The following is a 57,671-nucleotide window of genomic DNA, read 5'->3' on the forward strand; positions in this document are numbered from 1 at the left end:
ACCGTCGGCCGCCAGCGCGCTCGTGACGGCAGTGGCCTGCAGCAATGCAACGACCAGGATGGAGCGAAGGAATTTCATGGTGCGGACCCCGAACGATGGAAGGGAGTGGACCCGCCGGCCCGAACGGCCGCGCGAGAGGTCCGCGAATTCTACCGACGCGCCGATATCCGGCAAAAACGCAAATCCGCTAACGATATGAGCGCGTCGAATAACGAACGCGCCGGCCGGCCACGCCCATTCCGCAGACGAAATCCGTCGCGATACAGCGCGGCGATCGTACGACGATTCGTTACCGGCAGTTACAGAAGCGACGATGCGGTATCACCCATTCGGCAAGCGCTACGTACCATGAAGACATGGTGAACCGATTGCTCGCGGGCCTTGCCGCCCGCGAACGGAGTGAACGGAAAATGAAACGCATCCTGTTGTCCAGTGCTCTCGGCATCGCGGCCGCCTGCCTGTCGGCAAGTGCGTTCGCGCGTGCCGACATCGGCGTGTATTTCGGGGTGCCGGGCCCCGTGATCGAAGCGCCGCCGGTCTACTACGCGCCGCCGCCGCCCGTGATTTACGAGCCGGCACCTGTCTATTACGGCCCGTACTACGGCGACTACCGTTACCGCTACTACCGGCACGACAACGGCTGGCATCGCGGCTGGCGTCGTCACCATCACGAAGACGAGGATTGACCGTCGCGTGGCGGCCGACGCGTCCGCATCATGCACCGCTTACCACGGTAGCGAATAGGTCTTCGTGTTCGTGAAGCTCTTCATCGCCTCCTGCACGCCTTCCTTGTAGCCGAGGCCCGAATCCTTCACGCCGCCGAACGGCGTCAGTTCGAGCCGGTAGCCCGGCACCTCGCGCACGTTCACGCTGCCGACCTCGAGCTCCGTGATGAAGCGCGTGATGCTGTCGAAGCGGTTCGTGCAGACCGACGACGACAACGCATAGTCGGTGCTGTTCGACATCCGGATCGCGTCGTCGATGTCGCGAAAGCGCATGATCGGCGACACCGGTCCGAACGTTTCGTACTTCACGAGCGGCATGTCGGGCGTCACGCGATCGACGACCGTCGGCGAATACAACGCGCCGTCGCGCACGTTGCCGACCAGGAGCCTCGCACCGCGGGCGATCGCGTCGTTCACCTGCTGCTCGCAGAACTTCGCGGCCGCTTCGTCGATCACGGTGCCCATGTCGACCGACGGATCCGCCGGATTCCCGTAAGCCCACGCGCGGGTTTTCTCGACGACCAGCTCGGTGAAGCGATCGGCCACCGCCTCGTGCACGAGCATGCGCTTGATCGCGGTGCAGCGCTGCCCCGAGTTCTTGTACGAGCCCGACACGGCGAGCGTGCTCGCTTCGTCGAGATCGGCGTCTTCCATCACGATGATCGGATCGTTGCCGCCGAGTTCGAGCACCGCGCGCCTGTAGCCCATCCGCGACGCGATCGACTTTCCGATCGACACGCCGCCGGTGAACGTGATCAGATCGATCGCGGGGTTCGTGATCAGTTCGTCCGCGATTTCCTTCGGGTCGCCGGTGATCACCTGCAGCATTTGCGGCGGCAGGCCGGCTTCATACAGGATGTCCGCGAACAGGTAGCACGACAGCGGCACCTTCTCCGACGGCTTCACGACGATCCGGTTGTTGGTCGCGACCGACGGCACGACCTTGTGCGCGACCTGGTTCATCGGATGGTTGAACGGCGTGATCGCCGAGATCACGCCGAGCAGCGGTTCGCGCTGCGTATACACGCGACGCTTCTTGCCGTGCGGCGTCAGATCGCACGAGAAGATCTGCCCGTCGTCCTTCAGCACCTCGCCCGCGCCGAACGTGAGCACGTCGGCCACGCGCCCCGCTTCGTACGTCGAATCCTTGATGCACAACCCTGCCTCGGCCGTGATCAGCGCCGCGATCTCGGCGGTGCGCGCACGCACGATGTCGGCCGCGCGGCGCAGGATCGCCGCACGCTCGTGGCGCGTGAGCGACGGCCGGTATGCACGCGCGACCGCGAATGCGCGTCGCACGTCGTCGAGCGTCGCCTTCGGCACGGTGCCGACCAGCGTTCCGTCGTACGGATTGCGGACCTCGATCACTGCGTCGCGATGAATCCGCTCCCCATCGATTCGCAGTGCTTCACGATGAGGCGAGCGGGCCGCCGTCGAGGCTGCAATGGCGTTCATGATGTCTCCCTGGCGGATGCGTCCGCGTCACTGCAGATGATTGAGCGCGATGTCGATGATGTCGAAGTTGCGCAGTCGCGCGCGGCCCGTGACGTCGGTCGCGACCGGCTTGCTGAAGATCAGCGGCACGATCTGCTCGGAGATCCCGCCGTGCGAGCGCAGAGGCACGTCGAGGCCCGACAGGTCGTGCTTGATGCGGCGCGTGCCGAGCACGACGTCCTGCTTCGAGATCACGATCAGGTCGCCCATCCGGTCGGGCGGCAGCTCGAAGCGTGCGCAGCCTTCGGCGCCCGTCAGCACGACCTCGATGCCGTCCACCGCGGCGAGCCGCGCGCGCAGCGCGTCGGCGTCGGCGGAAGCCGGAACGTAGACGGTCGCGAACGAGCCGAGCGCACCGTGATGCACGACGTACGGATCGGTGATCGGCAGGATCACGCGTGCGGCGTCGTGGCCGAGCCACTCGTCGAACAGCTCCTGCAGGTAGATCACGTTCGGCTCGCCGGTCTCGTCGTCGTGCTTCGCGTTCATCCCGTGGTCGGCCGTGATCGCGACGATCGCGCCGAGCGCGTCGAGCCGCTTCAGGTACGCGTCCATCATCTGGTAGAACGCGTTCGCGCCGTCGGTGCCGGGTGCGCACTTGTGCTGCACATAGTCGGTCGTCGACAGGTACATCAGGTCGATCGGGCGCGTCTCGAGCAGGCGCACGCCGGCCGCGAACACGAACTCGGACAGGTCCGCGCTGTACACGCTCGGCACCGGCTTGCCGACCAGCTCGAGCACGTTGTCGATGCCGTTTTCCTCGAGGCTCGCCTCGTCGGCCTTCTCCGACGAGAAGCAGATGCCCTTGAGCCCCTTGCCGAGCAGGCGCCGCAGCTTGTCCTTCGCGGTGACGACCGCGACGCGCGCGCCCTGTTCGGCGAAGGTCGCGAGCACGGTGGGCGCAACGAGGTACTTCGGATCGTTCATCAGCACCTCGGCGCCGGTGTCGCGATCGTAGAAGTAGTTGCCGCTTATCCCGTGGATCGCCGGCGGTACGCCGGTCACGATCGACAGGTTGTTCGGGTTCGTGAAGCTCGGCACCACGCACTCGCCCTTGAGCGCCGTGCCCGGCTTCAGCAGCGTGCGCAGGAACGGCGCGACGCCGGCCTCGGCCGCCATCTCGAGATATTCGTAGGCGCAGCCGTCGACGCAGACCACCACCACGGGGCGGCTCATCCAGTTGTAGCGGCGGCCGTTCACTTCCACGGAGACAGGCGTTTCGGTCATGACGTTCAGTCCTTTCGGTTCGAAGGGGTCGAGCTGTCGGCGCCCGCGCCGCGCCGAGGAGGTCCTTTCCATGCTTGACATTAAAATTGATGATTTGTAGATTGTCAACAACATGCAGAGAACAGAAGGCAAAACACCGGACGATCCGAACTACGATTTCAAGCGCCTTTATCAGGAGGTCAAAAAGCGCGGCTACATTCCGTATCCGGGCAAGTTGACGGAAGTCGACACGTTCCGCGTCGGCTGCATCGTCCACTTCGGCGAAGCCGGCATGCGCGGCGCGGTGGCCGCGATCGCCGACACGCTGAAAGCGATGGGCGTGCGGTGTGTGTCCGCCGAAGCGGCGGCCTGACGCGATGCACCCGCCGCACGGCGTCACGCGTCGCCGCGCGGCGGCTTCGTTTTCGCTTTCGTTTTCCCGCCGTGCGCGGCACGGCAATCTTCGACCTTTACCGGCACGACATCCGATGCGACCCTTCTGGATCGAACAAGCACTGTTCAACGATGGCGATCTCGCCCCCGCGCTGCAGGGCGCGACGCAGGCCGACGTCTGTATCGTCGGCGGCGGCTTCACCGGGCTCTGGACCGCGATCCAGGCGAAGCAGCAGAACCCGGCGCTCGACATCGCGATACTCGAGGCCGACCTGTGCGGCGCCGGCGCGAGCGGGCGCAACGGCGGCTGCCTGCTGACATGGTCCGCGAAATTCCTGACGCTGCGGAGGCTGTTCGGCGAAGCGGAGGCGATCCGGCTCGTGAAGGCGTCGGAGGCGGCCGTCCAGCACATCGCCGACTTCTGCCGCGCGCATCGCATCGATGCCGAGCTGCGGCTCGACGGCACGCTGTACACCGCGACGTCGCGCGCGCAGGTCGGCACGCTCGCGCCGGTGCTCGACGCGCTCGCCGCGTGCGGCATCCACAGCTACGAGCCGCTGCCGGCCGCCGACGTCGCGCGCCGCTCGGGCTCCGCACGCAATCTCGACGGCGTGTACTCGCCGATCGCCGCGACCGTGCATCCCGGCAAGCTCGTGCGCGGGCTGCGCCGCGTCGCGCTCGACATGGGGATCCGGATCTACGAACGCACGCCGCTCGTCGACTTCACGCCGGGGCAGCCGGCCGTCGTGCGCACGCCGTCCGGCAGCGTGCGCGCGAGCAAGCTGGTGTTCGCGATCAACGCGTGGATGGCGAGCCGCTTCCCGCAGTTCGAACGCACGATCGCGGTCGTGTCGAGCGACATGGTCATCACCGAGAAATGCCCGGAACTGCTCGAGCGGACCGGGCTCGTGGACGGCGTGTCGGTGCTCGATTCGCGGATCTTCGTGTATTACTACCGCACGACCGCCGACGGCCGGCTGATGCTCGGCAAGGGCGGCAACACGTTCTCGTGGCGCAGCCGCATCGCGCCGGTGTTCGACCGGCGCTCGCCGTACGAGGCGCAGCTCACGCGGAGCCTGCGCGAATTCTTCCCGTCGCTCGCCGGCGTGCCGATCACCGCAAGCTGGAACGGCCCGTCGGACCGCTCGGTGACGGGCTTCCCGTTCTTCGGCCGCCTCGACGACGCGCCGAACGTGTTCTACGGCTTCGGCTATTCGGGCAACGGCGTCGGGCCGACCTACATGGGCGGGCAGATCCTGTCGTCGCTGGTGCTCGGCCTCGACAACGCATGGACGCGCAGTCCGATCGTGCGCGGCCCGCTCGGCCATTTCCCGCCGGAGCCGATCCGCTATGTCGGCGCGCACGTCGTGCGCAATGCGATCCGCCGCAAGGAGCGCGCGGAAGACGAGAGCCGACGGCCGGCGAGGATCGACACGTGGCTCGCGAAATTCGCGAGCGCGGCGGGCAAGGCCGACAAGGCGTGACGAAGCGATGACGCGACGCGCAACGAAGCGCAATGAAAAAGGGACGCTGCGAAGCGTCCCTTTGCTTTTGGTACGACCGCCCGTGCGGCCGCGTCACACGCGCGCGGCTTTCTCGCGCGCCGCCTTGCCCGCCGCGGGCAGCCCCTGCTCGTGCGTGCGGCGCATCCGCGCGAGGCCGTGCGCGAGGTGCTCGCGCACGAGCGCGACCGCCTTCTCTTCGTCGCCGCTCGCGAGCGCCTGCACGATCTTGCCGTGCTCGGCCGCCGACACCGCGATCGCGTCCTCCTCGGCCTCGATCGCGGCCTGGCGCAGCAGCCCGAGCTGGCGCACGAGACGGCGATAGGTGTCGGTGAGGTGCGTATTGCCGACCCCGACCACCATCGCGTCGTGGAACTGCACGTTCAGCTCGGTATAGCGCGTGACGTCGTGCGCCTTCGCCGCATCCTTCATCGACTGGATGATGCCCTTCAGCACCTTCAGCGTATCGGGCGAAATGCGTTTCGCGAGCGCGCGCGCGACCGACTCGTCGAGCATCGCGCGCACTTCGTAGATTTCCTCTGCCTCGCGCAGCGGCACGACGCGCACCGTCACGCCGCGGTTCTTCTCGTTGCGCAGCAGCCCGGCCTGCTCGAGCGCACGGAATGCCTCGCGCACGGGCCCGCGCGACACGTTCAGCTTGGTCGCGATATCGACTTCGTTGAGTTTCTCGCCCGGCGCATATTCGCCGGACACGATCGCGCGCTCGAGCATGTCCTGGACAATCATCGCGAGCGACTGGCTTTGCAGGAGTTCGATGGCGTTGAGCGCGTTCGGGGCAGTCATGATCGGGCAGGCAGCGAAGCCGCGGATGAGAACAAGGGCGCCATGTCGGCGAATGATCGTTGTATACCCTCGGCCCGATATATTGTCAACAGTTTTCAGTTTCCAAAAACCGGTTCCTCGTGCCGGAATGCGGCCGGCGCGCGCACGCCGGACCGCACGACGCAGGCCTGCCGTCAGGCCGTCTGCTTGACCGGCCCCGGATCGCTCTGGCTCGGCCGGCCCGTCTCGACGTGGCCCGCGAAGCGGCGCACGACCTTGTCGTCGCCGCCGCGCAGCGTCGTCGCGGTGATCGTCAGATCGTACCAACCGTGGCTCGACGACAACTCGAAGTGATCTTCGATCCGCTCGCCCGGCTCCAGCGTGTAGGTGCGCGCATGCGCGTGGCTGTACGCGTTGTCGACGACCACGCGGCATGCCGCACGACCGCTGTTGCGCAGTTGCAGGTACACGTGGCGATTGCGCACGTCGTAGCCGATCTTCGCTTCCGGATTCGCGTGGCGGCCGTCCGCGGCCAGCCGCGTGTTGCCCTGGAATTCGCACAGATAGCCGTTCGGGCCATAGGCGGCGAGATGGTAGTCGCCGCGCGCGGCCGACGTGCTCCAGGTATCGGCGAAGCGGTCGTGCGAGGACACCGCGTAGCGGCGCGGCGGCGTCGCCGGATTGCGGCGGTCGTACACGTAGAACGCGGCGCCCGCGTCACCCGAGTTCGCGAAATCGAGCGACACGCTGTCGTCGCGCCCGTTCACGCGGGCATGCACGAACAGTTCGTACGGCAGCGCGCGCGCCGGACGCGTGCCGGGCTCCTGCGCCGGCATCGACTGCTGCGCGGGCACCTGGTACGCCTGGCCGGCGGTGGCGATGTGCTGCGGCACCGTGAAGCTCACCGTGCGCGTATCGGGCCGCGCGGAGAAATCGAATGCCGACGTGAGGTCGCCGCAGACCGACCGGCGCCACGCGCTGATGTTCGGCTCCTGCACGCCGAAGCGCGCTTCGAGGAAACGCAGCACCGACGTGTGGTCGAACGTCTCCGAGCAGACCCAGCCGCCCTTCGTCCACGGCGAGATGATGATCAGCGGCACGCGCGGCCCGAGGCCGATCGGCTGGATGCCGCCCGGGTCCGCGCCCGGCACGAGCGGGCTCATCTCGCCCGGGTACTTGTTCAGGTCGAGCAGTTCGTCGCCGAGATTCGACAGCAGGTTCGACGACACGATGCCCTGGCCGCCCACGCCGCTCGTGACCGGTGGCACCGGCGGCACGACGTGGTCGAACAGCCCGTCGTTCTCGTCGTAGTTGAGGATGAACACCGTCTTCGCCCACACTTCGGGGTTCGACGTCAGCGCCTCGAGCACCATGTTGATGTAGAACGCGCCGTCGGTCGGCGACGCCTGCGGGTGCTCGCTGTACTTGTAAGGCGCGACGATCCACGACACCTGCGGCAGCCGGTTCGCCTGCACGTCGGCCTTCAGCTCGGCGAGCGTGTGGTCCGACGCGCCCTTGTCGACCAGCGGGCCGCTCGCGCCTTCCTTCACCTGGAACTTCTTGAAGAACATCAGCGAATTGTCGGTGTAGTTGTCGGTCGGGTCGCCCGGAATGCCCGTGCCGCCCTGGTACACCTTCCAGCTGATCTTCGCGTTCTCGAGACGTTCCGCGTAGGTCGTCCACGTGTAGCCGTTCGTGTTGTTGCGCTCGCCGATGCCGGGGCCGTTCGGCTGCGCGCCGTACACGTTGCGCGAGTCGATCGTGCCGGTCCACAGATAGATGCGGTTCGGCGCCGTGTCGGCGTGCGCGGAGCAGAAGTACGAGTCGCAGATCGTGAACGCGTCGGCCAATGCGTAGTGGTACGTGAGATCCTGGCGCTTCAGGTAGCCCATCGTCAGCACGTCCTGCTTCTGGTTCACCCACTGGTCCCACTGGCCGTTGTTCCAGGACAGGTGGCCGCTGCTCCAGCCGTGGTTGGTGCCCGGCTGGAATTCGGTCGTCTGCTTCGGGTCGAGGTAGAACGGCAGCACGTACGGCGCGGACGGGTCGAGCCCGCGCGAATGGTAGTTCTTCGTGAACACCGACGCCGGCGGCTGCTGCCACACCGGCGCACCGTTCGGCAGCAGGTGCGGGCGCGGGTCGTTGAAGCCGCGCACGCCGCGCAGCCCGCCGAAGTAATGGTCGAACGAGCGGTTTTCCTGCATGAAGATCACGACGTGTTCGACGTCGCGGATCGTGCCGGTGCGATAGGCGGCCGGTATGGCCAGTGCGTTGCGGATCGCGGGCGGGAAGCCGGCGTAGGCGGCCATCGCGCCGGCCGACTGGGCAGCGAGGCGCAGGAAATCGCGTCGATTGGTGGCGGACATGAAGAGGATCCTGTGGGTCGGTAAGGGTGGCGCCGGTCGAGCGGGGCCGGCGGTCGGTGCGTTGCCGCTATTACTCCGCACCGGCGTGTCCCGGCCGTGACCGGTTCCAGCAGGTTTCTTGCGGTCACCCCCAGCTTTTTTTCGAAGCGGCGCCCGGCGCGCCTTTCATCCGGCCGACACACGCCTGCGCTACGCTGACGCGCGATGAAGAGGGGGGAGAAGCCGAGTCGTGTTCGATCAGCTGAAGGCGTTCCACGCGACCGTCCGGCAGGGCAGCATCACGCGCGCCGCGCGCCACCTGGGCGTCAGCCAGCCGACGATCGCCGCGCAGATCCGGCAGGTCGAGCAGTTGTACGGCGTCGAGCTGTTCTATCGCAGCGGCCGCAAGCTCGAAGTCACCGAGACCGGGATCGAGCTGCTGCCGCTCGTCGAGAAGATGATCGCGCTCGAGGCGCAGGCCGACATCATGCTGCGCAACGTCGGCGGCCTGTTCGAAGGACATCTGCGGATCGGCGCGACCGGGCCGTACTACATCATGGACGCGGTCGGCCGCTTCTCGCATGCGCATCCGTCCATCGCGCTCACGTGCCGGATCGGCAATTCCGAGGAGATCCTGCAGGCGCTGCAGGAATTCCGCATCGACCTCGCGGTGTCGTCGCAGCGCAATGACGCGGACGGCCTCGAACGCAAGGTGATCTCCACCGATCCGCTCGTGCTCGTCGTGCATCGCGACCATCCGCTCGCGCGCTTCGACGCGATCGACGCCGCGCAGCTCGCCGACGTGCGGCTGCTGATGCGCGAGGAAGGATCGGTCACGCGCCGCTGCACGGAGACGATCCTCGCGGCGGCCGGCGTTGCGGCCACGTCGGTCGCCGAGATCGGCAGCCGCGAAGCGATCCGCGAGGCGATCCTGCATGGCGTGGGCGGCAGCCTGTTTCCGCGCGGCGAGGCCGAGCGTCATCCGGACTTGCGCGTCGTCGCGCTGCGCGGCGTCGACACGACGATCGACGAATACGTGTATTACCTGAAGGCGCGCCGCCAGAGCCCCGCGATCGATGCGTTCCTCGCGTGCATCCTGCCGGCGCAGGCCGCGACGCACGAGCCAATGCACGCCACACGGCTGGTGAACGCGCGCTGAGCCGCCCCGCGTTCACCGGTTTCGCGCATTTCCCGTCGCACTTCCCTGCACATTCCCCGTACTTTTCCGGCGCTTTTCCCGCGCCTTCCCTCGTTGGTTTCCTCGTGCCTGCCTTCTTGCTTCCCGCCGTGCGCTACTTCGGCAGCGCCGGAATCATCCACGTGAACACGTGCTGCTGCAGGAACACGAGCACGCCGAGCAGCAGCGTGAGGATCACGCTGTGCCAGAACGTGCGCGCGAACACGACGCCTTCCTGCCCCTTCAGGTCGGTCGTCGACACGCCCGTGGCGATGTTCTGCGGCGAGATCATCTTGCCCATCACGCCGCCCGACGAGTTGGTCGCGGCCATCAGCACCGGATCGAAGCCGAGCTGTCTCGCGGCGACTACCTGCAGGTTGCCGAACAGCGCATTGCCGGACGTGTCGCTGCCGGACAGGAACACCGCGATCCAGCCGAGCGACGCCGACACGAGCGGGAACAGCGCGCCGGTCGACGCGACGCCGGTGCCGAGCGTGTAGCTGATGCCCGAATAGTTCAGCAGATACGCGAGCCCGACGATCATCATCACCGTGACGATGGCGATCCATGTCTGCCGCCACGTCTTGACCACGCATTCGAAGAACGCGCCGACGCCGGTGCGTGTCAGCACGGCCGTGATGATCGCCGACAGGAGGATCGCGGTGCCGGTGCCGAGCGGCTGGAAGTCCCAGATCGCCGCATACGGCTTGTGATACAGCGACACGAACACCGTATTGTGCAGGCCCGGCCACTTGATCTTCACGTCGCCGATCGCCGCGACGTTCGCGTGCACCCAGACGATCACGACCACCGACACGACGATCCACGGCAGCCAGCCGCCGAAGCCCGCGCGCGCGGCGCCGGCCGCGGCTGGCACGCTGCGCGCGAGCGCGTATTGCGGATCGGGTTGCGGCTTCCACACCTGCAGGAAGCCGATCGTGACGATCAGCGACGTGAGTGACGACAGCACGTCGGTGAGCTGGTAGCCGAGGAAATTCGACGTGACGAACTGCGCGATCGCGAAGCTGCCGCCGGACACGAGCAGCGCGGGCCACAGCTTCGCGATCGAGCGCAGGCCGCCGTACGCGCCGACCACGTAGAACGGCAGCAGCAGCGCGAAGAACGGCAGTTGCCGGCCGACCATCGCGCCGAGCGTCGCGGGCGGCAGCGACGTGACCGCGCCGAGCACGGTGATCGGCACGCCGAGCGCGCCGAACGCGACCGGCGCCGTGTTGAACAGAAGCGTGTAGGTGAGCGCTTCGAGCGCGGGGAAGCCGAGCGCGATCAAGAGCGCGCTGGTGATCGCGACCGGCGTGCCGAACCCGGAGATCCCTTCGAGCAGACAGCCGAACGAAAACGCGACGACGAGCAGCACGAGTCGGCGGTCGTCGGGCAGGTTGTCGAGCATCCACTGCCGGAACTGGTCGAAGCGGCCCGACTTCACCGCGATGTTGTACAGCAGCAGCGCGTTGAAGACGATCCACATCACCGGCACGACCGCGAGCGCCATGCCGGCGCCGACCGCGTCGAACGCGAGGCTGGCCGGCATGCCCCACGCGCCGATCGCGACCGCGAGGCCGGCGACGAGGCCGGCGAGGGACGCCTGCCACGCGGGCCGGCGCAGCACGCCGAGCGCGATCAGCGCGACCGCGATCGGGATCACGGCGACGAGAAACGAGAGGAACAGCGAGTTGGCGACGGGCGTCAACGGCTGCGCGAACAGGATGCCGGGCGGCAGGGCTGCGGTGGGATTCATCGTGTCTCCGTGTCGACCCGAGTTGGCGCTTTAGCGCTTACTCGGGTCCCATGCTTCGCGGTCGACCTGAGTTGGCGCTTTAGCGCTTGCTCAGATCCCCTGCCTCTCGGTCGACCGGGGCTCGCGCATGCAACCATGCCGCAAACGCCGACCGATCGGTCGCTTAAAAGAGGTTAGGAGGCGCATCGCGCTTCTACAAGGAGGGCAACCCCGATGCGCGAGGTGCCGATACACCGCATCCGCCGCACGCCGAACGGCCGCTGGCGCCCCGCTGACGCGCGCGCCAGCAAGCCGCCGGCGCAATGTTGCTCAACCGGCAAAGGTGACTGACGGGACGCAGGGTGTTTCGTTTGGCATCCGAAGCCTAGACTCGCTGCATCGATTCCGTCCGTGCCGACGAAGGCGCGGCTCCGGAACCCACACGGAGCAAACACGATGAAGACCATGAAACGTGCGGCGTACGCGTTGGTGCTGATCGGCTCGGCCGTTGCCGCCCAGGCTCAGGCGCAAGCTGCATCGACGCTGACGCGCGCGCAAGTTCGCCAGGAACTCGCGGAACTGCAGGCCGCCGGCTATCGGCCGAGTCTCGCCAGCGGTCCCGACTTTCCGCAAAACATGCAGGCGATCATGCAGCGCGCCGCCCAAGCGCGCGACGCGGCCGGCCGCGGCAGCGACGGCCATGCGAATGTGGAATCAGGAAAGCCGGCGCTGCCGCGCGTGATCGATCGCGACACGTACGCGCATCACTGAAGCGGCTGGACCCGGGCCGGGCGCATGACCGCGCGACCATCCGGCCCGCAACCGGCCTGCCCGCCGCGCGACGCGCAGCGGGCGACGGCCATCACACGCTGAAGCGGTTCAGCGTATAGGCGCGATAGGCCGCGACGAACGCGTCGAATGATCCGGCCTCCTTCGCTTCCAGCTCGGCCTGCTCGGCCAGCGACTTCGCCGCGAGCGCCTGCTCGGCGCGCATCGTCTCCGCCGACGGCGGGTTCGCGCGGAAATGCGCGGCATGCGCTTCGCTGTGCGCGATGGCGAACGCGAGGAACGACTGCCCGTTCTCGCGCATCGTGCGCAGCACGCGCGCCGACGGCGTGCGCTCCGGATCGGCGAGCTTCTCGCGCTGCGCGGCGATCGCACGCGCATGCTCGTCGCCGCCGCGGATCTCGTCGAGACGGCGCCCGACGGTCTCGATATCGGCCATCAAGTCGTCCGCCCACGCCTGCAGCGTGACCGGCTGGCCGTCGCGCACCAGCGTGAGCCCCGGCTTGCGCCCTTCCATCGTCACGCTGCCGAAGTTCGCATTCGCTTCCTTGTACGCGTCGCAGTCGAGCGCGGGGCTTTCGTCGAGCGCGCAGGCGAGCAGGAACGCGTCGATGAAGCGCGCGGTCTCCAGCGCGATGCCGGTCGGCTCGAACGGATCGATGTCGAGGCAGCGCACTTCGATGTATTGCACGCCGCGCGACGCGAGCGCATGCAGCGGACGCTCGCCCGAATACGTGACGCGCTTCGGCCGGATCGTCGAGTAGAACTCGTTCTCGATCTGCAGCACGTTCGTGTTGATCTGGATCCACTCGCCGTCGCGATGCGTGCCGATCGCCTCGTACGGCGGATACGGCTCGCTCACGGCCTTCGACAGCGCATCGAGATAGCCGGGCAGCGTGTTGTAGTCGACGTGCAGCGCGGCCTGCGCGGTCGTGTTCGAGTAACCGAGGTCGCTCATCCGCAGGCTCGTCGCGTACGGCCGGTACAGCGTATCGGCATCGAACGCGTCGAGCTTGTGCGGTTTGCCGCGCAGGAATTTCGCGTCGAGTGCCGGCGATGCGCCGAACAGGTACATCAGGAGCCAGCTGCGGCGACGGAAGTTGCGGATCTGCGCGAGATAGCGCTCCGACTGGTAATCGACGAGCGTGGCCGTCGAGCCCTCTTCCGCATGCAGGCGCCGCCACACTTCCTCGTGCAGCGAATAGTTGTAGTGGATGCCGGCGATGCACTGCATCGTGCGGCCGTAGCGATACGCGAGGCCACGGCGGTACACCGTCTTCAGGCGGCCGATGTTCGACGTGCCGTAGTCGGCGATCGGAATTTCGTCATCGGCCGGCAACAGGCCCGGCATCGAGTCGTTCCACAGCATCTCGTCGCCGAGCGACGCATACACGTAGCGGTGCAGATCGTCGAGACGTTCGAGCGTGACCGACGCGTCGCCTTCCGCCGGCGTGATCAGTTCGATCAGCGCTTCGGAATAGTCGGTCGTCAATGACGGGTGCGTGAGCGCCGAACCGAGCGCGCGCGGATGCGGCGTGAACGCGATCATCCCGTCGCGCGTCACGCGCAGGCTTTCCTTTTCGATGCCGCGCAGGCCGTCGGGCAGATGCTGCCGCGTCGGGCCCGAGCTCAGCGCTTCGAGACGATTCAGCAGCAGTTCGGACTGGCGGTGAGTCATGGTGTTCGACATGGAGACGCAAGTGCGTGACGGCCGCGCGCGGAATGCCGCACGCAGCCGGCTGGATTATTGGTCGCTTCGTTGGTAGCGGGCACTTTAACATCTCGCCGTCACACGCGCTTGAGGTGGCGCCGGGCGGTGCGCGCCGGCCGCTGCGGGCCGTCTGGCGGGCCGATCGCCGCGAACGCCGCGCGCACGGCCGACCATCGTCGGCGCCGACGGACGCGACGATCACGCGACATTCGTCGGAAGGAACGTAAGCGACGAGCACGGCAGCGCCATCAGGTGCAACCCGTTCCGCCGAACCCGCGATGCATCGTCGTCGCGCCCGGGCCGATCGTACGCGCCGGAGCGACGGACACCGGAGCGGTTGATCGCCCATCGCCGTCAATCGTCGCAACCGTGAGGATCACCGACCGATCACTGCCGGCGTGACGCCCCTTGCGGGTTGCGTCGCGGCCCTGCCCGGTCGCACCCGCCGGCCCGCGGCGGCAACCGTCATCCGCCGCGCGCGCCGCCGGCCCGGTCCGCCACGTCGTTCCACAAATGAAGCGCCGCATACGCGCGCCACGGCCGCCAGCCTTCGGTCCGGCTTTTCTGGCTCGCGAGCCGGTCGAGCGACGGATCGCGCGCGGCGATCGACTGCATCAGCACCAGATCGGACGCCGGCCACGCGTCCGGGTCGCGCCACGCGCGCATCGCGATGTATTCGACGGTCCACGGGCCGATGCCGGGCAGGTCGAGCCACGCGCGGCGCAGCGTCGCGAGATCGGCCTGCGCCGGATCGAGCGGCACATGGCCGGCCGCCACCGCGCGCGCCATGCCCGTCAGCGCAGCGGCCCGCTTGCCGGGCATCCCGATCTTCTCCAGATCGCATGCGGCGAGCGCGTCCGGCGTCGGGAAACGCCACGCGGGGGCGCCGTCCGGCGCCGCCATGCCGTCGTCGTGCACGACGCGCTCGCCGGCCCGCTGGACGAGCCGGTCGACGATCGTCGTCGCCGCCTTCACGCTCACCTGCTGGCCGACGATCGCGCGCACCGCAAGCTCGAACCCCGACCAGGCGCCCGGCACGCGCAGCCCCGGCGCGGCCTCGACGAGCGGCGCGAACCACGGGTCGCGCGCGAGTCCGCCGCCGATCGCGGCCGGGTCGGCGCCGAGGTCGAACATCGATGCGACGCGGTGCGCGAATGCATCGTCGACATGCCGCGCGGCCGCCCCCTCGAGCGTCGCGATCAGGCAATGCCGGCGCGGATGCTTCGTGACGGTGAGCCTGCCCGCGTCGCCGTTCAGGTCGACGATCCGGCGATACATGCCGTCGACGACCTGTTCGACACCCGGAATCGCCCGTCCGCTGAAGAAGCGCAGCACGCGCGCCCAGTCGTACGGCGCCTTGAAGCGCAACGCCATCTGCGCGGACGGCGGCACGTGGCCGCCGTCCGCGATCGACGTCATCGTGGTTTTATCGATGCTCAAACTGCGTTGCCCTCCGCAACGGCTTCGGTTTCATCGTCGCGCACATGACGCGCCTCGGACGCGAGCAGCGTCGCCTTGCGGCGCACGCCCCAGCGATATCCGGCGAGCGCGCCGCCCTTCTGCACGACACGGTGGCACGGGATCGCGAGCGCGACCGGGTTCGACGCGCAGGCCGATGCGACGGCCCGCACCGCGCGCGGCGCGCCCAGCGCCTCGGCGATCTCCGAATAGCTGCGCGTCTCGCCGTACGGGATATGCGTCAGCGCTTCCCACACGCGCTGCTGGAACGCGGTCGGCGCGATGTCGAGCGGCAGGTCGAACGCGTGCCGCGTGCCGTCCAGATACGCGCGGATCTGCGCGACGAACGGCGCGAGCCGCGACGGCGATTCGACCAGCTGGGCACGCGCGAACGCGTCCTTCAGTTCGTCGACGAGCGACGCCGGTTCGTCGCCGAACGCGATCCGGCAGATGCCCTGTTCGGTCGCGGCAACGAGCACCGTGCCGAGCGGCGTCGACGCGGTCGCATAATCGATGCGCAGGCCGGCGCCCTGGCGACGGAACGCGGACGGCGCCATCCCCAGCTCGCGCGGCACCGATGCGTAAAGCCGCGACGGCGAATTGAACCCCGCGTCGACGGCCGCCTGCGTGACCGGCTGCCCGCTTTGCAGCGCCTCGCGCAATGCGGCACCGCGCTGCGCGGCCTGATACTGCCGCGGCGACACGCCGACCACGCGCTTGAACAATCGCTGCAGGTGGAACGGGCTCACGTGCACGGCGTCGCTCAGCTGCTGCAGCGTGAGCCGCTCCGGATGCGCGTCGAGCACCGCGCACGCGCGATTGACGATCTCGAGCTCGCGCGGCAGCCCTTCCGGCTGGCAGCGCTTGCACGGGCGGAAGCCGGCCGCGCGGGCGGCGGCCGGATCGGCAAAGAAGGACACGTGCTCGCGCCGCGGCAGCCGCGACGCGCAGCTTGGGCGGCAGAACACGCCGGTCGTGCGCACGGCATAGAAGAACGCGCCGTCCGCATGCGGATCGCGGGCGGTCACGGCGCCCCAGCGGGCATCGTCGGTCGAATAGGCGGTTTTCATCTGAACCTCGCACTCTCCAATGTAGATGGTGCCTACTCTAGACATCGGCATGGGCCGTCGCGCCCTGAATCTTGCTCTGTGATTCGCGCCGGCGAAATCGGGGACACAATCGAAGGCGCGTCGAAACCGTTCAATCGGACGAAAAGCCGCGCAAGCGCTGCGTCGACGCCGCTTTCGTCATCATCGCGTCACCATTTGCTGCAGTGCGAATGCGACAAATCGCCGTCCTGACCATTTTTTACACTCGGAATATTGCAACGCACCATCGCCGTGTGTATAGTTGGAATTGTCTCCTCCATGTCTCCTCCTGATATGGATTAAGCCCGTTCCGCTCTGCGTGAACGGGCTTTTTTTCGTCCGTCGATCGTGCCGCGTCCCGCATACGTCGCCGGCGCGGTCTACACTCGGTGCACGCCATCCGCGAAGGAGTGCCCGCTCATGAAACCGACCATCCGCGCGATCGATCACGTCGTGCTACGCGTGACCGACATGGCTGCGATGACGCACTTTTACTGCGATGCCGTCGGCTGCCACGTGGAGAAGGAACAACCCGATCTGGGGCTTGTACAATTGCGCGCCGGCGACGCGCTGATCGACCTGCTGTCGGTTGGCGGCCCGATCGACCGTCCCGACAGCGGCCCGCCCGGCACCGGCCGCAATCTCGACCATCTCTGCCTGCGCGTCGAGCCATTCGACCCCGAAGCACTGATCGCGCATTTCGCCGCGCATGGCGCGCGACCCGGCGCCCCCGCCGAACGTTACGGCGCCGGCGGCTACGGGCCGTCGATCTATCTGTTCGATCCCGAAGGGAACATGCTGGAATTCAAGGGGCCGCCCGCCGCGCTCGGCTGAGCGCCGGCCGTCACGCGTCGGCGCGCGCCTTCAGGACCGTCCATTCGACCGCGACGGGATCGTGATCGGCGCTCGAGATCCAGGCGGCGCCGTCCTGGACGGTGCACTGCAGGCGCATCGTCCGCTCGGCGAGACGCCCGAGCGCGGCCGCGACACCGTCGGCCAGCGACAGCACCTGGACGTTGCGCAGTCGCTCCACCTTGCTGCGCACGCCCTGCCACCAGATGTCCGAGGTCTTGCCGCCGTACGCAATCACCGTGACCTGGCCGGCGCGGCCGGCCGCCTTCGAGATGCGCCGTTCGTCGGGCTGGCCGGCCTCGATCCACACGTCGATCGCGCCCGTCAGGTCCTTCTGCCACAGATCGGGTTCGTCGACGTCCGACAGCCCCTTGCAGAATTCGAGACGCTCGTGCGCGAACAGCGCGAACGCGACGATGCGCACCATCATCCGGTCGTCGGTTTCCGACGGGTGACGGGCGACCGTCAACGCGTGATCGGCGTAGTAGTGCCGATCCATGTCGGCGATTTGCAGCTCGGCTTTGTAGATCGTGGATTTCAGCGCCATGCGGATACGGCCCGGGCGGGCATTCGGTTCGGTCGGGCCGTGATGATACCGAATGCGCGGCGCCCGACGCGTGACGGACGCTCCACAGCACGACGGCCCGGCATCGGCCGGGCCGCGTTCGTGCCGCGCCACCGGCGGTTCCGGCCGGCGTGCGCGTGCGAGAGATGCGCGTGCGGTTACTGCTTGACGAAGCGCGAATCGGTCCAGAGGCCTTGCTGGTCGCTGTTGTCGGCGCTGACGAACTGGACGTCGCCCTGGTCGACCGACACCACGCGGAAGCGCTGACCTTCCGGCACCGACAGGCAACGGTAGTCGTCGAAATACTGCTGCTTCGCCTGCGACTTGCCGTCACGCTCGTGACTCAGTACGGAGTCCAGATTGTCTTTCGACAGACAGCCCCACGCATTCTTCGTCAGCTGGATTTCCTGCTTCGGCTGGACGGCCGCATCGCCGCCCGCCTGGGCGATCGACACCACGGAAAATGCGCCGACAAGGGCAAAGAGGACACCGGTACGTTTCATCATGTTCTGTCTCCAGGCTTGCGGGCACCAGGCTCGGTTAGCTATGTGTTTAAAGGTGATCGTGAACCCGCGTTTTTCACTTTAGAAGACCGGCAAGCGATATCAAGCACATTTGTTGTGCGATCGCAATAGCGGCGAATTGTCGCACCCTGCGCGCACCCGATTTTTTGCTTGCCGCACGCACGCGGTGTTATCTGCCATCGGGTGAATTTGCCCGCGCCGCCGGGCGCAAAGTCCTGTCCAGCACGACTGTCAGCGAAATCGCAATACGCGAGTTGAACGGTTTGGATAATTCATTTCGATATCGGGATCGTTTTGATGCATTGCACATAAAGTCATCCGAGACGATATGAATTTACCGCAGTGCGGCATCGGAATTACCTGATACAAGAAAAATGCCAGGTATAAGTGCACTCGTATTTACCCGTATTTTCCCGAATGGGCCGAGCGCCCCGCAGCGCGTGGCCGCAGGGCGCCTTCGCCACTGTTTTTACCCGGCTTTATTCAGGCCGATTGCGGCCGCTCGAAATAATCGCGCTGGAAGATGCACATGCGATAAGCGTTGTGATACGCGCCGTTTCCGAAAAATTCTTCCTTCAATTCCGCCTCGTGCTGGAATCCGCATTTCTCGTACACGTGGATTGCCGCCGCATTCGACGTATCGACGATCAGGTACAGCTTGCGCATGTTCAGCACCTTGAACGCGTATTCGATCGCGAGGCGCGTCGCCTGGCCCGCGTAGCCGCGCCCCTGGCATTGGGGCGCGATGATGATCTGGAACTCGCCGCGACGATGGATGTAGTCGAGCTCGATCAGCTCGACGAGGCCGACCAGTTCGTCTTGCGGATCGACCGCGACGAAGCGGCGCTCGCGCTGGTCGTGCACATGGCGGTCATACAGTTGCGACAGCTCGGAGAAGGTTTCGTACGGCTCCTCGAACCAGTAGCGCATGATCTTCGCGTCGTTGTTCAGCTCGTGAACGAAGCGCAGGTCCTGGCGCTCCAGCGGCCGCAGTGCAAGCGAGTGCTTGTCGTTCTGGAGTTGCATGTTCGTGTCCTTTTTGATGCCCGCGTGCGCGTGAAGCGTCCGTGCGGCGGTGCCGCGAACAGGCGCGTTCCGCGCTGCAAGAAGTTGTCCGCGGGCGAAGTTCAGAGCCTAGAATGGGAACAAGGGTTCCTGCCACCGCAAGGAGGCTATCGTGATCGAGCAAGTCATACTCGGCATCTTTCTCGTATTGCCACTCGTGATCGTGGCTGCGCTGTTCTCCGACGAACTGTGGCAGGAACATCGGCGCCAGCATCCGCGCGACGAAAACGCACCGCACATCGACTGGAAGCATCCGTGGCGCCGCGTGCGGCGCGGGCACTGAGTCGATCGCCATCCCCGCTGGCACTCCGTCCGGGCCGGTTGCCCCGAACCGCACGGGGCCCCTTCCGCGAAGAACCGATTCCCGCTCAACCAGCGAGACGCCGACGTGAACGACAAATCCGCCCTCCCTCCGCACGATATCCCCGGCGAAGCGATCGATCTGCAGATCGCCGACGTGCTGGCCGCCGTCCGCTACCCGGCGAACAAGGATGCGATCGTCGACGCCGCGCGCAACGCCGGCGCGAGCAACGAAGTGCTGTCGATGCTCGACGGCCTGCCCGAACAGGACTATGCGGACGTCGAAGCCGTCACGCGCTGGGTCGCCGGCAACTTCGGCCCCGGCCTCGGGATTTGAGCGCGCGCGAATAACGCGATAGGATCGGGCGCACCGGTCGCATCGCGGCCGGATGCATGCTGCCCGGCGCCAAGACCGGGCATGACCGCACGAGCGCCCGGGGGGAATCCATGGAAGGCATTCTGATCCAGCACACGTCGCGTCGGCAGCTCTGGTTCGGCGCGCTGACGGCGCTCGTCATCGTGCTCGCGCTCGGGATCGCCGTGCCGCACGCGAATGTCGCGCTGCCGGTCGTCGAGCCGTTCATGCCGATGTGCGCGCTGACTGTGTTCACCACCGCGAGCATCGCCGCCTTCTTCCTCGGCGCGCAATTCACCGTCACCCGCCAGCCCGTGCTCGGTGCGCTCGGCGGCGCCTACGCATTCACCGCACTCGCCGTCGCGCTGCAGCTGCTCACCTTTCCCGGCGTGTTCGCGCCGCAGGGCTTGCTCGGCGCGCGTCCGCAAAGTGCCGCGTGGATGTGGGTCTTCTGGCATGCCGGCTTTCCCTGCTTCGTGATGGCCGCGCTGCTCGCGCGCGAGCGACTCACGCGTGCGCCGGTCGGCGCCGCGCAGACGCGCCTGTGGACGTTCGCGCTGGTTGGCGGCCCGGCCGTCGCCGCCGCGCTGCTGTGCATGCTCGCGTTGAACGTGGCCCTGCCGCCCGCGTTCCATCCGCCGGCCGACGCGGCCGAGCTGCCCGTCAACGGGATCGCGCTGGTCGTATGGATCCTCAATGCGCTCGCGCTCGTCGCCGTGCTGGCCGCCGGCCGGCTGCGCACGACGCTCGACCTCTGGCTCGCGATCGCGGTGCTCGCCGGCCTCACCGACACGACGCTGAACCTGCTGACCACGAACCGCTTCACCGTCGGCTGGTATCTCGCGCGCGTGTTCAGCATGTTCACGCCCGGCGTGCTGGTGTGCGTGCTCGCGTGGGAAGTGACCAAGCTGTATCAGCAGCTGTTCGAAGCACATGCGACGCTGGTTCGTTCGTCCGCGCGCGACGGGCTGACCGGCGCGTTCAACCGCAGCCACTTCAACGATCATTTCCATACGCTGTTCCTGCAGGCGCGGCGGCAAAGCGAGCCGTTGTCGCTGCTGATGGTCGACGTCGATCACTTCAAGGCCTACAACGACGCGTTCGGTCACGTGAAGGGCGATGCATGCCTGATCGCCGTCGCGAATGCGCTGGCCGGTGCGGTGCGGCGCCCCGCCGATATCGTCGCGCGCTACGGCGGCGAGGAGTTTGCGATCGTGCTGCCGAACACCGGCGCGCGCGGTGCGCGGGTCGTTGCCGAGGAAGCGCGCGAAGCGGTGCTGCGGCTCGATCTCCCGATGCCTTCGTCGCCGGCGGGGCGCGTGAGCGTCAGCGTCGGTTGCGCGACGGTGTCGGCCGAGGATCTGTCGACGCCCGATGCATTGATCGAAGCTGCCGATGCCGCGCTGTACCACGCGAAGGATGCGGGGCGAAACTGCGTCGTCGTGGCGTGAAAACGTCTGCGGATTGGCGATTTGTTACGGTCATTGTGACCGGAATAATCCGCCGTTACGGATTGCGGCACCGGGAAACGATCGCTTACAGCCGCTGTTGACGGCGCTCGCTATGCTGGATTCATGTCGAATCCGAGCAGGTGAACGCGATGAAGAAAACCCTTTTGCTGATTGCCGGCGTGGCCGTGTTGTTGAGCGGCTGCATCGTGGTGCCTGATGGTGGCGGGTATTACGGTGATGGCGGGTATTACCATCATCATCGCCATTGGGATTGATGCATTCCGCTTCGGCTGCCGCGATGACGCCGTCCGGATCGGATCAGCCGATTGATCCGGACTGCCGGGGGACGACCCCGGACAACCTTGGGCGGCCGTTTATTTCCCGATACAGAACCTGCTGAAAATCACCCCCAGCAGATCATCCGAAGTGAACTCGCCGGTAATCGCATTGAGCTGCTCCTGCGCCAGCCGCAGCTCCTCCGCAAACAGATCGAGCGATTGCGCCCGCTGCTCCGCGTGATCGGCGGCCTGCGCCAGATGCTCCTGCGCCGACCGCAGCGCAATCAAATGCCGTTCGCGCGCCAGATAAACGCCTTCGGCCCCGGCCTGCCACCCCGCGATTCGCAGCAACTCCGCGCGCAGCATGTCGATCCCGTCACCGCGCTTCGCCGACAGGTGCACCTCGGTCAGGTCGCCTTCGGCCGCCGGATGCTCGACGCACGCCGGCACGCCGGTCAGATCCGTCTTGTTCAGCACCCGCACCACCGGCACGCCATCCGGGAACCGCGCCGCGATCGACTCGTCGTCCGCCGTCATCCCCGTGCGCGAATCGAGCAGATGCAGCACGACGTCCGCGCGCTCGATCTCGCTCCATGTGCGCGCGATCCCGATCCGCTCGACTTCGTCCTCCGTCTCGCGCAACCCGGCCGTATCGATGATGTGCAGCGGAATCCCTTCGACCTGGATCGTCTGCGCGACCTTGTCGCGCGTCGTGCCCGCGATCGGCGTGACGATCGCCAGCTCCGCGCCGGCCAGCGCGTTCAGCAGCGACGACTTGCCGACGTTCGGCTGCCCCGCGAGCACGACCGACAACCCCTCGCGCAGCAGCGCGCCCTGCCGCGCGTCGCCGAGCACGTGCGCCAGTTGCTCGCGGATCTTCGCGAGCTTGCCGCGTGCATCGGCCGCTTCCAGGAAGTCGATTTCCTCCTCCGGGAAATCGAGCGTCGCCTCGACCAGCATCCGCAGCGTGATCACATCCTCGACGAGCGCGTGGATCTGTCGCGAGAACGCGCCGTCGAGCGAGCGCCCGGCCGAGCGCGCCGCCGCTTCGGTGCTCGCCTCGATCAGGTCGGCGACGGCCTCGGCCTGCGCAAGGTCCAGCTTGTCGTTCAGAAACGCGCGCCGCGTGAACTCGCCCGGTTCCGCGAGCCGCAGCCCGAAGCCGCGCCCCGCATCCAGGCAGCGCTGCAGCAGCAGCTGCATCACGATCGGCCCGCCATGCCCCTGCAGTTCCAGCACGTGCTCACCCGTGTACGAATGCGGCGCGGGGAAATACAGCGCGATCCCGCGATCGAGCGGCGCGCCGTGTTCGTCAAGGAACGGCACATAGCTCGCATGGCGCGGCGCGAGCCGCTGCCCGCACAACGCGTCGATCAGCGGCAACGCGGCCGCCTCGCCGCCGCGCCCGAACGACACGCGGACGACGCCGATGCCACCCCGGCCGGCAGCGGTGGCAATGGCGACGATCGGATCGGAATCGGTAGCAAGCATGGGAATCGGATGAATCGGGTGAACGGTCAATGATGCAATGATGCGCCCGCGCAACGGTGCGGGCATCGGGACGCCGGCATTGTAGCGTGCCGGCCGGCGCGCCACCGGACGCCGCGTCGGTTTCGGAATCGCCCGAATTTATCCCGACGGAGCTAAGGCGAGTCTCAATTCCACGCTCGCACATACTGTCCATTTCGGACGAACAGGCCTGCCGGATTGGCCCAACGCTGCGCCCCCAATTCCTCGACACGGCCCGCGGCAGGTTGGGATTCATCCAAACGAGCTACGTTTAGCCTATATGGTTGTCTGAAAGGCGTCGGTGGAATTGCACAATCACCCCCATGCCGACACCCGAAGAAAAATCAGCGTTTTCGGAACGCCTGAAATTCGCCTTGAGGCGCAGCCCGGAGAAGATCACCGGCGCGACCGAACTCGCGAACCGGTTCAATCTGCGTCACCATGGCGCGCAGCCGGTTTCACCGCAGACCGCGCACAAATGGCTGACCGGCCGGACGATTCCGACGCCGGACAAACTCGAAACGCTCGCCGACTGGTTGCGCGTCGAACTGCATTGGCTGCATTACGGCCCGTCGCCGAGCGTGACCGAACATCCGACGCCGCAACCGCTGCCGCGCGACGAGCGCTATCCGCCGACGCCCGAGACGATCGAACTCGCGTCGAAGATCGAGGCGCTGCCGCCACATCAACGTTACCTCGTTCAGGAACTGATCGAGCAGTTCTACGGCAGCGACGCGAAAATCGACGCGAAGAAGGCCTGAACGGCGGCGGTCGACCTCCCCACACGCCACCGCGTCTCCATCCTCCGGAAACGAAAAAGCCGCATGGAATAAACCATGCGGCTTTTTTACGTGCATCGCGGGCGGCTGGCCGCCCGCGTATGCGGCGGGCGTCAGGCCTTCTTGCCGCCGCCGAGCTTGCGCGTGATGTAGTACTGCTGCGCGATCGACAGCACGTTGTTCACGACGTAGTACAGCACCAGACCGGCCGGGAAGAAGAAGAACATCACCGAGAACGCGATCGGCATGAACTTCATCATCTTCGCCTGGACCGGGTCCGGCGGCGTCGGGTTCAGGCTCGTCTGCACGAACATCGAGACGGCCATCAGCACCGGCAGGATGAAGAACGGATCGCGCTGCGACAGGTCGTGAATCCACAGAATCCACGGCGCACCGCGCATTTCGACCGAGGCGAGCAGCACCCAGTACAGCGAGATGAACACCGGAATCTGGATCACGACCGGCAGGCAGCCGCCGAACGGATTGACCTTCTCGGTCTTGTACAGCTCCATCAGCGCGGCGTTCATCTTCTGCGGATCGCTCTTGAAGCGTTCGCGCAGCGCCTGCATGCGCGGCGTGATTTCCTTCATGCGCGCCATCGACTTGTAGCTCGCGGCCGACAGCGGGAAGAACACGGCCTTGATCAGGACCGTCAGCAGCACGATCGCCCAGCCCCAGTTGCCGACGAAGCCGTGGATCTTCTCGAGCAGCCAGAACAGCGGCTTCGCGATGATCGTCACCCAGCCGTAGTCCTTCACGAGTTCCAGGCCCGGCGCGATGCCTTCGAGCATGCGCTCTTCTTCCGGACCGGCGAACAGGCGTGCCTGCACGTCGGCCGACTGGCCCGGCGCGATCGCCGCGACCGGCTGCTTCACGCCGACGCGGTACAGCGTCGGGTCGATCTTTTCAGCGTAGATGTCGCGCTTCACGCCCTGCTGCGGAATCCAGGCCGACGCGAAGTAGTGCTGCACCATCGCGACCCAGCCGTTGTCGGCGGAGTTCACGAAGTCGGCCTTGTTCTTGTCGAGGTCGCTGAAGTTGATCTTCTGGAAATGCTTCGCGTCCGTGTAGACCGCCGGCCCGAGGAACGTATGCGAGAACATCGGCGTTTCGACGGCCGTGTTGTCGCGCACCAGTTCCATGTAGACCGTCGGCGTGACCGGTGCCGTGCCGACGTTGTCGATCTTGGTGTCGACGCCGATCACGTAGCTGCCGCGCGTGAACGTGTAGGTCTTCACGACCTTCACGCCGCCCTTCACCGGCGATTCGAACGACAGCTTCAGCGTGTTCTGGTCGCCCGTCAGCGACGTCGAGCCGGGGTTCAGCTGCGTGTAGACGTCGTTGTGGTTCGGGAAGTCGCCGCCGAGCAGGCCCGAGCGCGCGAGATACGTGTGGCCGGCCGTGTGGTCGAACAGCGTGATGTACAGGTCCGGCTGCTTGCCGTCGCCCTGCTTCTTCAGCGTCAGCTTCGCGAGCGTGCCGCCGCGCGTGTCGATTTCGCCGTCATACACGTCGGTCGAGAACTTCACGAGCTGCGCCTGCGCGGCCGGTGCCGTCGTCGACGGTGCGGCGCCTGCGGCTGCGGCAGGCACTTCACCTGCGGTCGTCGTCGCGCCCGTGCCCGATGCACCGCCGGCAGCCGCGGGGGCCGTCTGCGTGGCGCTCGGGAAGAACATCGACGGGCGTCCATGGTCGCGCTGCCAGTTGTCGTACAGCATGACAGCTGACATGAAGAAGATCACCCATAGGACGGTGCGTTTGATATCCATGCGTTGTCTCAGAGTCGATGGGACCGCGCGTCGGCTTCGCCGCGAGCGCGAGTGTCGGAGTTGGGCGGCGGGACGAGGTCGATGCCGCCCGCGGAAAACGGATGGCATCGGCACACGCGCCTGACGGCGAGATACGTGCCGCGCGCGGCGCCATGATACTGGATTGCCTCGCGCGCGTAATCCGAACAGGAAGGATAAAAACGGCAACGGTTGCCGAGCATCGGGCTCACGGCAACCTTGTAGAAGCGCAGCAAGGCGATCAATACCGTTTTCATACCTTGGGCGGCGCCGTACGACGCCGCGTCAAAACCGGCCGGGCGGGCGCGAACGCCGCCGCACCACGGACGGATGCGTCACTCGGACGCGGGCTTCGACGCCCGGCGCGCGATCTCCCGGACTGCCCTGTCGAGCAGCTCGCGGATTTCGGCCGCGCACATCGCCGCGAGCGGGGCGGAAGCCGCACTCGGCAGCGCTTTCTTGTCGAAGCGCGTGTGCTGCCGCAGCAGCAGGTCGTAACCGGCGAATTCGGCCCGGCGCAGGCGAAACGCGTCGCGCGCCAGCCGCTTCACGAGGTTGCGCGTGACTGCACGCGGCGCATACTTCTTGCCGATGACGAGCCCCAGACGGGCGGGCTGGCCGGTCGGCTTGCCGTAGATCACGAAGTGCGCGGAACGCCGCCAGGGGCGCAAACGAAAAACGGATGAAAATTCATCCGTTTTCAGAAGTCGCGCAGCTTTCGGGAAGGCGGCTTTCGTCTGCGACGGATTCGCACCCGGCTCGACGGCACCTTCCGCAGGACTGCGGACGGCGGACACAGCGCGCAACCTGCCTTAGATGGCGAGGCGCTTGCGGCCCTTCGCGCGGCGAGCGTTGATGACCTTGCGGCCACCTGCCGTCTTCATGCGGACACGGAAGCCATGGGTGCGCTTGCGGCGCGTCACGGACGGTTGGTAAGTACGTTTCATGATGTTCTCACTTGTTCGAGAATGTCGAAATTCAGGGGACCGCGTGCCCTTAACCGGAGGCATTCGGGCGAACGCAATCGCCGGGAATACAGGATTGGTTTTCGCGGAACCCGCTATTTAAACCGTTTTTCTCTTGACGGTCAATACTTTAGGAGTCGTCCGCCTGTGCCGGCCCGCGCCGATCCGGCCCCGCGACCCACAATCCCGGCCTGTGGATAACTCGCGCTGTGGCCGCGTTTGGCGGTAGAATCTCGCCTTATCTCCAAGAATCCCGCACGCCGCTTCGGCCCGCGCCTGCCCCGCCAACACTGTGTGAGCAGGCGTCCGAGGCACGCTCGCACGACCGCTTCGGGCCTTGTTGCTCAACCGCGACAAGGGCGCCGGCGAGCCGCGCTGTGCATGCAAAAAACGACAGTTACTTGATGAACGATTTCTGGCAACACTGTTCCGCACTGCTGGAGCGCGAGCTGACGCCCCAGCAGTACGTGACGTGGATCAAACCCTTGGCCCCGGTGGCCTTCGATGCGTCGGCGAACACGCTGTCCATCGCCGCGCCGAACCGCTTCAAGCTGGACTGGGTCAAGAGCCAGTTTTCGGGTCGGATCTCCGATCTGGCCCGCGAATTCTGGAATACGCCGATCGAAATCCAGTTCGTCCTCGATCCGAAGGCCGGCATGCGCAGCGCCCCCGCAGGCGCCGCGGCCGCCCCGCGCGCGCCGCTGGCGCCGAGCGGGCCCGCCGCGACGGTCGCCGCGATCGCCGCCAACCTGACCGCGAATGCCGCCGCCGCGCCCAGCGCGCCGGCCGACGTGCCGATGACGCCGTCGGCGGCCGCCGCGCATCACCTGAACACCGACGACGCCGACATCGACCTGCCGAGCCTGCCCGCGCACGAAGCGGCCGCCGGCCGCCGCACGTGGCGCCCGGGCCCCGGCGCCGCACCCGCGAACGGCGGCGAAGCCGATTCGATGTACGAACGTTCGAAGCTGAACCCCGTGCTCACGTTCGACAACTTCGTGACGGGTAAGGCGAACCAGCTCGCGCGCGCCGCCGCGATCCAGGTCGCGGACAACCCCGGCATCTCGTACAACCCGCTGTTCCTGTACGGCGGCGTCGGCCTCGGCAAGACCCACCTGATCCACGCGATCGGCAACCAGCTGCTCCTCGACAAGGCCGGCGCGCGGATCCGCTACATCCACGCCGAGCAATACGTGTCCGACGTGGTGAAGGCATATCAGCGCAAGGCGTTCGACGACTTCAAGCGCTATTACCACTCGCTCGACCTGCTGCTGATCGACGATATCCAGTTCTTCTCCGGCAAGTCGCGCACGCAAGAGGAATTCTTCTACGCATTCGAGGCGCTCGTCGCGAACAAGGCGCAGGTGATCATCACCAGCGACACGTATCCGAAGGAGATCTCGGGCATCGACGATCGCCTGATCTCGCGCTTCGACTCCGGCCTCACCGTCGCGATCGAGCCGCCCGAGCTGGAAATGCGCGTCGCGATCCTGATGCGCAAGGCGCAGTCGGAAGGCGTGAACCTGTCGGAGGACGTCGCGTTCTTCGTCGCGAAGCACCTGCGCTCGAACGTGCGCGAGCTCGAAGGCGCGCTGCGCAAGATCCTCGCGTATTCGAAGTTCCACGGCCGCGAGATCTCGATCGAGCTGACCAAGGAAGCGCTGAAGGACCTGCTGACCGTGCAGAACCGGCAGATTTCGGTCGAGAACATCCAGAAGACCGTCGCCGACTTCTACAACATCAAGGTCGCCGACATGTATTCGAAGAAGCGTCCGGCGAACATTGCGCGGCCGCGGCAGATTGCGATGTACCTGGCGAAGGAGCTCACGCAGAAGAGCCTGCCGGAAATCGGCGAGCTGTTCGGCGGGCGCGATCACACCACCGTGCTGCACGCGGTGCGCAAGATCGCGGACGAGCGCAGCAAGGACGCGCAGCTCAACCACGAGCTGCATGTGCTGGAACAGACGCTGAAGGGCTGAGCGCGCGCACCGCGCTTGATAATTCGGCCTCCGCCCCAATTTAAGGGGGGCGGTTCGGTTTTGAGGCACAATACTGGTTTGACCGCCCCGGTGGTGGCGGGCCAAGAGCCCGGCCGGCGGGGCGCTGCGAGGCTGCTGCGCTGCAGGCCGTTACTCAACGAAGGAACTCTATGCAACTGGTCAAGACCGAACGAGACACACTCCTCAGGCCGCTGCAAACGGTCAGCGGCATCGTCGAACGCCGCCATACGTTGCCGATCCTCGCCAACCTGCTGATCACCAAGAACGGCCCGGACGTTTCATTCCTGTCGACCGACCTGGAGCTGCAGATCACCACGCGCGCCGATTTCGGCGTCGGCGGCGACCAGGTGGCCACCACCGTCGCGGCCCGCAAGCTGCTCGACATCCTGCGCGCGATGCCTGACGGCCAGGTCACGCTGTCGCTCGCCGACAAGCGCCTCACCGTTCAGTCCGGCAAGAGCCGCTTCGCACTGCAGACGCTCGCGGCCGACGAGTTCCCGACCGTCGCGCAGGCGAAGGATTTCGGCGCCACGCTCACCGTCCCGCAGAAGTCGTTCCGCCAGCTGCTCGGCATGGTCCACTTCGCGATGGCGCAGCAGGACATCCGCTACTACCTGAACGGCATGCTGCTCGTCGTCGACGGCGACCAGCTGATGGCCGTGGCCACCGACGGCCACCGCCTCGCGTTCTCGTCGATGAAGCTCGAGGGCGGCACGTTCGGCCGCCAGGAAGTCATCGTGCCGCGCAAGACGATTCTCGAGCTGCAGCGCCTGCTCGAGGACATCGACGACACCGTCACCATCGACATCGCGCAGACCCAGGCCAAGTTCACGTTCGGCCAGGTCGAGCTCGTGTCGAAACTCGTCGAGGGCAAGTTCCCCGACTTCCAGCGCGTGATCCCGAAGGCGCACAAGAACACGTTCGAGATCGGCCGCGAAGAACTGCAGCGCTCGCTGCAGCGCGCGGCGATCCTGACCTCGGACAAGTTCAAGGGCGTGCGCTGCATCATCGCGCCGGGCCAGCTGAAGATCATGTCGACCAACGCCGATCAGGAAGAGGCGCAGGAAGAACTGGAAATCGCCTACCAGGGCGATACCGTCGACATCGGCTTCAACGTCACGTATCTGCTCGACGTGCTCGCGAACCTGAAGGTCGACACCGTGCAGGTGAGCCTCGGCGACGCCAGCTCGAGCGCGCTGATTACCGTGCCCGAGAACGACGAGTTCAAGTATGTCGTGATGCCGATGCGCATCTGACGCGCTCGACATCACGATACACACCAGGGGGCGGCAAGCCCCTTTGGCGTTTTTATGGCGAACCGACAACCCGTCCCTTTGGCGCCTTTTCGGCGCTTCGGACGGGCCAGGAAACTGGAGCGGCCCGGCGATTTCTCTCGCTGAAACGCACCGCGCCGCCACGAGAGTGGCCTCGCAGAACCGGAAGATATCCATGAGTGAACAGCACAATTCGCAACCCGATAACAGCAGCTACGGCGCCTCGTCGATCCAGATCCTCGAGGGTCTGGAAGCGGTGCGCAAGCGCCCCGGGATGTACATCGGCGACACGTCTGACGGCACCGGTCTGCACCACCTCGTATTCGAGGTGCTCGACAACTCGATCGACGAAGCGTTGGCCGGGTACTGCAACGACATCCACGTGACGATTCACGCCGACAACTCGATTTCCGTGACCGACAACGGCCGCGGGATTCCGACCGACGTGAAGATGAACGACAAGCACGAACCGAAGCGTAGCGCGGCTGAAATCGTGATGACCGAGCTGCATGCCGGCGGGAAGTTCGACCAGAACAGCTACAAGGTGTCCGGCGGCCTGCACGGCGTGGGCGTGTCGTGCGTGAACGCGCTGTCGAGCTGGCTGCGCCTCACCGTGCGCCGTGACGGCAAGAAGCGTTTCATGGAGTTCCATCGCGGCATCGCGCAGGATCGCGTGCTCGAGACCGTGGACGGCGTGGAAGTGTCGCCGATGCATGTTGTCGGCGATACCGAGAACCGCGGCACCGAAGTGCACTTCATGGCCGATCCGACCATTTTCGGCACGGTCGAGTATCACTACGACATCCTCGCGAAGCGGATGCGCGAGCTTTCGTTCCTGAACAACGGCGTGCGGATTCGTCTCACGGACCTGCGCTCGGGCAAGGAAGACGATTTCGCGTTCGCCGGCGGGGTGAAGGGCTTCGTCGAGTACATCAACAAGACGAAGACCAACCTGCACCCGACGGTTTTCTTTGCCAACGGCGAGAAGGACGGCGTGGGCGTCGAAGTCGCGATGCAGTGGAACGACAGCTACAACGAAAACGTGCTGTGCTTCACGAACAACATTCCGCAGCGCGACGGCGGCACGCACCTGACCGGCCTGCGGGCCGCGATGACGCGCGTCATCAACAAGTACATCACCGACAACGAAATCGCGAAGAAGGCGAAGGTCGAGACGACCGGCGACGACATGCGCGAAGGGCTGTCGTGCGTGCTGTCCGTGAAGGTGCCGGAGCCGAAGTTCAGCTCGCAGACGAAGGACAAGCTGGTTTCTTCTGAGGTTCGTGCGCCGGTTGAAGAGGTTGTGGCGAAGGCGCTGGAAGAATTCCTGCTCGAGACGCCGATCGACGCGAAGATCATCTGCGGGAAGATCGTTGAGGCTGCTCGGGCGCGGGATGCTGCGCGGAAGGCGCGTGAGATGACGCGACGCAAGGGCGTGCTCGATGGCGTTGGGCTACCGGGCAAGCTCGCGGATTGCCAGGAGAAGGATCCGGCCAAGTGCGAAATCTACATCGTCGAGGGTGACTCGGCAGGTGGGTCGGCAAAGCAAGGGCGTGACCGGAAGTTCCAGGCGATCCTGCCGCTGCGCGGCAAGGTGCTGAACGTCGAGAAGGCGCGCTACGACAAGCTGCTGTCGTCGGAGCAGATCGTCACGCTCGTGACCGCGCTTGGCTGCGGCATCGGCAAGGATGATTACAACCTCGACAAGCTGCGCTATCACCGCATCATCATCATGACCGACGCGGACGTCGACGGTGCGCACATCCGGACGCTGCTGCTCACGTTCCTGTATCGCCAGATGCCGGACATGATCGAGCGCGGGTATGTGTATATCGCGCAGCCGCCGCTTTACAAGATCAAAGCGGGCAAGGACGAGCGGTATCTGAAGGACGACGTGGAGCTCAACGCGCACATGCTGCGGTTGGCGCTGCAAGGGTCGGAGCTGGTGCCGGGTGAGAATGCTGCGGCGATTTCGGGCGATGCGCTTGGGGAGTTGGCACGGTCGTATCTGCTGTCGCAGAGCGTGATCGAGCGCTTGAGCCGGTTGTATGACCCGGCCGCGCTGGAAGCGGTTATGGACGGTGTGGTGATCGACCTCTCCAATGAGGCTTCGACTGAGGCTTCGGCTAAGGCGCTGCATGCGGCGTTGCATGATGAAGCGCTGAAGAACGAAGTGCGTGTCGTTCCTTCGTATGACCCGGTTCGCGAACAACGGTCGCTGCATGTCGAGCGGACGCATCACGGCAACGTGCGAGTTTCGGTCATCGACCAGGAATTCCAGCACACGGCGGACTATCAGCAGCTCGTAACCACCGCGAATACGTTCAAGGGGCTCATCGGGGAAGGTGCGGTCATCAAGCGCGGTGAGCGCAGCATGGCTGTCGCGGACTTCAAGAGCGCGATGAAGTGGCTGCTGGCGGATGCTGAACGCAACGTCTCCAAACAACGCTATAAGGGGCTCGGCGAGATGAACCCCGAGCAGCTGTGGGAAACGACGATGGATCCGGCAGTGCGGCGTCTGCTGCGTGTGCAGATCGAGGATGCGATTGCTGCGGATGGGATCTTTACTACCCTCATGGGGGATGATGTCGAGCCGCGGCGAGCGTTTATCGAGTCGAATGCGTTGCGGGCGGGGAATATTGACGTTTGAGGACGTTGTAGCGGAAACCATAAGATGAGATTTTGGGAAGCATCCACTGAGACATTTATCGATGGATGCGCTCCGATAGCTCACATGACGGCACCTGACTGACGTCACGGCCGCACGAACGACGGCCACCTTGTTGATGTGGCTGTCGTTCTCTCACTCTCGCAAAATCATGAGGCGGCTTTTCAGGCCGACTTCTGCTGCCTGCGCGGCTCGGCAGACATACTTTCGTGGTGCGCCAACGATTTTCTTCGGAGCGGCCTAGGCACAGCGTGGTGACCTTGGCTTCGTCGTTTCATCTCCTGGCAAACGCACGACGCCCAACCGCGGCAACGCGAATGGGTTCGACATCATCCACCGTGACCAGCCGAAGGGAACGCGGTACCGCCAAATCAGTTGGACCTGGACGGAATACCACCGCCGCGACACCGTCGAGAAGACGGAGGTGAAGGACGTGCCGCATCTACGGTATCTACGACATTGTGCCTCGGTCGTGATTTCTGCTGTGCCCCCACCCACGTCCCGATTGGAGACCACATTCGCCCCTTGACAGCGCCCGCTTGGGTACAATTTGGAGGTTTTGCAGCCTCGCGCCTACCGACCTCCCCGTACCCCCTCATGACAAACAGATTTCGTTGGACAAACGCATCGGTCACTACGTTTGCGGCAGGATGCGACCCCGTTGAGATGATGGAGCAAAAGGCTCGGGAACTCGTCCTCCTAGCGATGGACGAAGGCTGGACTGGACCTCCATTCGACCCACTGGCGCTTACCAAGTGGCGAAATATGCGTGCTGAAGCGTGCGGCGATATACCTGATGCTCGCACGGTACCAGCGCCTGATGGTGAGTTGGTGTTGCAGTACAACCCAACGCGGCCCCGTGGCCGACTTCGGTTTTCCATCGCCCACGAAATCGCCCACTCGCTTTTTCCAGATTGCGCCGATGAGATTCGTCATCGCGACGGAGGCCCCACCCCTGGCAAAGACAACTGGCAGCTCGAGGTCTTGTGCAATATCGGAGCTGCTGAACTGCTGATGCCTCTCGGTAGCTTCGCGCAACTGACGGGGCTCGAACTCTCAATGCAATCCGTAAACGAGCTTCGCAAAAAGTTCGATGTGTCCGCCGAAGCTTGCCTGATTCGGCTGACCAAACTCGCCACCACGCGATGTGCCGCCTTCTGCGCTTCGCGTCACGAAGACGGTCAATACCGGCTTGACTACGTCATTCCCGCGCCTGGCTGGAAATCGCCGGTCACGGCGGGACACGCTGTTCCGGCCGGAAGCGCAGTGACCGAAGCGAACGCAATCGGCTTCACCGCAATCGGGCATGAGCGATGGGTGCCAAATGGTCCCATGATGAGGGTTGAGTGCATGGGACTGGCTCCCTACCCGGGTGGCTTGGCGCCGCGGGTCGTCGGACTCTTTGTGGTCGATGACGAGACGAAGCTCGAAGTTCCCCAAGTCGTCGAGGTTCAGGGCGATGTACTTGCACCCCGTGGGGATGGCGCGAAAATCATTGCACATGTGATTCCCGACCTCAATATACCTTGGGGGGGCGCCGGCTTCGCGTCGAATCTGCGGCACAGGTATCCCGCTGTTTGGGAACAGTTCCAGGCAGACGCACCGGGCAGGAATCAAATGTTGGAATTGGGCCAGGTCTTTACAGGGCACATTGCCGAGCAGATTACCGTTGTCCATATGGTCGCTCAGCATGGCATCGGAAAATCACAGACTCAGCGTCTGCGGTATGCTGCTCTTGCCGACTGCCTGGCTAAAGTTTATGACCTCGCCAAGAAGAGCGGCGCGTCCGTACACATGCCGCGAGTAGGAACTGGCCACGGGGGTGCGAACTGGGATATCGTTAAAGAATTGATTCAGGAAGTGTTGGTTGACCGGGGGGTTGCGACAACCGTTTATATGTTGCCCCGTTAAGAAGATTTAAAAGAAAAGACGGAGAAGAGCAAATGAAGCCCAGATTCATTATTTTGTCCGGGCGACTATGCTCGGGCAAATCGACGCTGGCGAAACTGCTGTGTGAGAAGGCCGGTGCGAACCTGATACGGTCGAGAGACCTTCTTCGCAGTGCGTCCGGGGCGGATTCGGCCGAGGCATTGGACCGTGCGGCACAAAAGCTTGAACAGAGCACGGGTGGCCAGTGGCTCGCCGAAGCTGTCAACAAGCAACTGATGTATCAGCCACCAAAGGAATCCACCTCCGTCATCGATTGGGTACGCTCCGTAGACCAGGTTAAATTTCTGCGCGCAAGTGGTTGGCCCGTCACGCATGTCCATCTGAAAGCCAGCGACGCCGCTGTAAGCGAGCGTCAAACAAATGGCGGGTCCCGCAGCATCAAGAAGTCACGACAATCCTTGTCAAAGCAGGCGCAGGACCTTGAGGCAATCGCTGATGTGGTCATGGACACAGACCGCTGCAACGCGAACGATGTCTTTGCTCGTGTCGCTGCGCGATTGGAAGTGCGGCCGGTGATTGCCGACCCCTTGGTGGACGTGCTGATTGGCGGGCAGTACGGCAGCGAGGGAAAGGGCAACATCGTCCACTATCTGGCACCGGAATATGACGTGCTAGTTCGGGTCGGTGGCCCCAACGCTGGTCACAAGGTGTTCCGTCCTGGCGAGTCTCCTTACACGTTCCATCAGCTACCGTCGGGCGCACTCTCGAATCGCGACGCAACGCTCGTTATCGGCGCGGGCGCTGTCATCAATCTCGAACACCTGCTCCGGGAAATCGGCGAACTCGACATCAACTTCAACAAGCTCATCATCGACCCACAAGCGATGATTATCGACAAAACCGTCGATATTCCGTGGGAGACCAAGTATCTGAAATCGGCGATTGGCTCGACTGCGCAGGGCGTCGGCGCCGCGACAGCGCGCAAAATACTTTACCGCCGAACCGACTCGAATGTCCTGCTTGCGAAGGATGTCCCGGAGTTGAAACACTACATCAAGGACTCCATCGAGTTCTTCGCGTCGTGCCTGTCGAGCAGACGAAAGATAATGCTGGAAGGCACCCAAGGTACCTCCCTTAGCCTGCATCACGGGTTCTATCCGCACGTGACTTCTCGGGTCACGTCGGCGACGGGTTGCCTTGCCGAAGCCGGGCTGTCGGCACGCCACGTGCGACGCGTGGTCATGGTCTGCCGCACATACCCGATACGTGTCGGCGATACGGACACCGGAAACACTTCCGGCTTCATGAGCCAGGAGATATCGGTTGAGGAAATTTCGCGACGTTCCGGCATTCCCCTCGACGAATTGAAGAAAACGGAGACGACCTCGACGACACATCGGCCCCGGCGCATCGCAGAATTCGATTGGGCGCAGCTTCGCCGTTCCCTGCTGCTGAATGGGCCTACCGATATCGCTCTCACGTTCGCCGACTACTTCGGAATCGAAAATCGGAAGGCCTACCGGTACGAGCAGCTGAACGCGGAAACGCTTCGTTTCATTGAAGAAACAGAAAAGGTCAGTGGTATTCCGGTGTCGATGATTTCAACCGCCTTTAATGAGCGCAACGTCATTGACCGGCGTATGTGGTGACAACCAGAACGGCAAATTAAAATGGACTTGAATGCATTTATCGAGCGCTACCCGACGCTGTACCACATGGCAGAGCAGGGAACTTGGCCGTCAATCCGGGAAAGGGGGCTTCTCAGCACGACCGCGGCGCTCGACCACTACAACGTGACTGGCGACGAACGTACGCCACACGAGGTATTGCATCGCCCCGAGAAGGTAGCAATTGGCCCCGGAGGGAACCAAATTATTCTTCGCGACCAGAAGCCCATGGAACCTACTCGACTTGAAAGAGCACTTCAGGGCGTCACGCCGACGCAGTGGTACCAGTTTCTGAACAGCAAGGTTTTCATGTGGGCGCAAGAGCATCGACTGTTTGGCTTGCTCAATGCGCGCGCCTATAAAAGGTTGGAGCATGATGTTCTGACCATCAACACCGCCTCTCTTATGGAGAGGCACGCGGACCGAGTCTGGCTCTGCCCGATGAACTCCGGCAACACGTTCCCAATGCCGCACATTCGGAGTCTGGAAACATTCCGTCGCATCGCCGATTACCCCACCAGGCGCAACGGGTCTCCTCAGAAGGAAGTGGTAGAAGTTGTTGTCGACTACAGCATCCCGGATATTGCCGAATTTGTTACGGAAGTACGGAGGATAAGGGGAAGGGACGTGCTCGGAGCGCTTCCCCTCCTGTGACACAATCAGTCCCGCACTGCCTGCTGTTGTTCTAGTAGTTTGCAAAGTCGCTTGTGGTCCCGTGCCAATCGCTCGACTCGGTTAGCGAAGTGACCGAACACCACCCAGCGCAACGGATGACCATGTGTTGAAGCTGCTTTCGCAGCCCGGAGCAATTCGTCACGCAACTCAGCGAGTGCAACTTTATTCGATGGCCCCATGTGAAGGTAACCTCCAGAGGTAACTGGTATCAGCGCCATGTCTCCGTATAGTGACGCTCAGACTTTGAAATAAAGGTGTATTCTTTATGTCCGAAGCCACACGTTTCCTTGTGTTGTTGAGCGGCCCCCTCGCTGTGGGAAAAACTACACTGCGTGACTACCTTGTGGCGATGCATGGTTTTGACTATGTTCGCTCCTCGGCTTTTCTTATTGAGAAAGCGCAGCGGGAAGACTTGCCGGCAGACCGGCGCGGTCTTCAGGAACTTGGGGACCGGCTCGATGCCGAAACTGACTATCGCTGGATAGTTGATGAGGTCGCGCTGCCAAGCATGTACGCATCCGCCGGCAAGACCCACTGGCTAGTCGATGCTGTGCGGAAACCGAAACAGGTCGAGCACTTCAAAAGCCTTGAGCACGTTAATGTCGTACATGTGCATCTAACTGCACCGGAGGAAGTGCTTCGGCTGCGCTATGAGAGCAGATTGGCGAAGAACGCAGCCGGACTTTCGGCACCGTCGTATGACGACGCCATAGCGCACCCCAACGAGGTCGCCGCGCGAAGCCTCATTCAAATTGCGGACGTCGTTGTCGACGTGACTGACGAGAACACGGCAAACCTCGCGGAGCTGATTATTTCGCATCAATGCGAGTAGCATTTCACCGGTCGGTCAGTGTGGAGCCCATGCAATGACCATCGATGCCTGAAAAGCAAGAACGAGGCCTATATTTTTAATAGATAATCTGGACAAAGGGTGGCCGGCGCGCGGGCTATGACCGGAGGACCTGGTGATTGTCCATTCGCTAATTGAAGCGAGCCTCTCCCGGCTTGTATCGCACCGCCATCAATATTTGGTACGACAAACTTGGTGTCCGTGTTTCCTGCCCTTCACTTCCCGAAGTAATACGTGTAAAGCAATGCGGCAACATTCGGCGATGTAAGCCGTGTAGGTTCCGTAGACATAAAAACTACTTAACGTTCGAATAAGCCCAAGCGAAGTTGTTTCCGTAAATTATGTCCCATGCATCGAATTCTTGGTCTATCGGTTCTTTGGGAGAACCTACAGGGCCATAGTCTTTCGAGTTGTTTGTCACAAATCCGATGCAGTTCCCGAAGGCATTATTTCGTAGTTGCATTGTCAATTCCAGAAAGTGCTCAAGTATCTGACAGTCTCTTGACTGACCTTTGCCGTCTCCGGACGGCGCCTTCTTCTCAGCCTCTCTATCAATTGCTCTCATTGCAACAGTTTGGTCTCTGTCTAGGATGATGCACTCCTTCAGAAAATCCCGAGCTCGTTTAAGAAGCGTAGCCTGAAGCTGAGATTTATCTTGGAATCTGATATTTGATGTCTGGAGGCCGAGAGAAGCCATAGTTTGGTTGATGCCATTCGCGCGAGCTTCGACGTCGTTAACGGTCTTGGCGACGTCACCGGCGACTGGCTCATGGTTCTCATTGAACTCCCTTTCCACGACACTTGTAATAATGAGCCATATACCTCTCTGCGGCGCTTTCGCCTTTTGAATTAACTTATCCGCGTACTCAGGTAACTTGTGCTTATAGTTTTCGCGTATTGGCGCACGCAGAATATCGAGTACCGATGACGTGTCAATCAACAGCACTGGTGCTGGAGTATGTAAGATAGCTTCTACAGCATCAACAATACAAAGATTCGTCATGCGTTCGGCCTCTTTTTCGATACTGCGAACGTCATTGCGGCGAGTCCATATTCAAAGTCTTCGACAAGTTCAACGGCCTTATCTTCAGGCCAGCCATCTTCGATGAGAAAACGTTGGAGTTCAGACGGTTTGAGTTTTCGATATTTATCTGTGAGCGAATAGAGAAATTCAAACCAACGCCCTTCATCGGCATCGTGGAGACGGCCCGTTGCCCTGTTCGCATTACGAGAAAAGTCATAGAACAGACCTGCGGCGGGCTCGCCAACTAGGTCCGTCAATTTCACCTCTGGCTGGGAAAGATGATACGGAAATTTCCCTTCAATAGCTTGCTGGACGAATTGCTGAAGTATCGCGTTGTACTCATCAACTGACAGTTCGTCGGCGTCAATCGGCAGGATGTTTGTCACCCGCAATCCATTGGTCACCCGCGTTGCAAACAGCTTAGATGCTGGTAATCCTCGGGACGACTTGAACTCAAACGCGTAAAGCTTGCCATTTATCGACACTGCCAAGTCAACGTCGCGGTCGTTCTCTCTGACCCACTCGCCTGGAAGGGATTCAGCTATCTTCCGTACAGCTGTCTGCTCATCTATTCCTGCAACGTCAATCGACAGGTCCTGGAACTGCTTCATGATAGGTCCTTCGTCAAAGGTAATCCGGCGAAAGCTTCTCTACTGTTTGGGGTCTGCGTGACACTCCTCGCGGACGGGAGAATCTCCATTATCCGTCAACGAGGGACCGTGTTGCATCGATTCTATGCTTTCATGCTCACGCTACGGCAAGATTGACCGCAGAGGTCGATTAGTGTCTTTTGTCACTGCTGAGACAGAGACCGCTAACTCGATGGCCTTCAGACAAGCGTGTACCGGCCGAACGAGAAATTTTCCGTGAATCGCACAGCGCTGTGAGGGCGTCCATCAATTAAGAGTAGCGCATTCTAGGCAATTCGAACTTCCCGTCGTCAACGAGATTGCCGTCGCTGACTTTCCGCCAGAAATGGAAGCTGCCATCGCTGCCCAACTCCTTGCCGACCATGAACACACGACCGTACTTGATGTGCACGGCTGCGGCCTTGGCACGGTCGAAGTGTTGCAGATGGGGGCCCTTCACTTCGGACAGTGCCACCCCATCGCCTTCGGTGCGTTCCTTGACCTGTAGTACAAAGTCCGGAAAAAAACCGATGCCGTCGGCCCACTTATAGAGCGCCACACTCGATGGTTTACGCACCGGATTGCGGTGCCACCAAATCACATCCGAGGATGTGTCCAATTGCTCAGCAAATTCACGCTCTTGCAGGCTCATATCGGCCGGGAACACGCCATAGACATTTCGCGCGGCCGGCTCCAATGGAGTCTCACTCACCAACGTGTCGGGAAGGTGAACCATTGCGGCCTGCACCTGCTCAGCCCGCATGCGCTTGTGCGCCTCCTTGACCAGGTTGGGGTTACGGACAAGGACCAACTCCAGTTGGTGGGTCAGCTCTTCGTCGGATTCCGGCGGCACATGACCCTCTGCCACAAGCGTATCCTTGAATCGCTTTTTTAGCGCTTGGAGCATCTCTCGGCGGTCCACATCATCAAACTCGAACGCCAGCTGACGGGCCTTTTCAGCAATCATCGGAACGGACACTTGCGCCCAGATGTCACGGTCCTCGACGGCGCTGGCAGAGTCGAAGACATCGGTAGTGCGCTCAGTCATCTTCGAGCGTACCTTCAGGCGGTCACCCAGTACCTTGGTAAAGTCAATGCAGCTCACCAGGCGCTCTTCAAAGTCATCCGGGACTGCAGGGAGAGTTTCAGTTACCAGCGAGCCTGGCGTGCCTTCACGGCGTTTATAGACAAACTGCAGGTCGTGTTGCGCGTCCAGCTCGAATGCCTTGGTTAGCAGTGTGCGCCCCTCCGTGTACCCGGACGAAAATCCGGAAGGCGGGGTAGTCAGCACTTGGAAAAGCGGCGATTGCTCGCTAAAAAGTGGCGTAGGCACATACCCTGGTACGGCACCTTGCTTGTCAACTGTGGCCACGGTCGCCGGCCGATATTCTTCTTGGGGCAGCAGGGTCAGTGACTGGCCAGGCTTGACCACTTGCACAACCGGCTCGCCGGCAATCACTGTGACGACCGTAGATGCCGCTGCCTGTGCCATCTGCTCTGGCATCTGGTTGATTTGCGCTGCGGCATTTACCAACCCCTCCTGCGCGGCGCTGTTCGCCAGGAAGACGTAACCGTAGCTCAGCAGCTTTGGCAGCGTGTTCAGGCGCCCCTGCAGGCTGCGATGCACCCGCATGATGCGACCAACCACCTGCACGCCAAAATCGACATCGCGCGTTCCGCGGAGGGCGGCCAGGGTGAATGCCCGGGGAGCATCAAAGCCTGTAGCAATGGCCATCTTGAACAAAATTACCTCTACGCTGGGGTCATTCGCCAAGGCATCCAGGTTAGGGTCCGGTTCGTCAGCGGTATGTTCACGGACAGCCGACTCGGGAAACTTCAGAACATCAATCAGGTAGGCTTTGGCGTCTTTGATGGCTTGGCCACCATTCGGCACTTGCACGAGCATCAGAGGTGTCAGGCCAACCCCCTCTTCAGCGAGCGTCTTCTTGATGAGCCGATGCATGGCAGCACACTCGGACAGCGCAACCTCCTCGTAAGCCACCAACTGGGCATCGTCGGCGTTCTGGCTGATGAAGCGAGCTGCTTTGACGGAGCGCTTGAGGAGTTGCGCCTCAACGCCTTCCGCACGCGATACGGACGCCCACTCGCTCGGCGACCCAATGCGGTAGCCCGTCTGCGCCGCGAACTTGCCTGCATCAGCGTCCCTGGGCGTCGCAGTCATCAACAGAACGTAGTCCGGCGCGAGAACTTGGGAGAAGAAGCGCCCGGCCTCTGTGGCGCGCACAAACCCGTGGTGCGCTTCATCAACGACTACACCGATGCGGTAGCCCTGAGCCCGAGCTGCAAATATCAATTCATCAATGGACCAGCCTGCATCGCTATCCTGTCGAGCCAGGCGACTCTCCTTGCTTCTCGCGGCGACAGTCTGCCAGGACATTACAAAAATGCTGCCGTCGGCAAGCTTGTCAGGACTCCGGTCAAAGTCAATGCTCAGCAGGTTGAGCGTCGGTGCCTGACGGTTAAGCGCGGCCCTAGCCTGGGCCAACACTCCCGTGAACGGTGAAAACCAGAACCAAATAATCCGGTCTTTGGTGGAGAACTCCGCCAGCAGTTCGCAGGCCATCAGCGTCTTGCCAATGCCGGTCGGAGCTTGAAGCATGACGCACGCCCCGTTCTGCCGGGCTGCGGTCAACTGCTTGGGGTTGGGCTTGGGACCCAAGGCATCATAGGTCGCCTTCAGGTCTTCAAATCGGGCAACGAGGGCGCCAATATGTTTTGACTGAAACTCCAGCGGCGTTATGCGGCTCATGCCGGCTCCCCTTGGTCTTGGCTATCGGATTGTTCTTCTTGAGCATCACGGGCATTGCCTTGCTTGAATGCGCGGCGCAGGTCGTGTGGCACCGATACTAGGCGGATGCGATGCATATGCTCCGCTAGGCGCTCAGCGACTACGGCTGGCGCCCAGGTCATGACAACAGCGACGCCGCTATGCTGAGTGATAGCTGCCTCAAGCTTGTCAAGAGTGGGAGATTTGACGTTGGCACAGTAGGCCACCATGTGTTCGTCATGCACAGATGCCGAAAAACCCGGTGTGACAGAAGTCAAAGGATGGCGGCAAGCCTGCAGGGCAAACGTCCACACCATGTTGTCGGTGATGCCCTCTTCCAGGCGATGCATCGGCACCCGAGTCGCCTTCACATAGGCGAAATTCCCGCCAAGGCCTTCGACTTTCTCACCGTTGCTGTTTTCGTAGCCTTCAATTGCTTTTTGCACTCGGGCAGCACAGACATCCCGACAAAGATTGCGTTCTGGTTCATCGACAGTAGCTTCCGTGCTCGAGACCAGCACAAACCTGCGTTGTCCGCCATCTTCCTTGTTCAGCGCCAACAGGGCTTGAGCCAAAGTTCCGGACCCGGCGAAGAAATCGACAACCAGGTCGCCTGGCCTGGTTGCCAGTCGCAAGATGCGGTCCATCAACTGCAGCGGTTTGGGAGTCGAAAACACATCTTCGTTTCGCCCCTTTGGCAGCAGGCTGTTCAACTGCTTTTTGGCATCTTGGGTGTGGCCCACTTCGTCGTAGGTCCAAAGCGTTTGCGGCACCACGCCTTGCTTCACTTCTGACAGAAATCGCTTAATGCGTGGGGTGTTATTTCCATCCTTACCCCACCATATGCGGCCATCTTTATCCAGCGCTTCAAACTTGGCTTTCGATACTCGCCAAAAGGAACCTGCTGGCGGTCCTTCAATTAAACGTCCCGACGGACATGTAATCGGGTATCGACCTTCGCCGTAGAAATTCCGTGCTGCCAAGTCGCCCGACGTCCAAACGCCGCGTGGGTCTTTGTCGAGATTCTTGTAGGCTTTGTCTTGGTCAGCTGACCGGGGGAGCGGGTTAGGGCGCCACTTCTCTTTATCAAGTGCATAGACGAGCACATATTCGTGGTCGTCTGAGAAATGGACTGCCGTGTTCTTGGGCGAAAAGACCTTCTGCCAAATTACGTTAGCGACAAAGTTTTGTTCGCCAAACACCTGGTTCATTAACAACCCGAGGTTGAACAATTCATTGTCGTCAATTGAAACAAAGATAACGCCGTCTTCCGCCAAGAGATTCTTAGCCAAGCTCAGTCGCTGATACATGAATTCCAGCCAGGTGGAATGTCTGTACCTGTTGTTGGCGTCAAAATAGCTGTCGTTGTAGACAAAATCCTTTCGGCCCGTATTGTACGGAGGGTCAATGTAGATGAGTTTGACCTGGCCGGCATGAGTCGTGACTAGGTGGCGCAGCGCGTCAAAGTTATCCCCCTCCACCACAAGGTTGGTCCAGGGCCCGTTGCCTACAGACAGCTCTTCGTTAAGCTCGAAGCCGACAAAATCGCGATTGAGCGACTTATCTTGCGAGATACTGTCGCGCTCCCAGCGCAGGCCATAGCGCGCCAAGGCGTCGCGCCTCTGTAGCACCGCAATTAACTCTTCCCGCGTCAAGTCGTCGTAGTTCACGTAAAAGCACCATTTTTTCGCCAGCCCGCCATTTTACGCATGTGCAGGTCGTCACGGAGGCGCTTCTTGCTTGCATCCTGGCGTACGCAAAACGGACAAGCGCCGCCCAATCTCTACCGTATGAAATCTGACGAGCGTGCCCGACAGCGAACTATGGATAGGACCGCCGGCTCGAGAGTTCGACCAGCTTGAAAATCTCCTGACCATTACCTACGGTGGTAAACGCACGCCGGTGCAACGCCGGCACGCAGTGCCAAGAACGAGCCTGTATTCGTCTGGCGACCGCCCGCGCGGTCAGGCCCCCTATTTATGAGAGGGTACGACGCGGGAGCCGGCGATGGAACAGGTCTGGCCATGCACGAATCCGGCGAAGTGGGCGGCCTCCCGCCTACTTCGCCTTCGCATTGCTCAGTTCCTTTTTGAGCAAAATGGTCTCCACACCCATGGCGCGCAGGCATGCGACCAGGAACGCTGCCGAAAACCGTTTGCGATTGACCTTGCGGTTTATCTGGTCGGGCGATTCCTCGATTCCCAGCTCCTCGAGCATCCGCGAAAGCTGTTTGTAGCCGATTTTGCGCCGCACCATCTCCTCTTCTATCAGCCCCTTCGCTTCTTCTTCCCACTGCTCGTAGGGCTGGCCCGGCAGCCGGACACGGTTGTGCGGCAGTTCTTCCATCGTTCCCTCTCGACGTTGCTCGCGCCCCTGCTTTTGCGGAATTGGAATTTTCTCACGGCAATTTTCGGTCGTATACGACCGATGCAAAACAGGCGGCGCTACACGTCCTTAGCAAGCCATCTTTGCGAGGACAGAATGCCGACAAAATCCTTACTTTCCAGCTCACCAGCCCGACGGGCTGCAGTTGCATCCCGGACGACCAGCCTGACCGGCAGCAGACTGCAAACGCCAGCCGGAGGTGCGAAATGAGAAGCGCACCATCCTATGGCGTCCGTAGTCGCCGGAGCGCCGCGAACGCCGGTGTCCGGCTCACGGCCCGGACGTACGGTAAGGCCCGAATCGGCACCTATGCCGAAAAGGCCGACGGCCACATTACCGTCGAATCCGACGCGGAGCGCCTGGTAGCGCACATGCTCAGCGTCGACCCACGCGTACGTTCGTTCAAGCAGCAACCGTTTACCGTCGACCTAGTCGGTGAACGGCTGCTGTTCACACGCGAGGAACTGTCCGAAGCGCGCAGGATGCGTGATGGTCGCACCGGGGAAGCCGAGTACACGCCAGACTTCGCCACCGTTCAGGCCGATGGCCTACAGCGCGCGTATGAAGTAAAACTTCAGGGCTTCGAGGGCGACGACCGGTATTGGGCCAAGGTCGCGCGGGCCCAGGAAATCATGGACGCGTACTGCTATCCGCTCTCCACGGTGGTCGTGCCCGCGGATGAACGGCACCCGGTCGTCGTCAACGCCCAACTGTTGAAGCCGGCAATAGCTCGGGCCCACGAATACCTGACACCGGACATCATCGACCGGGTCGAACGCTATTGCGAAGCCGGCCCGGTGCTGCAGCGCGCGCTGTGTGCCGACCTCGATATTCCGACGGGCCTGATTCCTCAACTGCTAGCCACTGGTGTGCTGCAGGCAGACCTGGCGCATCATCACATCTGCGCCACGCTGGAACTGTCGGCCGCATATGGCGACCTGGGCCACCTCTGTTTGATTGAGGAGCTGCTGCCATGATGTCCGACCTGCGCGCCGGAGACAAGTTGGCGCTGCCCGGAAAAACGGACAGCTGCTTCGAGGTGATAGACGCTCGCCTGCATGCCGGCTCCATCCAGCTCTTCGATGCCGAGAAATGTGAGGCCCGCTATGTCAAATACGACGACATCCGCGCCCAGATTTCGGAAGGCGGTCTGGTCCTGCATCGAAAGGGAATGCCGCGCGTCAGCATTGCCGCCCAATACGACAATCCGGAATTGCACAGTAAGGTCCGCCTGCTGAACGACACACTGCGGCGTATTGATGCCATCCGGAAGCAACGAGGTTTGTCGTTTAACGCAGCGATACCTCTGGCCCGTGAAGCCTATCAGACGGAAAGCGGAGATAAACCGCTTGTCTGCCCGTTTCCGTCGCGAGCAACCCTGTACAGGGCTCACATGAATCAACTGCTCGGCCTGCCGGTTCTCAAGGGTGACAAAAATAAGGGCAATGCGACGGCCAGATATTCAAAAGACCTCGTCGAATTTGTCGAAGGGGTCATCCAGGACAGATTTCTGGTCACGGAATCCGGGTGGACTGTCCTCGACCTGACTAGATACATCAACCGTGAAGCTCGTCGTCGTGGCCTGCATGTTGCCAGGCACGCTATCAGTCGGAAGTTCGTGTGTGCCAGGATTCATGACCTGACCGTCGATGCCGAATACGACCGGATGGACCCGCTAAACCGGGTCGCCGGCAAGTCGTTCGCGAAGCAACGGATACGGGCAGCGTTCCCGTTCGCACGGATTGAGCAGGATGCTCTTCACCTGCCATTCGTTATTCGTACGCCCCATGGCATCGCCCGGACCATCTATCTGGTGCTCGCAATTGACGTCTGCACCGGATATCCAGTGGGATGGCACCTCGTCATCGGTTCGCCGCGCGAGATGGATTCGCTGGTGTGCCTTGAGATGTATCTGACGCCTGCCAAGGCAGCCCGGTTCAAGGAGCTTGGTATCGCTCATGCGCTGAACATTTATGGCACGCCCGTACTGGTCATTTTTGATAATGGTCCGGAGACCAAGGGCGGACGAATCGTCCGCCTTGAGCGGCTTGGAATGGATGTCAAGCACTGCAAAGCAAAGGAAGCTCAAGGCAAACCATTCATCGAGCGCCTGAACAGAGCGCTCAAGGAGGCATTGCAGCTTCTCTCGGGCTGCACGCGCTTTGAAGGAAAGGATGGCGTGCGCGACCCGGAGGCGCTAGGCGACGACTTGATGACCCTCGACGCGTTCGAGAAATGGATTGTCAGGTGGCTATATGAGGTCTGGGTCAACACCCCGCTCGACCGGCTGCGTTGGGACGAACTGCTGGTCGATTCGGTCAAGGGAAAGACGCCGCTTGAGCGCCTGACCTACCAGACCGAAGAAATGGGACAACCCATCACCATGCCGCCGGCGCGTCGTGAATGGATGGCTGCACTCTTTGAAAACAAGATGTGCGTGTTGAGCGCCAAGACGGGAATCACGCTTGAGCATGGATTCAGGTACCGCGGCAAAGCCATGTCGTATCTGCTGGCCAAGTACGGCGACCACGCGCAGCTCCACGTAGTCTACAACCCCGACGACTTCCGCCACGCATACGTGTACGAGGGAGATGACCTTCCGCTCGTCACGCTGACGCACGAACACGTTCGTGAGGACACGCCGGCGTGGACCTTTGCTGAAGCCAAAGCGCGATTCGATTCGGGCATGGCTAACTGGACGGTCCCGGACGAAAAGGTCCAATTCGAGCGTGACATGGACGAGGCGGTCACCGGAAACGGGAAAGCCGATAAGCGCAGAACCCGCGGTAAGCGCGAGGAAAACAAGAAAACCGTGCGCCGCGCCAAAGACGACTCGGCGGTCCGGAGGGCCATCGACCGGCCGCTTTCAGCGGCAGCGCCGTTCGGGCCTGCACCTTCGACCAATCAGTCGTTGCCGGCGGAAGACCTTCAGCCCGACGCCATCTCGTACGACAACGCGCCTTTGATGCACATCGTAAACAGAAACACCGGAGAGAAACTGCTGTGACGCCAGCTCAACAACTGCGCAGAGACATTGAGGCCTGCGAACTTCCGCATCCCATGTTTGTGGAGCACCTCACTGCGCTCAAACGACGAATCGATGACGCCCTTACTGGCTTTGCGCCCAAAGTCGTTCGGGTTCCTGGTCCGAGCGGTGTGGGCAAATCCTCGCTCATCGCCAACCTGTCTCGCGACTACCCAGAAACCCGTATCGATGGACGGCGCCATGTCCCCGTCCTGGTTGTTGAGGTGCCCCAATCTGCTACGGCCAAACTGCTTCCTAAAAGTGTGCTGCGTGCATTGGGCATCCAGGTTCCAGGGAGCATGACGGCGGGCGCGATGTTCGACTTGATGGTGACGCAGCTTCGCCTGGCCGGCACACGTGTCGTGATTTTCGACGAGATATCGCACCTCGTGGATGAAGGGTCACGGGTGCCTCCGCGCACAGCCAGCGACTGGCTCAAGACCCTGACGGACACGCTCGGCATGACGCTGATTCTCTTCGGCATTCCGCGACTCGAACGACTTTTTTCAGCGAATGAACAGCTGCGTCGCCGTGCTTGTCCTGCACGGTTTTTCCTGCCGTACGACTCAAGCATTGCCGACCAGATGGCAGCCTACATGTCGTGTGTCGCGAACTATGTGCGCATGTTTTCCGCGGTTGGATATCCGATTGACGTGCCCCCTCGTGTGCTGATGCAGCAAAGCTATCTGCTAACCGGCGGGCTGATTGGGGTCCTCGCTGACTTTATGCGCGAGCTGGCGAGTTTGCTGGCGAAGGAAGCACCGCGCGCCATTACATACGCGGACTGCCAGAAGGTGACTGAATACGTCAGCCACGCTGGGTCACCGCACAGACTGGCTTTCCAGGATTCGGGAATCGATGGCCCGGGCGTGGACCCGGCGGCCCTGAAACAGGCATACGTTCATGTTCTGAAGAGCAACGCGACGTCCATACCGGTTCGAAAAAAATCAGGAGATAAGCAATGAGCCTAGTTCTCACCTATGCCCCCCGGGACGACGAATCCGGGATGGGGTATTACCGGCGTCTCTCCGCCGACAATGCCCTTTTCAACTGGCGCGACCTGGCAAGTACGGCGGGTATCGAGCGCAATCGCCGCGCCTTGCTCACACGCACGGATGACGTAGCGCGTAACCTCGGCCTGGAGCCGGCATGGACCGAATTCACCAGGCAGCAGGAAAACCTCACCCGGGATTGGGGACGTCTGCACCGTGCTCAGTCTGACGCCGTGTGTCCGGGTTGTCTGGCTGAATCGCCTTACCTGCGACATCACTGGGAACACGCTTATGTCACCGCATGTCCGCACCACAGAATCCTGCTGGTCGACCAGTGCAACGCGTGCGGGAAGCACCTTTCGCCGGAGCGGCTCTACATTGGATTGTGCTCGTGCGGCCATGACCTGAGCAGCCTGCCGCGTGTGCCGGCGACCCGGGCGCAGCAGTGGCTGTCGACGCTGATTGCGAGCAATGGGCAGCAGGCTGGCAGCGTGAAGCCGCCCCTGCACGGCGTGGACATCAATGTGCTGGTGAAGGTCATCCGTACGCTCTGCCAATATACGGACCCGACGCGCCCCGGGTTGCCGCGCGGCGCGGCATTGCCGAAATTCGTCACCGACGCGGTCGAATTCCTCTCGCCGCTCGAAGCCTTGTTGACCGACTGGCCAACCGGTTTTCGGAGTCACGTCGAGCAGCGCATTGCCGCCGGTCGCAAGGATGCCCGCACACTGAACACCTTGCTCGGCGACTGGTACATCAGTCTGCGCAAGGTGTGCCAGGGCACGACGCTCGAGCCCCTACTGCAAATCATCATCGATGTCGCTGCCCAGAAGTCCGATTGCGTCCTGGGCCTGGATTCGGCCAAAGCAATGGCCGAGGATGCGACTGGATACATGCGCGCGCCAGATGCCGCGAAGGCCATTGGCGTCAGCGTTTCACGTTTGCATGAATCCATTCTCGATGGCGAGTGCGAGCACCGTGCACGGCGCACAGGCACGCGTGGCCAGCTGTTCGAAATTCCATGCGCTGAGGTTGAGCGTATCCAGCGACAACGCGCCGGTTGGATTTCCGATGTCGACGCCTGTGAACTGGCGGCCGTTCCACCCATCGTCCTCGAACGCATGAAAGCTGCCGGCGTAATCCGTTCGGACGTCCGCTGGCGCGAAGACCTGATGAAGGGCGGCCCGGTCGAGCGTCAGTCCATCGTGGATTTATATGAGCGTGCGGAGCGGTGGGCTGAACCAGCTGCACTGGCTGAAGATTCGACGCTCACATGGGCGGAGCTGACCAGTCGACGTATGGGTGACCGACGAGCAATTGAATCGCTGATGCAGGCCATCGCAAACGGCGACGTGAAAGCCGTCGCGCATGGTCGGACACTGGGCGAAATGTCCTTCCTGAGGGGGGACGTGTCACGGTATTTCGGCACGCCGCTGCTCGAGGCCGGCATGTCGATTCAGCAACTGGCCAAAGCGACCGGATGGAAATGGGAGTCCATCCAAAACTGGGCGGACGAAGGGCTGCTGGCGTCGGAATTGATTCAACGACGTGGCCAGCCTTGTCGTGTCGTGCTGCCGCACCAATTGCTGGAGTTCCGGCAAGCCTATGTTCCGCTGGCGGACCTCGCGCGTGCCATGGGCACGAAGTCGTCGGCGCTATCGCGCTTGCTGCCCGGCGTCGAACTGGTCGGTGCGAAACAGCTTCCTGATGGCGCCATGCGGGGCGGGCTGATTCGTGTCGCCGACCTCGGCCGGCTGGCCGTTATCGGGGCGAGAGCCGGGCACGACCTGTTTGTGCCCGCATCGTTGACGCCATGAGAGAGCAAACGATACGCCGAACCACCTACGTGTCCCAACCGGCGATGTATGCGCCGGTCGGGACATAGCTGGGCTCGCACGTAGTGCCGCCCGGTCCAAGCGATAGAACCGAAGGGTATGACTTTCCACCACCGCCAGGAGACTGCAATGCCCATCTGGAGACCACGCCCCGCTTCCGAATTGCCGAAGATTCCGTTATCTCGATGGTGCATATTCGAGACGGAGAATGGGAGCCGACATTTTGTTGGCGTGGATATGCTTGACTCGTCGGGGCGCGTCAGCTCCCCGATAGTGACGTTCGACCCGGTCACTTTGCAGGGTACGACTCAATCGGGGCGTATTTATGAGCTGGTCGGCAGGAAAGGCTGGTCACTCGATGGTGAGTACATCTGGAAAAGGTGGTGCGAACTGAACGAGGTGACGTCCTACACGGACGTCACCGAACGCCTGCTTGACGGAGCTGATGATGACGACCGCATATGAGCGAACGAAAGCCGTTATTGAAGCGCGCGAATTGTTGACGATGCTCGCTTCTTCCAACGACGTAGCCAGCCGCAGCGAGATTCAGGCATTCGCAATACGGCTACTTCGACACTACCCGCTCGACATTGACCTCGACGTTTCCGCTGCAGCGCTGCCGGGAGTCTGGTCTGCACCGGAACACTAGCGAGCTGCTCAGCAGCAGTTCCGGAATATCCGGCGCGTATCCTGGGCCGGCGCGACGGCGACGACATGTAGCAATCCTGGCTCATTTTCTGGCCGGGACCGCTAACTTTGTCCCTACGCCGGCCCGTCGCCGGGTTCCTCAACAGACGGGGGAGTGCTCACCATGACCGTTGAAGAAGCAGCAAAGTATCTCTTCGTCAGCCGCGCTCATATCCACGCGCTTCTCACCCGTGGAAAGCTGGTCGAGGTGTTGCCGAAGAATCCATTCGGATAACTCGACATCGATGTGAGTTCTATAAATGCGTACCGGGAAAAGATGGAAGCTGCACGGCGCGCTTCTCCGGATTCACAGACCGAGGACAACGACCCGACGGCGTTATGGGAATCAGTCCGGTCAGAGTGCCCTGTAGTCTGCCTTGAGTACAGACTGGCGATGCCGCGCCGTCGTCAGAAGTCTGAGCATGCCATCTCGTCAATTGAATCATCCAACTTGGTCGAAGCGTTCGGGCCAACCCTTCAACCTTTGACTCGCTAAGCCGTCTTTCCGGAATTAGACGAATTGCACGTCATCTCGACCTACGCGCTTCCCCAAAGGCTCAGCCCTGAGCAAATCTATGGGTTTGAGTCGCTGGGTGGTGAGGCTGAGCCCAGCCCTCCCTACGGCATATGCCCGGGAAAGCCTTCCACTCAGCATCGCCACCCGCATTGTCACCGGTATGGAGCCGCCTCGCCCGCCAGCCTCTACGCGCCTTCCGGGACGCTAGCTTCGCCATCCCGTTGCCGATGTCTCAGACGCTAATCCCCGCAGTCTCGGCTATCCCCTGCGCGCTGCCGGTGGATTCAGCCCCCGTTCACGCAAGCGGCATTGCGTCGTGCCACCGAAGCCAACCGGACGGGTTGGGCGGCCCTCCTGCCCGGCGGCCCGATGACTCGGCGGGCAGGCACAAATGCACTGCAGAAACGTATAGAGTTCTCGCCGCCAAAACGAAAGCAACAAATCATAGATTGTACAAATCAACGCCATATCTCTATAGTTTTACCCGATGGCTCGATATGGCTCTCATTTTTGGTGGCCTGCTGAAGGCACTTGCCACCGATGACACATGTACGTTGATTTTGTGCGTGACAAAGGGTCGGCAACAGTCGTATACGGCAGCGAAACCCTAGGGTATAACTGCGCTCAGCGTCATCGGCACGAGCTGGCTACAAAAGTAGCTACCACCGATTTCGTCGACATGGCAACCGCACCGGCGCGAGCATTACAATAGCGCTCATCCTATACGGATGGTACAGACGCCAACGAAAACATCCGACCCGAATGCCTGCTTCACAATCCGTCATTCCACCAGCTAAACCGCGCGCCAAGTGCCGGGCTCTGAGTCCGGCGGAGCGCCTGCGCATTCTCGCGCGCATGTTCACGCGGCCGGTTTTTGCGAACATCGCCCGGTCTGGTAACTGGCAGGTTGCGCTCGGCTTCTTAGCGGAACACGGGCTGCTGACTCCAACGTCGGAGGCGCAATCGCTCGCGTCGCTATTCGATTCAGCGTGGCGAGAGATGCGCCGCGCATATCGCAACGAATTCGTCTATAAGACCGAAATCGCGAGCCGGATTGTCTTCGGTAGGCACAGTCCGAACACGGCATCCCTGCACGTCGAGTTGCCAGTCGGACGTTCAATCGTTGACGTTGCAGTTTTCAACGGCACATCGACCGCTTACGAAATTAAAACGGAATTCGACACGCCACGACGGCTCACCACGCAGACATCAGACTATCTGGCTGCATTCGACCGGGTGTGTCTAGTGACTCATCCACGCTGTGCCGAAAGCTATGCGGAAATCGTCGACCCGCGCGTCGGAGTTCTCGCGCTTACCGAGCGGGGCTCCTTGCGACAAATTCGCGAGCCGTCGACCAACCGACAGAACGTTACCCCCAAAACTATCTTCAGCTGCCTTCAGAGAGCAGAGTATGTCGAGGCAGTGTCGCTTAAAACTGGCGAGCCGGTCGTAAAACCATCTGCGATTATCCAAGCATATTGCCGCGGAGTGTTCCAAGAGTTTACCTCATTGGAAGCGCATGATATCTTCGTACGCGCATTAAGAAATAGGAAAACCGACGGGGATACCGTGCGTTTTGTGACCGCGCTGCCGGAGAGCTTGCGCGTGCTCGGCTATGCCACCCCGTTGTCGGGGCGACAGAGAGAAACCGCACTCTCTGCTCTGAGAGAGGACATCAGCTACGCGCTTGCCTGAGATGCTCTCTCCGTCTGAACGGCGGAATGCAAGAGGGCCGGACCTTGTACTTCCCATATCTTTATGCTCGTCAGTCTGAGCTTCTGGCGTTGCGCTCGCTGCGTGCTAACTACCCCGTCCGCAACGTTCTAGTTCCCATCCTAGAACCAGTTAATCGCGCCGCCGCCCCGTTGGTGCGACTGCTGAACGAGTTCGGCGAAGCCGACGACAATCTGGTTGTCGTTACTAACCCCCATCAGCACGATTTTCACGCTGGCGATTTTGACGGTTGGATTGAACCGGTCGAAGAAGCCATCAATACACACGCCGCACTCATTCCAGGTCTGCTGTGTACGCCTACGATAACGGTTCCGCAAATCAGGGACTTTCTCGCACAGTATCGAGGACGCGACGTCGCCCTGCTTTACATGAACGCCCGACTCACCGAGGCCAATGCGCAACGGCTGGCCGAGCGGGCGAACATCCGTTTCCATGTAAATCTTCAGGAGCGCATGAGCGCCGCACATCGTGCACTCCTCCCTCGCGATAAGGTCGTCGACATCCGCGACGACTTTCAGCGCAAAGCGCGCAATTCCGACTACGAAGGTGTCGAGTTTTTCACCGACCGTCACCTCAATTTTCAGAACGTGGCAGTCGGGTTCGGCGACTACACAATCCTGGGCGCAACATTTGAAGCAGGGGGCGGTCAACCATCGGCGGTCGCGATTCACGCCACGTACAAGGAGCGAGGCGCGGAGGTCTGGGTTGAGCATTTGGTTTCCGACGACATCGAGCGCGACGTCGGGACGGTCGGGGAGAAGTTTCTCCAGGCGGCCGGAAAGCTTGTCGAGCGCGTTCGTGCTGCTCCCCGGGCGTTCGGCGACGACGAAGCACTGCAGGCCTACGCAAACGACGTTGCGACTCAGCACTTCCCGGGACTACCCAAAAATAAAGAGCGGCAGATTTATCACCATCTTGCGCTAATGTGTCAATTGCTCGCCGGCGAGCTCTGAGTATGGCCCGCTTAGCAATTGGCCGAAAAATCCCTGTGATGGGGCGCCCTACATTTGAAGCTTGTTCATCATTTTAGGCATCGACAACACAAAGCCGCGTGAGCGTATCGTTCAGCACAAGCTAGGACGGCGAGACAAATCGCGTGGGCAACAGAAACGAAAACGGAGAACGCTGAGAACGGCGGTTGCATCTATATGGCATTGCCCAAACCAATTGGAAAGCAGCTGGAAGTAGTGTGTCTGCCGGCAACCGGACAGCATGTGGTGCTCGGTACCGCCGGCAGCGGCAAGACTACGATGGCTGTAGCTCGCGCAAGGTATCTGACGAACAATCTGCTTCCGGACGCGGGCAGAACTTTGATTGTCACGTACAACAAAGCGCTGATGAACTATATCAATAGCTTCGGGAGCGAGATTCCTGAAAATGTTGACGTTCGGAACTATCACCTTTTTGCCAGGGGCTATCTCAAGTCGTGTGGCAAACTGCCCGACCGGTGTATCGCGGTATCGAGACAGCGTAAACAGCTCATTGAACAGGCTCTTAAAGACGTCAAAGAAAGATATGAAGACCACGCTTTCTTCCATCGGCCGTTGAAGTTCTTCCTCGACGAGATACAGTGGTTGAACGGACGCAACATCGAATCAGTCGACCGCTACAACGAAGTAACTCGGACAGGTCGAGCCTCCGCACAGATGGACCGTGTGTTGCGCCCCATCATGTGGGAAATGCTTGAGCGCTACCGTGAACTGCGAGCGGCGAGTGGGAAGCTCTACGACTTGGATGATATAGCGGCTGCGGTGTCGGCCTCGCTCGACGGGGACGAGCGTCCGAGGATGTACAAGCATGTCATCATCGATGAAGGACAGGACCTCTCACTCGAGATGATTCGGTCCTTGACGAAGACTATCTCAGCGGACGGTTCAATTACATTTTTCGGGGACGTGGCGCAGCGAATCTATGGTCACGGCCGTGGGATGAGCTGGCGCGAGGTGGGCTTTCAAACGCGACAGGTCTGGCGTTTCGAGCAAAATTACCGAAACACGAGGAACATCGCCAATCTGGCGGTTGCCGTGTCCGATATGCCATATTTTCTGGGCGGCCAGGACATGATTGCGCCGATTGTATCCGCCGCTGACGGGCCGAAGCCCGCGCTCGTTCACTTCGTCGACCCAGAAACAGAGCGCGAACTGGTCGGGAAATTGGTGGAAAAACAGTACCGAACTAAAAGCGTGGCGGTTTTACTGCGCACTCACGAGAAAATTCGCGAAATCCGTCCGTATTTGCCGGATGCGGCAGTGCAATTAAAGGAAGAGGCCGCGAATTGGATGGCCGGGCACGGTGCCTACTTTGGCACCTACCATTCCGCTAAGGGTCTTGAGTTCGACCTAGTAATCCTCCCCTTCCTCTCCGACGCTGAGATGCCAAACTTGAAAGACATCGAGGCGGACGAAGTAGACGAGATACTCGCCGAAGACGGCAGGCTCCTCTATGTCGGCATCACGCGCGCAAAGACCTCCCTGGTGCTCACCTACACCGGAAACGTCACGCAATTGCTGCCGACGGACGATTCGCTTTACAGCCGGAGTTCTCGATGACCGTGAACACGAACATCTTGGATGATTGCGCAAGGCGGGGCGTTACCCGCCTGTGCCACTTTACGCCGTCGAGGAATCTCATCCACGTCCTAGCCTCTGGATATCTGAAGGACCGTCAGACACTGGACATGGAGTCCCACGACGAGGTCAACCCGACCGACGAATACCGTCTGGATGGGCACCGAGACAAGATATGCTGTTCGGTCGAGTATCCCAATAGCTACTACCTTGATATCGTGACGAGGAAGGAGCTGATTTTCCTCGATTGGGTGATACTGTTCATTGACCCCGTGGTGTTGTGGTCACCCGGTACGCTCTTTTGTCCGCGGAATGCAGCTGCCGAGAACGGCGCCCTGATAGCGGGTGGGTGGCCAGGATATGAATCCATGTTCGCGCCACGAGTCCAAGGGACGGGCGGACGGTCTTTCAAGCGCCAGGCCTCGCACTTGTCCTGCTCACCGACAGACATGCAAGCAGAGGTTCTCGTACCTGGGCCCATTCCAATAGATGCCATTCAAGGTATGGCCATGCGTACCGAGAAGCAGGCTCAGACCGAGAGAGCGCGCTGGGACACGCTGGGTCTGTCAGCGCCGACAGTGCCGACTGTCATTGCTCCCGTCTTGTTCGATAAAATGGAGCTGAAACAACACATTTGGACGGGGCGCCGTCCCACCGAGACCGCAGTATGAGCGAAAGCATCCTGAACCGTCGCGAAGAGCAGAAGACCACGACCAGTCCCGAACGCGCCATTGCAGCGTTTGTCGGTGCTGCGGTCGGGGATGCGCTCGGCTGGCCGTTCGAGGGCAGAGCAGCAGGCAAACTTGACGTTAGGCAATGGGACGGCCAGTTCGTCGACTGGAAGAAGCGCAGCGGCAGCAGATTTTCACCTCGGTGGGAGCGAATAGACGCAGGCGCCTATAGTGATGATACCCAGCTCATCCTAGCCATCTCGCGCGCACGCTCGACTAAGCAGCATTGGTGGGAACATTTTGCGCGCGTTGAATTACCCTTTTGGACCTGCTACGAGCGCGGCGGCGGCGGGGCGACGAAGCGCGCGGCCAACTCATGGCTGGCGGGAGTCGCTCCCTGGGATTCCAAGGCCAAAGACGTTGCTAAGCGATACTTGGAAGCAGGCGGCAATGGCGCAGCGATGCGTGTATTGCCGCATTGCGTATCTCATGCGAGAGACGACGACTTCTCCGCGTTGGCGAAAGATATCCTTGCCGACGGCGTGACGACACATGGTCACCCGCGCGCGCTCGTAGGGGCGCTCGCTTTTGGGTACATACTATGGAATGCCTTCAAGAGAGTCGACACGCTCGACTATGGGTCGTTGCTTCGCCGATGCGTGGAAGAGACAAGCGTCTGGGGAGCACTACCCGACATCTCGCTTCAATGGCCGTCGTGGCTTCCAGCCACACGAAAGCACGTGCAAGACTTCGATGGGCTTTGGCATCTCACGGTGGATGAGATTGTGAGCCTTTGCCATCTTGCCATGGATGGTTTAGAGGCTGGCGTGCTTTCGGACGACATGGTTGTCATGAAGGCGCTCGGAGGCTTAAGTCCGAAGACAAATGGCGCCGGTACGACAACGGCGGTTGCGGCACTGTATTACGCGTCTCGATATGCCGCTTCTCCATTGGAAGGCA

General features: G+C 62.3%; 49 protein-coding genes and 1 pseudogene (2 of these 50 cut by a window edge). 28 read left to right on the forward strand and 22 right to left on the reverse strand.

Annotated elements, in window-relative coordinates:
• A protein-coding gene (locus tag ACV22V_RS18195; RefSeq protein WP_059819971.1) for an amino acid ABC transporter substrate-binding protein crosses the window boundary here: on the reverse strand, positions 1 to 78 show its 5' end (the start). 705 nt of this gene lie to the left of the window's left edge; 78 of the gene's 783 nt are visible here — the first part of the coding sequence; its start codon is at positions 76 to 78; its stop codon lies beyond the left edge, outside the window.
• A 332-nt stretch (positions 79 to 410) separates the two neighbouring features.
• On the opposite strand from ACV22V_RS18195, the gene ACV22V_RS18200 reads away from it, so the two are divergent.
• Positions 411 to 686 carry a hypothetical protein gene (locus ACV22V_RS18200; protein ID WP_059535130.1) on the forward strand — a complete coding sequence of 92 codons (276 nt, stop codon included), beginning with the start codon at positions 411 to 413 and terminating at the stop codon, positions 684 to 686.
• Between the two features lie 39 nt (positions 687 to 725).
• Here ACV22V_RS18200 and phnY read toward each other — a convergent pair whose 3' ends face one another.
• A complete protein-coding gene (phnY, locus tag ACV22V_RS18205; RefSeq protein ID WP_448014927.1) occupies positions 726 to 2,180 on the reverse strand; it encodes a phosphonoacetaldehyde dehydrogenase in 1,455 nt (484 codons plus the stop codon).
• A 27-nt stretch (positions 2,181 to 2,207) separates the two neighbouring features.
• A complete protein-coding gene (phnA, locus tag ACV22V_RS18210; RefSeq protein WP_448014928.1) occupies positions 2,208 to 3,446 on the reverse strand; it encodes a phosphonoacetate hydrolase in 1,239 nt (412 codons plus the stop codon).
• A gap of 136 nt (positions 3,447 to 3,582) precedes the next feature.
• Between phnA and ACV22V_RS18215 the strand changes: the two are divergent.
• A pseudogene (locus ACV22V_RS18215) lies at positions 3,583 to 3,798 on the forward strand (2-aminoethylphosphonate--pyruvate transaminase); the annotation flags it as partial.
• Between the two features lie 115 nt (positions 3,799 to 3,913).
• On the forward strand, positions 3,914 to 5,302 hold the full coding sequence (locus tag ACV22V_RS18220; RefSeq protein WP_448014930.1) for an FAD-dependent oxidoreductase: 1,389 nt from the start codon (positions 3,914 to 3,916) through the stop codon (positions 5,300 to 5,302).
• A gap of 93 nt (positions 5,303 to 5,395) precedes the next feature.
• On the opposite strand, the gene ACV22V_RS18225 is transcribed toward ACV22V_RS18220, so the two are convergent.
• Both ACV22V_RS18225 and ACV22V_RS18230 read right to left on the reverse strand, forming a co-directional pair.
• Positions 5,396 to 6,124, reverse strand: coding sequence for a phosphonate utilization associated transcriptional regulator (locus ACV22V_RS18225; RefSeq protein WP_059534880.1), 729 nt, complete (start codon positions 6,122 to 6,124; stop codon positions 5,396 to 5,398).
• A 173-nt stretch (positions 6,125 to 6,297) separates the two neighbouring features.
• Positions 6,298 to 8,469 carry a phosphocholine-specific phospholipase C gene (locus tag ACV22V_RS18230; protein ID WP_223962867.1) on the reverse strand — a complete coding sequence of 724 codons (2,172 nt, stop codon included), beginning with the start codon at positions 8,467 to 8,469 and terminating at the stop codon, positions 6,298 to 6,300.
• Between the two features lie 229 nt (positions 8,470 to 8,698).
• On the opposite strand from ACV22V_RS18230, the gene ACV22V_RS18235 reads away from it, so the two are divergent.
• A complete protein-coding gene (locus tag ACV22V_RS18235) occupies positions 8,699 to 9,607 on the forward strand; it encodes a LysR family transcriptional regulator (protein ID WP_448014933.1) in 909 nt (302 codons plus the stop codon).
• Positions 9,608 to 9,740: 133 nt separating this feature from the next.
• Here ACV22V_RS18235 and ACV22V_RS18240 read toward each other — a convergent pair whose 3' ends face one another.
• Complete coding sequence (locus ACV22V_RS18240; RefSeq protein ID WP_059534874.1) at positions 9,741 to 11,381, reverse strand: L-lactate permease; 1,641 nt, start codon at positions 11,379 to 11,381, stop codon at positions 9,741 to 9,743.
• A 435-nt stretch (positions 11,382 to 11,816) separates the two neighbouring features.
• Between ACV22V_RS18240 and ACV22V_RS18245 the strand changes: the two genes are divergently transcribed.
• A complete protein-coding gene (locus ACV22V_RS18245) occupies positions 11,817 to 12,131 on the forward strand; it encodes a DUF4148 domain-containing protein (protein WP_448014934.1) in 315 nt (104 codons plus the stop codon).
• 91 nt (positions 12,132 to 12,222) lie between these two features.
• On the opposite strand, the gene gshA is transcribed toward ACV22V_RS18245, so the two are convergent.
• The 3 genes from gshA to ada form a co-directional block, all read right to left on the reverse strand.
• Positions 12,223 to 13,836: a glutamate--cysteine ligase gene (gene gshA / locus ACV22V_RS18250; RefSeq protein WP_059691904.1), complete on the reverse strand. Its 1,614-nt coding sequence runs from the start codon at positions 13,834 to 13,836 to the stop codon at positions 12,223 to 12,225.
• A 486-nt stretch (positions 13,837 to 14,322) separates the two neighbouring features.
• Entirely contained in the window at positions 14,323 to 15,276 is a 954-nt protein-coding gene (locus ACV22V_RS18255) for a DNA-3-methyladenine glycosylase family protein (RefSeq protein WP_448014936.1), read from the reverse strand.
• 17 nt (positions 15,277 to 15,293) lie between these two features.
• Positions 15,294 to 16,385 (reverse strand): bifunctional DNA-binding transcriptional regulator/O6-methylguanine-DNA methyltransferase Ada, encoded by a 1,092-nt coding sequence (ada, locus tag ACV22V_RS18260; RefSeq protein WP_448014938.1) that lies wholly within the window; start codon positions 16,383 to 16,385, stop codon positions 15,294 to 15,296.
• A 438-nt stretch (positions 16,386 to 16,823) separates the two neighbouring features.
• Between ada and ACV22V_RS18265 the strand changes: the two genes are divergently transcribed.
• On the forward strand, positions 16,824 to 17,237 hold the full coding sequence (locus ACV22V_RS18265; protein WP_059534865.1) for a VOC family protein: 414 nt from the start codon (positions 16,824 to 16,826) through the stop codon (positions 17,235 to 17,237).
• 10 nt (positions 17,238 to 17,247) lie between these two features.
• Here the strand turns inward: ACV22V_RS18265 and ACV22V_RS18270 are convergent, their stop codons facing one another.
• From ACV22V_RS18270 to speG, 3 genes are all read right to left on the reverse strand, one after another.
• Entirely contained in the window at positions 17,248 to 17,802 is a 555-nt protein-coding gene (locus tag ACV22V_RS18270; protein WP_006498691.1) for a YaeQ family protein, read from the reverse strand.
• Positions 17,803 to 17,978: 176 nt separating this feature from the next.
• Positions 17,979 to 18,326 carry a surface attachment protein Sap1 gene (sap1, locus tag ACV22V_RS18275; protein ID WP_044848669.1) on the reverse strand — a complete coding sequence of 116 codons (348 nt, stop codon included), beginning with the start codon at positions 18,324 to 18,326 and terminating at the stop codon, positions 17,979 to 17,981.
• A 501-nt stretch (positions 18,327 to 18,827) separates the two neighbouring features.
• A complete protein-coding gene (speG, locus tag ACV22V_RS18280) occupies positions 18,828 to 19,370 on the reverse strand; it encodes a spermidine N1-acetyltransferase (protein ID WP_059691900.1) in 543 nt (180 codons plus the stop codon).
• A gap of 151 nt (positions 19,371 to 19,521) precedes the next feature.
• Here speG and ACV22V_RS18285 point away from each other — a divergent pair, with 151 nt between their 5' ends.
• The 4 genes from ACV22V_RS18285 to ACV22V_RS18300 all read left to right on the forward strand — a co-directional run bounded on the left by ACV22V_RS18285 (position 19,522) and on the right by ACV22V_RS18300 (position 21,790).
• On the forward strand, positions 19,522 to 19,692 hold the full coding sequence (locus tag ACV22V_RS18285; protein ID WP_006489933.1) for a hypothetical protein: 171 nt from the start codon (positions 19,522 to 19,524) through the stop codon (positions 19,690 to 19,692).
• 105 nt (positions 19,693 to 19,797) lie between these two features.
• Positions 19,798 to 20,046, forward strand: coding sequence for a DUF2795 domain-containing protein (locus tag ACV22V_RS18290; RefSeq protein ID WP_448014939.1), 249 nt, complete (start codon positions 19,798 to 19,800; stop codon positions 20,044 to 20,046).
• A 110-nt stretch (positions 20,047 to 20,156) separates the two neighbouring features.
• Positions 20,157 to 21,515, forward strand: coding sequence for a sensor domain-containing diguanylate cyclase (locus ACV22V_RS18295; RefSeq protein WP_448014940.1), 1,359 nt, complete (start codon positions 20,157 to 20,159; stop codon positions 21,513 to 21,515).
• Positions 21,516 to 21,664: 149 nt separating this feature from the next.
• Complete coding sequence (locus ACV22V_RS18300) at positions 21,665 to 21,790, forward strand: hypothetical protein (protein WP_256980637.1); 126 nt, start codon at positions 21,665 to 21,667, stop codon at positions 21,788 to 21,790.
• 99 nt (positions 21,791 to 21,889) lie between these two features.
• Here the strand turns inward: ACV22V_RS18300 and mnmE are convergent, their stop codons facing one another.
• A complete protein-coding gene (gene mnmE, locus ACV22V_RS18305) occupies positions 21,890 to 23,284 on the reverse strand; it encodes a tRNA uridine-5-carboxymethylaminomethyl(34) synthesis GTPase MnmE (RefSeq protein WP_448014942.1) in 1,395 nt (464 codons plus the stop codon).
• 341 nt (positions 23,285 to 23,625) lie between these two features.
• Here mnmE and ACV22V_RS18310 point away from each other — a divergent pair, with 341 nt between their 5' ends.
• Positions 23,626 to 24,063, forward strand: coding sequence for a helix-turn-helix domain-containing protein (locus ACV22V_RS18310; protein WP_059534856.1), 438 nt, complete (start codon positions 23,626 to 23,628; stop codon positions 24,061 to 24,063).
• 131 nt (positions 24,064 to 24,194) lie between these two features.
• On the opposite strand, the gene yidC is transcribed toward ACV22V_RS18310, so the two are convergent.
• The 4 genes from yidC to rpmH form a co-directional block, all read right to left on the reverse strand.
• The gene (gene yidC / locus ACV22V_RS18315; protein WP_059534854.1) at positions 24,195 to 25,850 is read right to left on the reverse strand and encodes a membrane protein insertase YidC; all 1,656 of its coding nucleotides are present in this window, start codon (positions 25,848 to 25,850) and stop codon (positions 24,195 to 24,197) included.
• Between the two features lie 8 nt (positions 25,851 to 25,858).
• Entirely contained in the window at positions 25,859 to 26,125 is a 267-nt protein-coding gene (gene yidD / locus ACV22V_RS18320; protein ID WP_006489939.1) for a membrane protein insertion efficiency factor YidD, read from the reverse strand.
• A 78-nt stretch (positions 26,126 to 26,203) separates the two neighbouring features.
• A complete protein-coding gene (gene rnpA / locus ACV22V_RS18325; RefSeq protein ID WP_031401531.1) occupies positions 26,204 to 26,665 on the reverse strand; it encodes a ribonuclease P protein component in 462 nt (153 codons plus the stop codon).
• Between the two features lie 15 nt (positions 26,666 to 26,680).
• Positions 26,681 to 26,815, reverse strand: coding sequence for a 50S ribosomal protein L34 (gene rpmH / locus ACV22V_RS18330; protein WP_004198824.1), 135 nt, complete (start codon positions 26,813 to 26,815; stop codon positions 26,681 to 26,683).
• 422 nt (positions 26,816 to 27,237) lie between these two features.
• Between rpmH and dnaA the strand changes: the two genes are divergently transcribed.
• The 7 genes from dnaA to ACV22V_RS18365 all read left to right on the forward strand — a co-directional run bounded on the left by dnaA (position 27,238) and on the right by ACV22V_RS18365 (position 37,839).
• Positions 27,238 to 28,812, forward strand: coding sequence for a chromosomal replication initiator protein DnaA (gene dnaA / locus ACV22V_RS18335; RefSeq protein WP_448014944.1), 1,575 nt, complete (start codon positions 27,238 to 27,240; stop codon positions 28,810 to 28,812).
• A gap of 170 nt (positions 28,813 to 28,982) precedes the next feature.
• Positions 28,983 to 30,089 carry a DNA polymerase III subunit beta gene (dnaN, locus tag ACV22V_RS18340; protein ID WP_006756934.1) on the forward strand — a complete coding sequence of 369 codons (1,107 nt, stop codon included), beginning with the start codon at positions 28,983 to 28,985 and terminating at the stop codon, positions 30,087 to 30,089.
• A 193-nt stretch (positions 30,090 to 30,282) separates the two neighbouring features.
• On the forward strand, positions 30,283 to 32,757 hold the full coding sequence (gene gyrB / locus ACV22V_RS18345) for a DNA topoisomerase (ATP-hydrolyzing) subunit B (RefSeq protein WP_175911207.1): 2,475 nt from the start codon (positions 30,283 to 30,285) through the stop codon (positions 32,755 to 32,757).
• Positions 32,758 to 33,441: 684 nt separating this feature from the next.
• A complete protein-coding gene (locus ACV22V_RS18350; protein ID WP_448014945.1) occupies positions 33,442 to 34,686 on the forward strand; it encodes an ImmA/IrrE family metallo-endopeptidase in 1,245 nt (414 codons plus the stop codon).
• 32 nt (positions 34,687 to 34,718) lie between these two features.
• Complete coding sequence (locus tag ACV22V_RS18355) at positions 34,719 to 36,314, forward strand: adenylosuccinate synthetase (protein ID WP_448014946.1); 1,596 nt, start codon at positions 34,719 to 34,721, stop codon at positions 36,312 to 36,314.
• A gap of 21 nt (positions 36,315 to 36,335) precedes the next feature.
• The gene (locus ACV22V_RS18360) at positions 36,336 to 36,986 is read left to right on the forward strand and encodes a DUF7002 family protein (protein ID WP_448014948.1); all 651 of its coding nucleotides are present in this window, start codon (positions 36,336 to 36,338) and stop codon (positions 36,984 to 36,986) included.
• Positions 36,987 to 37,272: 286 nt separating this feature from the next.
• A complete protein-coding gene (locus tag ACV22V_RS18365; RefSeq protein WP_448014949.1) occupies positions 37,273 to 37,839 on the forward strand; it encodes an AAA family ATPase in 567 nt (188 codons plus the stop codon).
• 313 nt (positions 37,840 to 38,152) lie between these two features.
• Here ACV22V_RS18365 and ACV22V_RS18370 read toward each other — a convergent pair whose 3' ends face one another.
• From ACV22V_RS18370 to ACV22V_RS18390, 5 genes are all read right to left on the reverse strand, one after another.
• Positions 38,153 to 38,860 carry a PIN domain-containing protein gene (locus ACV22V_RS18370; protein ID WP_448014951.1) on the reverse strand — a complete coding sequence of 236 codons (708 nt, stop codon included), beginning with the start codon at positions 38,858 to 38,860 and terminating at the stop codon, positions 38,153 to 38,155.
• Positions 38,857 to 39,492 carry a hypothetical protein gene (locus tag ACV22V_RS18375; RefSeq protein WP_448014952.1) on the reverse strand — a complete coding sequence of 212 codons (636 nt, stop codon included), beginning with the start codon at positions 39,490 to 39,492 and terminating at the stop codon, positions 38,857 to 38,859. The genes ACV22V_RS18370 and ACV22V_RS18375 overlap by 4 nt, the downstream gene beginning before the upstream one ends.
• A 289-nt stretch (positions 39,493 to 39,781) precedes the next feature.
• Complete coding sequence (locus ACV22V_RS18380; RefSeq protein WP_448014953.1) at positions 39,782 to 42,280, reverse strand: DEAD/DEAH box helicase; 2,499 nt, start codon at positions 42,278 to 42,280, stop codon at positions 39,782 to 39,784.
• Positions 42,277 to 43,968 (reverse strand): site-specific DNA-methyltransferase, encoded by a 1,692-nt coding sequence (locus ACV22V_RS18385; protein WP_448014954.1) that lies wholly within the window; start codon positions 43,966 to 43,968, stop codon positions 42,277 to 42,279. Before ACV22V_RS18385 ends, ACV22V_RS18380 begins: the two co-directional genes overlap by 4 nt.
• A gap of 388 nt (positions 43,969 to 44,356) precedes the next feature.
• Positions 44,357 to 44,644 (reverse strand): DUF6471 domain-containing protein, encoded by a 288-nt coding sequence (locus ACV22V_RS18390; protein WP_212161744.1) that lies wholly within the window; start codon positions 44,642 to 44,644, stop codon positions 44,357 to 44,359.
• Between the two features lie 245 nt (positions 44,645 to 44,889).
• On the opposite strand from ACV22V_RS18390, the gene ACV22V_RS18395 reads away from it, so the two are divergent.
• From ACV22V_RS18395 to ACV22V_RS18440, 10 genes are all read left to right on the forward strand, one after another.
• Positions 44,890 to 45,660, forward strand: coding sequence for a hypothetical protein (locus ACV22V_RS18395; RefSeq protein ID WP_448014955.1), 771 nt, complete (start codon positions 44,890 to 44,892; stop codon positions 45,658 to 45,660).
• Positions 45,657 to 47,690 (forward strand): integrase catalytic domain-containing protein, encoded by a 2,034-nt coding sequence (locus ACV22V_RS18400; protein WP_448014956.1) that lies wholly within the window; start codon positions 45,657 to 45,659, stop codon positions 47,688 to 47,690. The genes ACV22V_RS18395 and ACV22V_RS18400 overlap by 4 nt, the downstream gene beginning before the upstream one ends.
• The gene (locus ACV22V_RS18405; protein ID WP_366823774.1) at positions 47,687 to 48,673 is read left to right on the forward strand and encodes a TniB family NTP-binding protein; all 987 of its coding nucleotides are present in this window, start codon (positions 47,687 to 47,689) and stop codon (positions 48,671 to 48,673) included. Before ACV22V_RS18400 ends, ACV22V_RS18405 begins: the two co-directional genes overlap by 4 nt.
• Positions 48,670 to 50,517 carry a TniQ family protein gene (locus tag ACV22V_RS18410; RefSeq protein ID WP_448014958.1) on the forward strand — a complete coding sequence of 616 codons (1,848 nt, stop codon included), beginning with the start codon at positions 48,670 to 48,672 and terminating at the stop codon, positions 50,515 to 50,517. Before ACV22V_RS18405 ends, ACV22V_RS18410 begins: the two co-directional genes overlap by 4 nt.
• A gap of 451 nt (positions 50,518 to 50,968) precedes the next feature.
• On the forward strand, positions 50,969 to 51,184 hold the full coding sequence (locus ACV22V_RS18415; RefSeq protein WP_448014960.1) for a BPSL0761 family protein: 216 nt from the start codon (positions 50,969 to 50,971) through the stop codon (positions 51,182 to 51,184).
• 1,317 nt (positions 51,185 to 52,501) lie between these two features.
• Positions 52,502 to 53,434, forward strand: coding sequence for a sce7726 family protein (locus ACV22V_RS18420; protein WP_448014962.1), 933 nt, complete (start codon positions 52,502 to 52,504; stop codon positions 53,432 to 53,434).
• A 26-nt stretch (positions 53,435 to 53,460) separates the two neighbouring features.
• The gene (locus ACV22V_RS18425; protein ID WP_448014963.1) at positions 53,461 to 54,426 is read left to right on the forward strand and encodes a sce7725 family protein; all 966 of its coding nucleotides are present in this window, start codon (positions 53,461 to 53,463) and stop codon (positions 54,424 to 54,426) included.
• 195 nt (positions 54,427 to 54,621) lie between these two features.
• The gene (locus ACV22V_RS18430) at positions 54,622 to 56,022 is read left to right on the forward strand and encodes a 3'-5' exonuclease (protein ID WP_171463108.1); all 1,401 of its coding nucleotides are present in this window, start codon (positions 54,622 to 54,624) and stop codon (positions 56,020 to 56,022) included.
• Entirely contained in the window at positions 56,019 to 56,711 is a 693-nt protein-coding gene (locus ACV22V_RS18435) for a DarT ssDNA thymidine ADP-ribosyltransferase family protein (protein ID WP_171463109.1), read from the forward strand. The genes ACV22V_RS18430 and ACV22V_RS18435 overlap by 4 nt, the downstream gene beginning before the upstream one ends.
• Positions 56,708 to 57,671: the 5' portion of an ADP-ribosylglycohydrolase family protein gene (locus ACV22V_RS18440; protein WP_448014965.1), read on the forward strand. It continues 842 nt past the right edge of the window; 964 of the gene's 1,806 nt are visible here — the first part of the coding sequence; its start codon is at positions 56,708 to 56,710; its stop codon lies off the right edge, out of view. Before ACV22V_RS18435 ends, ACV22V_RS18440 begins: the two co-directional genes overlap by 4 nt.

The sequence above is a fragment of the Burkholderia sp. AW33-5 genome (assembly GCF_053427615.1).

Bases quoted from the DNA above. Each gene is read 5' to 3' on its own strand.
- ACV22V_RS18300 (WP_256980637.1), top strand. From the start codon at position 21,665: ATGAAGAAAACCCTTTTGCTGATTGCCGGCGTGGCCGTGTTGTTGAGC.
- ACV22V_RS18375 (WP_448014952.1), bottom strand. From the start codon at position 39,492: ATGAAGCAGTTCCAGGACCTGTCGATTGACGTTGCAGGAATAGATGAG.
- ACV22V_RS18220 (WP_448014930.1), top strand. From the start codon at position 3,914: ATGCGACCCTTCTGGATCGAACAAGCACTGTTCAACGATGGCGATCTC.
- ada (WP_448014938.1), bottom strand. From the start codon at position 16,385: ATGAAAACCGCCTATTCGACCGACGATGCCCGCTGGGGCGCCGTGACC.
- dnaA (WP_448014944.1), top strand. From the start codon at position 27,238: ATGAACGATTTCTGGCAACACTGTTCCGCACTGCTGGAGCGCGAGCTG.
- ACV22V_RS18295 (WP_448014940.1), top strand. From the start codon at position 20,157: ATGGAAGGCATTCTGATCCAGCACACGTCGCGTCGGCAGCTCTGGTTC.
- sap1 (WP_044848669.1), bottom strand. From the start codon at position 18,326: ATGATGAAACGTACCGGTGTCCTCTTTGCCCTTGTCGGCGCATTTTCC.
- ACV22V_RS18365 (WP_448014949.1), top strand. From the start codon at position 37,273: ATGTCCGAAGCCACACGTTTCCTTGTGTTGTTGAGCGGCCCCCTCGCT.
- ACV22V_RS18400 (WP_448014956.1), top strand. From the start codon at position 45,657: ATGATGTCCGACCTGCGCGCCGGAGACAAGTTGGCGCTGCCCGGAAAA.
- ACV22V_RS18395 (WP_448014955.1), top strand. From the start codon at position 44,890: ATGAGAAGCGCACCATCCTATGGCGTCCGTAGTCGCCGGAGCGCCGCG.
- ACV22V_RS18360 (WP_448014948.1), top strand. From the start codon at position 36,336: ATGGACTTGAATGCATTTATCGAGCGCTACCCGACGCTGTACCACATG.
- ACV22V_RS18435 (WP_171463109.1), top strand. From the start codon at position 56,019: ATGACCGTGAACACGAACATCTTGGATGATTGCGCAAGGCGGGGCGTT.
- ACV22V_RS18310 (WP_059534856.1), top strand. From the start codon at position 23,626: ATGCCGACACCCGAAGAAAAATCAGCGTTTTCGGAACGCCTGAAATTC.
- mnmE (WP_448014942.1), bottom strand. From the start codon at position 23,284: ATGCTTGCTACCGATTCCGATCCGATCGTCGCCATTGCCACCGCTGCC.
- speG (WP_059691900.1), bottom strand. From the start codon at position 19,370: ATGCAACTCCAGAACGACAAGCACTCGCTTGCACTGCGGCCGCTGGAG.
- ACV22V_RS18380 (WP_448014953.1), bottom strand. From the start codon at position 42,280: ATGAGCCGCATAACGCCGCTGGAGTTTCAGTCAAAACATATTGGCGCC.
- ACV22V_RS18225 (WP_059534880.1), bottom strand. From the start codon at position 6,124: ATGACTGCCCCGAACGCGCTCAACGCCATCGAACTCCTGCAAAGCCAG.
- yidD (WP_006489939.1), bottom strand. From the start codon at position 26,125: ATGAAAACGGTATTGATCGCCTTGCTGCGCTTCTACAAGGTTGCCGTG.
- ACV22V_RS18430 (WP_171463108.1), top strand. From the start codon at position 54,622: ATGGCATTGCCCAAACCAATTGGAAAGCAGCTGGAAGTAGTGTGTCTG.
- ACV22V_RS18245 (WP_448014934.1), top strand. From the start codon at position 11,817: ATGAAGACCATGAAACGTGCGGCGTACGCGTTGGTGCTGATCGGCTCG.
- ACV22V_RS18355 (WP_448014946.1), top strand. From the start codon at position 34,719: ATGAAGCCCAGATTCATTATTTTGTCCGGGCGACTATGCTCGGGCAAA.
- ACV22V_RS18240 (WP_059534874.1), bottom strand. From the start codon at position 11,381: ATGAATCCCACCGCAGCCCTGCCGCCCGGCATCCTGTTCGCGCAGCCG.
- ACV22V_RS18255 (WP_448014936.1), bottom strand. From the start codon at position 15,276: ATGACGTCGATCGCGGACGGCGGCCACGTGCCGCCGTCCGCGCAGATG.
- ACV22V_RS18420 (WP_448014962.1), top strand. From the start codon at position 52,502: ATGCCTGCTTCACAATCCGTCATTCCACCAGCTAAACCGCGCGCCAAG.
- gshA (WP_059691904.1), bottom strand. From the start codon at position 13,836: ATGTCGAACACCATGACTCACCGCCAGTCCGAACTGCTGCTGAATCGT.
- ACV22V_RS18265 (WP_059534865.1), top strand. From the start codon at position 16,824: ATGAAACCGACCATCCGCGCGATCGATCACGTCGTGCTACGCGTGACC.
- ACV22V_RS18425 (WP_448014963.1), top strand. From the start codon at position 53,461: ATGCAAGAGGGCCGGACCTTGTACTTCCCATATCTTTATGCTCGTCAG.
- ACV22V_RS18370 (WP_448014951.1), bottom strand. From the start codon at position 38,860: ATGACGAATCTTTGTATTGTTGATGCTGTAGAAGCTATCTTACATACT.
- dnaN (WP_006756934.1), top strand. From the start codon at position 28,983: ATGCAACTGGTCAAGACCGAACGAGACACACTCCTCAGGCCGCTGCAA.
- ACV22V_RS18270 (WP_006498691.1), bottom strand. From the start codon at position 17,802: ATGGCGCTGAAATCCACGATCTACAAAGCCGAGCTGCAAATCGCCGAC.
- phnA (WP_448014928.1), bottom strand. From the start codon at position 3,446: ATGACCGAAACGCCTGTCTCCGTGGAAGTGAACGGCCGCCGCTACAAC.
- ACV22V_RS18230 (WP_223962867.1), bottom strand. From the start codon at position 8,469: ATGTCCGCCACCAATCGACGCGATTTCCTGCGCCTCGCTGCCCAGTCG.
- gyrB (WP_175911207.1), top strand. From the start codon at position 30,283: ATGAGTGAACAGCACAATTCGCAACCCGATAACAGCAGCTACGGCGCC.
- ACV22V_RS18390 (WP_212161744.1), bottom strand. From the start codon at position 44,644: ATGGAAGAACTGCCGCACAACCGTGTCCGGCTGCCGGGCCAGCCCTAC.
- ACV22V_RS18350 (WP_448014945.1), top strand. From the start codon at position 33,442: ATGATGGAGCAAAAGGCTCGGGAACTCGTCCTCCTAGCGATGGACGAA.
- yidC (WP_059534854.1), bottom strand. From the start codon at position 25,850: ATGGATATCAAACGCACCGTCCTATGGGTGATCTTCTTCATGTCAGCT.
- ACV22V_RS18410 (WP_448014958.1), top strand. From the start codon at position 48,670: ATGAGCCTAGTTCTCACCTATGCCCCCCGGGACGACGAATCCGGGATG.
- ACV22V_RS18200 (WP_059535130.1), top strand. From the start codon at position 411: ATGAAACGCATCCTGTTGTCCAGTGCTCTCGGCATCGCGGCCGCCTGC.
- rpmH (WP_004198824.1), bottom strand. From the start codon at position 26,815: ATGAAACGTACTTACCAACCGTCCGTGACGCGCCGCAAGCGCACCCAT.
- phnY (WP_448014927.1), bottom strand. From the start codon at position 2,180: ATGAACGCCATTGCAGCCTCGACGGCGGCCCGCTCGCCTCATCGTGAA.